Origin of the sequence: Paraburkholderia sp. RCC_158 (assembly GCF_041355255.1) — a bacterium.
Taxonomy (GTDB): domain Bacteria; phylum Pseudomonadota; class Gammaproteobacteria; order Burkholderiales; family Burkholderiaceae; genus Paraburkholderia; species Paraburkholderia graminis.
On the sequence record NZ_JBFUPM010000019.1, the window covers coordinates 1 to 53,628 of the forward strand.

Below are 53,628 nucleotides of genomic sequence, written 5' to 3' on the forward strand. Positions count from 1 at the left end.
AAACTGGCTCGCCGCTCAACAGGGACGAGCCGCGTAAATCTCTCAGCTATGGGATTCGCGAAACAGGGGCAACGTCAGCCGTCGACGAAGTCGAGGCGCGGCGTATTGCGCTCATGGAGAACATCCAGCGCGAGGACCTTTCGCCCGCCGAAGAAGCTCGCGACGCAGCTGAGCTGCTAGGGATCCATGGCGGCGATCGCGACGTAACGGCCAAAATTCTTGGCTGGTCACGCTCGACCCTCGACAGCCGCCTTGCGCTGCTGAACTGTTCGACGGCTGTGCTCGATGCACTGAGCGAGCGGAAGATCAATATCGCTCACGCCGAGCTGCTGGCGGCGCTCTCGAAAGAGAATCAGGACAAGGTCCTGCCCGTCGTCGTCGCGGAGAAGCGTTCAGTCGCGGACGTGCGCAAGCTGGTCGAATCGGCGTCATGCGCGTTAGCCTCGGCTATCTTCGACAAGTCGGATTGCGCGGGCTGCCCGCACAACTCGTCGACGCAGGCGCAGATGTTTGGCGAAGCGATAGGCACTGGCAACTGCACGAACCGTAGCTGCTTCAACGATAAAACGGAGAAGCAGCTTGAGGCCACGGCCGCAGGTTTGCGCGATGAGTTCCAGACCGTGCGTATCGTGCGGGTCGGCGACAACCACACACGCGTGCAACTGGCGGTGGATGGCCCGAAAGGCGTCGGACTTGAGCAGGCGAAAGCCTGTCATGCCTGCGCGAACTATGGCGCGGCTGTCAGCGGCTTGCCAGAGTCCCTTGGAAAGGCCTATCGCGGGCAATGCTTCGACACCGTCTGCAACATGAAGAAGGTGGCGGCGCGCATCCAGGCTGAAAAGGCTGCAAAACAGCCGGAGAAAGCCGAGGGCGCGAAGTCGGCGCCGGCGGTGAAGAGCGCGAATGGCACGGGCAGCAAGTCAGCCAGTGCACCGTCCTCCACTAATCCCTCGGTCACGGTCATTGCCGAGTCCGAGAAGGTGAAGGCGTATCGCGTGAAGCTCTGGCGTAAGGCACTGCGCATGGACATCGGCATGAATCACGAACTGGCTCGCCAGTACCTGATAGCAATCGTGCTGAGTGGCCATGCCCGTCAGATCGATGACGCCTCGTTCCGCAAGTTTTTCGAGCGGATCGCGGAGGGTGAGGCACCGCTCGCCAATCTGCCTAAAGCGATCGACGCCGTGCAGGCGACGAACGAAGGCAAGCAGGCCGACCTGATGATCGCGATGCTGTTTGCAGCGATCGAGGGGCTCGACGTGACCAACCTGACCCAGCTTTGCAAATCGCACAAGCTGGACCTGAAAAAGCACTGGAAACTCGACAAGGAGTTTCTGGAGCTGATCACGAAGTCCGAGATGACCGTTCTCGCCGACGAGCTTGGCATTCGTGCCGCGCTTGGCGAGAACTTCAAGAAGGTCTTCGCGAAATCCAAGCCGGAAGTCATCGAGGCACTGCTCAAGGTCGAAGGTTTCGACTACACGTGCAAGCTGCCGAAGGTTCTGAAGTTCTGATGTGGCGGGGCGCGTTCGGCGCCCCGTTTTCCCCTCTATGTCATACGCCGCCCTAAGCGCGGCGTTTCTCTTTTCTGGAGTCACTTATGTTTCAGCAACTCGAAGCGCTTGTGCGCTCATCCGGCAAGGTCGTGATGACCATTCAGGCGGCCGGCGACCAGCTGGCGGTGTTTGTCGTGCCGCACGGCGCGACAGACCCGGCGTTGCGTCAGCCACTCGTACTTACAGCGACGGCGGCCGAACTCGATGAGGGTTTCGCCAATGCACTGTTGACCTACACAGGTTCGCACAAATCGCTCGAGGAACAGGTCGCGGTCACCGCGGCCATTCTCGACGAAGCGAAGAAGTCGCAGGTCGGAAAGGCGCAGAAGGCGTTGCAGGGCGGTTCGAAAAAGGCGCAGACCGCGCCGGCTTCGAACAGCGCAGCGGACGAAGACGAGAGCGGAGACGAAGACGAGGCGCAAGCGTCGGACTCGACTCCCGCATCGGCAACGGCCGCACCCGCGTCCGCATCGTCCGAGCCGAAGGGCACGGATCTCCTGTCGCTTCTCGGATAAGGAGACCACCCATGTCGATCTCTATCGCCGCAGTGATCCGCGAATTCGCCTACAACGGCATGAACCTGCTCGATCCCGGGCCGGCGTTCACGCCGGACCAGGTTCGCGATCTTTACAGCGCGCAGTATCCGGAACTGACGACGGCCGCCGTAGACGGGCCTGAGATCAAGGACACGGTGATGCGGTACACGTTCGTCCGCGCGGCGGGTGCCAAGGGCTCCCATGCGTAAGGACGCTTTGCTCAAAGCCCTGTCCGGTCCGGATGCGGCATTCAACCAGGAACCGCCCGAAAGGGCGGTTTTTCTTTATGACGAGGAAGCCCGCTCATGCTCTTCGATCCTTCAACAGCTGATTCGCACCTCACTCTCGGCGTCGGTGGGTCGTGGCAACCGCCACGCGCTGCCGTTGCCCGACGTGGATCTGCCGCTGATTTTCTGACGCTGCCCAGCGTCGCGGACGACGTCCCCGTCGCTGCACGCGTGAAGTGGCGCGAGGACGTGTCGCTCGCCTCTCTCGTCACGAAGCACTTCCTGTACGGACCGCTGCGCGCGGCGGACGTGAACGAGCCGGTTGACGCTGGCGATGCCTTCCAGCAGGCGTTCTTTGCCTGGGCACGGCGTCACACTGGCGGGCTGGAGCGCATTACGGTCCGGCCGTGTCTGTTCGACAGCCACGCGGTCAACGACATCCTTCGGTACACCGGCACGGGAAGCAATGACGAAGATCCTTCGCCACTGTTTTTCGCGCTGGAGTCGCCAGAGGAATGGATCTGTTCGTTCGGGGCGACCACTGCAAAGTTGCGCGCAGCGCATCCGCTGCTGCTGCGAACCCTCATGTCGACTATCCATCGCGCGTCCCTGCGCACGCTCTGGCTGCGAACGCCGGACTGGTTCATGTACGAGTTCTCATGCTGGTACTGGGACGGCGACGAAAGCATCACCGACGCGGAAGCCGAGGAGATGCTCAAGGAACGGTTCGGCGAGGACGAGGAGGCGCGCAAGGCTTACCTTCCGTCGGTCGTCAAACCCACGCTGGCGCCGCAGGACGCCGAAGCTTCGGTTTTCTCCGGCGGCCGCTGGCGGCTTCGTCCGGCACTGACGGAAGAAGAACTGCTCGCGCTGCGTTCCAGAAGCAGGGGGACGGTTCGTCGCGTATGTACCGAGCTTCTGCGGTTGAACCGCCTGATGCATGGCACACGGCATCGGCGGCTATTCAATGCGGCCTACGAGACCAACCCTGTGTACGCAGGATGCGGAATCGTCTACGACGGCAGCGAAATCATCGGCGACCTTCTCGACGCACATTTTGATAGCGAGTCCCAGAGCGGTGAAGCCACGACTTACCACGGCTTTATCGCATTGGGCGACAACGCGCGCGCGATCCGTCGGCAGTACGCCGATTGGGAGCTCGCATTTTCCATTCTGAAGCGTCTCGACCGCCTGCTGGCGTTGGTGACGCACATCATCTAGGAGTTTTCTTATGTCTGGTATCTCAACTGGCCGCGCCGGTGCAGATGTTGCACTGCAGTCGGCACTGCTGCTGTATGGCGCGAAGGATGACAGCACCGTGTTTGCAACGGCGCACCCGATCGCACTGGTGAACGGGCGCCCCACGGTCGGCGCAGGCCGGCCGCTGCAACGCGATGCGCTGATTTCTGCGCTCACGAAACTGGCGGAGCACGCCGCACCGAAGGCGGAGTTCCTGCCGGCGACAGTGTTGGGTGTCTCGTCGGCGGCCGTGACGTGGTGGTGCCCGGGCGGTATGCGCCGGGTGTTCTTCAAGTGCTCTAATCTTGGTGAGCGCTCCGCCGTCGTGCCGCATCCGGGACTCGTATTCCAGGCATCCAATTTGGGATTTCGTGTCTTTGCGCTCGCCGATGGAGATCGACCCACGGCGGGAACGAAGCTGTTCGAGCCGCCGTACTTCAACACGTGGGATCAGGGCGGCATCTGCATCGGAACGGCGCGGGTGCCCAAACGTGTCGATGTCGCATCGATCCCCCGCTGGGAAGCAGGGTTTTTCGAGTCGGCATTCACCCATCCAAACGCAGGCGGCAAGCGCGTGAGCTATACGGATGGTGAATACGCCTTCTGGCGCGACATGCTCGACGGCAAGTTCGGCGAGTCGTTTCCGCTGGAGTGCCTCGTGCCGACCAAATTCACGGTGCAGGCGCTGGTGAGCGGTCGCGTCGGAGGTGCAGCATGAACCCATTGGACGCGGTACTGCAGAAGTCGTTTCCGTCCGTGATGGTCCCGCGCAATGAGGCGGTGCCGCCGCTGACGGCCGCGGGCGAGCGGTTGCTGATCGCTGCTAACGGCATCTGGCTGGAAGTCTTCCGTCCATGGATACGGGTGGTCCGCTGCATAGCCCGTTACGACGTGCGCACGGCGATTCCGTACGGCGAGGTTGCCGAATCAACGGAACTGCTGTGCGGCGCTGTACCGGCAGAGCACGTGGCTGCGTTCTACCAGATGGCCCGTGCTGCTCTGCCGAACGAGGCGGGGGCCTGGATCGTCTGGAACAACCACACGCGGGAATTCCGGATCGTGGCGTTGCCTTCGTTGTCACATGGTCCTGGCCATCTCGTTTACGAGCGGCCGGTTCTGGGTGACGGCGAAAGCGTCGTGCTGGACTGTCATTCGCATGGGTCGGGCGCCGCATTTTTCTCGCGTACCGACAACGACGACGACCGGCACGATGTGAAACTGGCATTGGTGCTCGGACATTGCGACCGCGCACCATCGGTCGCGCTTCGACTGTGCGCCAAGGGGATTTTCGAGAAGCACGACGGTATCCCCGGCACGTGGCAGGCAGCGCTGGATGCGGAGGTGACGGCATGAGTACTGCCATCAAGCACCGCATTCCGCAGCACATGCTCACGCAGCCCTGGCGGGTGGTTGTGGTTGGCGCTGGCGGCACCGGCAGTGCGTTGCTGCCGAGCCTGGCGCGGCTGCACCACGCAATGATGGAGCTTGGACATCCGGGCGGGATCGAATGCACGGTGTACGACGACGACACGGTCAGCGAGACGAATGTCGGCCGGCAGGGGTTCTATCCGAACGATGTTGGCCAGTACAAGGCGTTGCTACTCGTAAACCGGTTGAACAACCTCATGGGTACGCGTTGGATTGCGGAGGCGCGTCGTGTCGACTCAAGTGTCAGGCTGTATGCGGACATGGTGATCGGATGTGTTGACACGCGGCGTGCCCGCCATGCAATCGTGCAGTCTGCGAAGCGTGGCTCGTGCGGTTATTACCTCGACTGCGGCAATGAGACGGATCGCGGCCAGGTCATTCTCGGCGAGTTTGGAAAGGCGCGACATGACAGGCTGCCCCATGTGGGCGATCTGTTTCCCGACCTTCTGAATGCGAAGAATGACAAGGGCGACGACACGCCGTCCTGTTCGATGGCCGACGCACTGCGCAAGCAGTCGCTGGTCATCAACCAGGCGATTTCGGTGCAGGCGTTCAATCTGTTGTGGACGCTCTTTCGCACCGGGTCGCTGGACTGGTCGGCTGTGTTTGTGAACCTCGCAACGGGGCGAACGAACCCTGTCCCGACCGATCCAGCAGCGTGGGCACGATTTGGATACGACGCGCCTGCTCCCAGGCAACGGAAGTCGCGGAAGAAAGCAGCATGATCACTGACGCGAAGCAGATGCAATGTGGTGGTTGCGGTTGCGTTGATTTCAGGCTGTACACCGCTGATGCGGAGGTTCGCATCGCCGCGGAATGCCAGAAATGTATGGATGTCTCGTATATCCAGCCTGCAACCACAAAACTTGAAATCGAGTGGGGCGAGAAGTCGGACGGTCGTCTGACGGTCTGACCGCGATGCCCCGTTCCACACCATGCCGCTTCCTTCGGGAAGCGGCTTTTTTTTGACCGGAGAATCATGAAACAGAAGATTGTCGCTTGCCTGGCGCAACACGGGTGGGCCAAGGACCGGATCGTGGATGCGTTCAGCAAGACGTTCGAGACCGTTGTCGCGCCGAAGCGGGCCAGCATCTGGTTGAGCTTCGATCGCGAGTGCGATCGCTGGTGGCTAAAGAACGGCGAATTCACGAGCGCTGGCGAGAATGTATTGGCGGGCAGCTTTGCGATATTCCCGACCGGCATGCCTCATGACGAGATCGAAGACACCGTCGCGGTCTTCGTTGCCGGTATGGAAGGCAGCATAGCAGGGGCGTATTCCGTCCGGCTGCTTGGCCAACGGGCGCAGGAGCGATCACCGAACACACCCGCTCACAGGGGCTAGACCTTTATTGTGCTCGCCGCAGCAGTGCATCTGACAGCACCTGTGGTTGCGTCGACGACTGCACTTAACTTATGACGACGCGCGCCGTTCCCTCCGGGGGGCGGCTTTTTTTTCGCCTGCGTATCGCCGATTCACGGTATCCATTCGACGCATCCTCGGAAGGAGGGCGCTGCTTGCGTTGGGCGCCGCCAGGCGAGTCCAAATGATGAAAGCTAGGTCCGTTTCGTGATGTTTCAGCACTTCGACGGCTCGGATGTGGCCTAGACTCACTCTATCACCCGCGCTTCTGCGCATCGAAAGAACACTCCAGCTTGCTGGGGTGCTCAAACCTATGACCGGCTAATGCTGGTCGTCCACGACGGACAGACCCGTCTGTCAACCCTGTTGGGAGCCATCCCAACGGGACCGGCTCCCGTTTTTTTTCGGAGCTGTTCAATGTCGAATCGCAACCACGCGGCCACTGCCGTTTCGTTCCAGTTCGTTCTTATCGTTGCTGCCGTTGTCGCTATAACCGGCTGCGCACTGGTCATTTTCGGCTGTGCGTTCGAAGCGCAGGGTCAACTCGACCTGCTGCGGGCATCCGGACCGGCTGCTCTCGATACCTATCTGGCGCATGTCGGTTCGCATCAGTTGTCATTCGCTGCGCTCATGGTCGCGTCCGTTACTGGACACGGCTACGCGTACGGCGCGTTCATCCAAGGCATCGGTCTCTGGCTTGTCTTCGCTCTCGCACCGCTTTCGGTCGTGCTGCTCACGGCGGCGCGCTGGTTTGCTGTTCGCGACCGGAGCACGAGCCTTCGCCCTGCTATGGCTCACTGAACTTAAACACCTTTTCTTTCCCGTCCGGGCGACCTCCCTGACGGGACGGTTGCCCCAATCTCGTTGAGGCAATCAAATGTTCAAGATCATCGTCAGTCTCGTTCTCGCATCCATGCTGTCGGCTTGCGCCGGTATCGACTTCGGTTCGCCGAATACCTACCAGCGGTATGACGTTCAGCACGCCGGCTCCCTGGAACAGGGAACGGTTCTCCGCACTCGCGCAATCACGATCGAAGCCAGCCAGGACAACTCCGGGCTGACCTCGCTCATCAGCGCGGGGGTCGGTGCTTTCCTTGGCTCACGCACGATTGGCAACGGCACCGGTCGCTACATCGCCGGTGCCTTGTCCGGAGCTGCATCCGGCTTCATCACGCAGAAGGTTTCGCAGGTGCTGTCGCATCACGCAGGGCTCGAAATCATCGTGCACACGAGCACAGGGCGCGATGTGGTTGTGGCTCAACCCGACGATCAGCAGTTTGCGCCGGGCGATCACGTTCTGCTCATTTCAACCAACTCGGGTCTGCGCGTTACGCACTGACCTGGCTTCTTTCCTGCACGCGCCGGTTTTCGCCGGCCTGTCTTTTCATCGCGAGGTGTCCCCGAAAGGGCACCTCGCTTTTTTTTCGAGGTCCGTATGTTGAGAGTTCCCAAGGTGTTCTATGCCGATCGCCGCAGTTCGGGCGCGGCGGCGGACGCCGCAATAACTGACCACGCGACGCGGATGTTGCGCCGGGTGGCGCGAGATCTGCGTCTGCGTCTACAAGATCACGAGATCGTCAGCGAACCGGCGCGTCGCGGCCGCGGCTGCCGCGTAACGCTGCGTACGCCGGCGGTCATGCTGGAAGTAGCGGACACGCCGACACGTCAGATGGTTGCCGTGTCGTTCCGTACCCGCCGTGGCCGTTCGGACATGTCGGGCGGTGGTGAGAATGCTGTACCGCTCGACCAGCTCTCGTCCGCGGAGGGTTATAAGGTGCTGCTCGGCGGTCTCCGGCTTGCCGGCGGTCTCGATGCTGAGCAGCGGTAGGAGGCTCAATGGAAATCATCGATATTCTTGTTGAATACGCCTCCGGCATGACGATCGCCGATAGGGCTGCCCTGCTGCCGGATCTAGGCGAGGTCTGCCTGTCTGAAAGGCTCGCGGTGCTTTTGCGTGAGTTTTCGACGACGGAGGCTCCTCCGAGGGTGTCTGCAACGATCAGAGGGCGTACGGTCACGCTGGACCCGGGAGTCGATGGAAGCTTCATCGTTCCGAAGGGCGCGTTGGAATCGGCTCCAGTTCCAGTCTGGTGGCTGCGGGTCCTGCAGGCTTTAACTCCGAAAAACAAGGATCAATGGCAGCAGTTTGGTCGTTTCATGCATACGCTCTCCGCAGCGTCGTTGATCGGTGCGATTGGCTTCTGGCATTCCACGTCGTCGTGGACCGCCAGCAATATTCTGAGCGAGGTTAATCTGCTTCTCGCCTTTGTGATAACTTACTACGAGGGCATGGTTTCCATGAAAGGAGCATGAGCATGGGTTTCAGTTTCTTCGCTCTTGGTGTTGCGCTGGCTTTCCTTGGCTTGGGCATCTTTGCGGAGCACAACCGCCGCAAGAACACCGAGCGTCAGCATTCGCGCATCCCGCGTTAATCGGGTATTTGAGCCTGCCTGACAGGCTAAAAACCAATCTGGCCGCACCTTCGGGTGCGGCTTTTTCATTTCTGGATCCTCCATGCCGTTAACCCTTGATTTGCCCGTCGCCCTGGCGGCAGCCCCGTTTGAAACGGTCGGTATGACCGTTGGTAGTGTCGTAGACCAGATTTCACGTGCGTTGCGTCGTACGGAGATCGAACCGGAATGGGTGACCCACGCCAATTTTATTGACGCGGATTGTCCTGACAGGTTTGGCCTTGGGCCGTCGGCGCCGTGGCCCGTCGAAGAGTCAAACCGCCGCGTGAGTCTGGCGGTCGGGCGCGGCAGCTCCGAAGGCTGGGTTATCCGCATCGACGTGCTGGAACTGGCCACAAATGGTGAGTCCCAGTTGTGGAAGAGCGTCCCGCTCATCCGCATCAAGTCGCTGTCACGCTCCCAGGCGTGGTCGATAGCGGCGGTGGTGTCGCGGCTGCTCGATATCGACTGAAGAACCTATATTTTTTACCCCGATGGGCCAACATCCCGTCGGGGACGTTGGCCCCTTTTCATTTGTGGAGCCAACATCAATGTACACACTGTCCATTCCCGACCAGACATTCACCGTCGCCACGCTCGCGGGCGTCATCGCCCTTTTCGCTAACGACCTCGTGAAGAAGACGGAAACATCGTCGATATCCTTGTTCAGCGACGGCGTTCCGGCGAGCGTGACGCGATACAACGGCACGCTGGCAATCCGATGTGCCGGTTCGGCCGCCGAGATTGTCAACCGGCTATTCGGCGAAGTGCACGCGTTCTGGCTGTCCGCCTACGGCGAGCAAGCCCGTCCGTGGCAGATTCGCCCGACGCACTGGGACGAACTGTTCGGCCTCTTCGAGTTGGCGCGCGCACCGCACACGTTCCTGACGACCGACCAGATTGACGCAGAAAAAGCGGCCGCGCGAGACGCACGACAATTTTTCAGCCTGTCTTCGTTGTTCCACGAATCGGCAACCGCACGCTTTGGCTTCGGCGCGGGTGGTCCGCCCGTGACGGGCGGGCAGGTGAACGGCCGCCATGAGGTTCATGTCGCCTATGCTCTGCTTCGCAATGAAGACGTCCCCGCGGTGGTCATGGATGATTACCGCGCGATGGAGCAGCCATTCCGCTATGACCTGGAGTGGGCGGCGCCGCTGTTCGACGTACCGGAAGTTCGCGGCCGGTTCTCGGCAAGCAGATGGCAGAGCGTAAGCTCGGTCATGCGTCACGCGAAGCAACCGATTACGGCAGAAAACATCGACGCCATCGTTGCTGCAACGGCGCACCTGCCCGAAACGGCGGGATACATCGAGGTGGATGATGCTCTCTTCGATGCGCAAATCGTGAGCGCCGAGGCGTTGCCTGCAATGTTCGGAACGCCTGTCGCTATCGGGGAGCCGCTAAACGACTTCGCGTCGCGGCTGCGACAGTTGCTGGCGGACTGGCGGCGCGACAAGACGGTGGACCGCGCCGACATGGAACGCACGCAAGGTCGGATGAGTGTGCGCCGGCACAAGCTCGAGTGCGAGATGGCGCTCCTGTCACATGGGCGTGAGTCGTTCGAGTGGCCCAATCGCGTAGCTTCAGCTATCGAGGAGCGTGATCTTTCGATGCTTCTGAATCTGCTCGATACGCCGGACGATCACAACCGCAGCAGCAAGCAGGCCGTCGAGGAGTTCCACGGCGTAAAGCTGCGGGGCCTGAAGGCGAAAGCCCGTCGCCGTGCTGTCTTCAGTTTGTGTGGCTTCGACGAAACCGCTCAGCGAGAGTGGGAAAAGGCCGATGAACAGCGCAGGATGGAAAAGCGCAGGGCCGACGACGCACAGCGCGCCAGGGACGCGGCACAGAGCGCGCGTTACAAGCGCACTGACGGCACGGTCATCGACGGGGTCACGCACGTTGACGACGCCATCGCATCGGGTTTCAGTGAGATCCGTAACTGGCGCGCCGGTGCGATTCTTCAGTACGCACTGGTGAACCCGGCGCTTAACGAAGGACGGCGCCTGCAGGCGAAGGATGGCACGCTCGCGTATGCGCGGGCGGTCCTCGAGCGCCTTGCTGCATAAGGGGAGGGCATATGCGATTTGACCGTCAGGCCCGGCCGGAAGGTTTCTCCTGGACGAGCCGCCGTCAGGCACTGTTCCTCAGCCGTGAGCAGCGACAGCGCGAGAAGCTCGCGCAGGCATATCCGCTGTTCAGCGAGCAGCTTGAGCTACCGCCCGCACGGACGCTGGACGAAGAGCAGGCGCGTCGCGAGAGGTTATTCCTGGAGGCCGAGCAGCGTATGCGGGATCTGTACGCGCAGCAATGGCGGCGCACGCGTCGGGAGTACTTCGCGTGCACACCGGACCAGCGCGCCCGGATCAACGAGGAATGGGAGCGTTGGCGCGGCCCCGCAAGACCGTCCGCGTTCTCCTACGTGATCGAGAAGCACAACGGTGTCGGTGAAGAAAAATCGCGCGTATTTCGTCAGCGCGAACGAGCGTTGAATGCGCGCATCGATGCAATGTTGTCCGCGCAGTCCCCGCTGTCGTTGTCCTGATTCGACATTTCTTTAACTCAGACCGGCGCTATGCGCCGGTTTTTTTTCGTCCGCGGAAACCGGACCGCAAGCTGCAGCGCATTTTAAGCGGGGCGTTTTTTCGCAGCATATGCGCCGAACAGCGATGGCCGCATGCCTACACTGTGTCTATCACCCGCGTCCTGGACGCATCGAACTGCCGGATACACGGCAACAATTCTGCCCCAAGGGACTTCGTCCCTTCCGGGCGTCGTCGGGGCACTTCTTCTTCTTGAGGATCCCCATGAACAGCCCCGTGAGTTCCGACGCAACAGAGGTCTCGATCGCGCAGATCGAAGAAGCTATCAACGTCTGGCGCAACCGCAACCCGTCGATGTTTGAGACGGACGTGCTGGTTCTCTGTGCCGAAGCACGCTGTCTTGCCAACCTTTACGGTGAGATGATCTTCCTGCGCACCGCATCGGTTTCGCGCGGTGCGCTGACGCCGGCGCAACTGGCCGCGCTGGCCGGCGTGTGGGCGTAACGCACCACTGATTCTCCCGCGTCGTCCGACGCATCGACCTGCCGCGACAGCGGCACACCTAACCCGCCCCAAAGGGACCACGTCCCCTGGGGCGCTGGTTCGTGGGGCATTTCTATTTGCGAGAACCCCATGAACGCACGTAATAACGCTGTTGCATCTATTGCTGGCGCCGATCAGGCGCCTGCCAACCAGGTGACCGCAGGGCAGCTGATCGAACTTCTCACGGCCTATGTGCCGGCGCGGTTGCCGGTGCTGATTACCGGCAGCCCGGGCATCGGCAAGAGCGATATCGTCGAACAGGTTGCGCGAGCAACTGGTCACGCGCTACTCATCAGCCATCCGGTGGTCGAGGATCCGACCGATTCGAAGGGGCTGCCGTTTCCGTCTGCCGACGGCGCGACAGCACGCCACCTTCCGTTCGGCGATCTTCAGGCAGCCGTCAACAGCAAGACGCCCCTGATCTGGTTTCTTGATGACCTGGGGCAGGCGTCGCCAGCGGTTCAGGCAGCCAAGATGCAGTTGCTGCTGGCGCGGCGTATCGGAACCCACGTCCTGCCGGATCACGTCACGTTCGTTGCTGCGTCTAACCGGCGCAATGACAACGCGGGCGTGACAGGCATTCTTGACCCCGTCATCTCGCGTTTCGCGACTGTCGTGCAACTGATTGCGACGATCCAGGACTGGTCGGACTGGGCGGTGCGCCACAACGTACCCGCCGAGCTGATTGCGTTTCTACGGTTCAGGCCGGATCTGCTGTCCGTGCGCAAAACGACGCGAGACATCGAGAATTCGCCAAGCCCGCGCAGTTGGGGATTCGTCGGCAGGACGATGAACGTGGTTCCGAAGTCGCTCGAGTTGACCTCCTACGCCGGAACGGTGGGAGAGGGAGCGGCGACGGAGCTGCTCGCCTTCCTCGGCATCTATCGCGAGTTGCCCTCGCCGGACGCGATCCTCCTGTCGCCTGACACGGCGCCCATTCCGGAAACGCCGGCGGCGCTGTTCGCAACGACGACCGCGCTGGCAGCGCATGCAACAGAAGGCAACTTCGATCGTGTGCTGACCTACAACGACCGGCTCATTGACGCCGGACATCGCGAGTTCGGCGCGCTGCTCGCGCGTGACGCCATCCGGCGCACGCCGACGTTGCAGAACACACACGCGTTCATCCGTGCACAGAGCGGTCCGCTCGGATCAATCATCCGCGGCTGATCGATACCTTTCACGCTTCATCCGTTGTCCCTTGCCACGGCCCGCTTCGCGCGCGCCGTGGCTTTTTCATTTCTGCCTCATCCATTCATCTATCTGTCGGAGTCATTCCATGAACATCACCAATATCAAGTCCAAAGTCATGCTGTCGTCGGTCACGATCTCGACCTGGCAGGCACGCTGTTTCGACGTCAAGGCGACCGAAGAAGTTGAGAAGTCGCACGAGACGAAGGGTATCGGCCGTTTCAACAAGCGTCTGATGCCTGAACATGCGCCGAGCTACAGGGAGGTGGTTTCGATCGGCAACCGCATCCGCTCGTACTACTACGACCACTCGCTCAAGTACGATCAACTGGGTGTGCGCCTTCTGCCGACGATGGTCTATATGGACTTCGCGGATCAGATGCGCAAGCTGAAGGACGAGTTCGAACTGGCCGTGTCCGTTTTCCTGACGGACTATCTGGACCTGAAGGAAAAGGCACGTGCTGAGCTGAACGGGCTGTTCAACGAGGCGGACTATCCGAGCCTCGCGCAGATGTCCGGTAAGTTCGGGATCAAGATGGCGGTGCTTCCGTTTCCGGACGCGAGCCAGTTTGGTATCGATCTGCCCGACGACGTTCTGTCAGCTTTGCGCACCGATATCGACCAGCACGTTCTGGCCAGTATCTCGGCGGCCAACAACGATCTGGTCGGCCGCCTTTACGAGGCCACTTCGAAGCTTGCCGACCGGTTGTACGCTGAAGGCAATGTGCGACTGGACGTGACCAATCAGGTTCGCGAACTGTGTGCGCTCCTGCCGAAGCTGAATTTCAGCAACGATCCGAAGCTCACGCACATCCTCGAGCAGGCGAAGAAGCACCTTGCCGTGCACACCGGGGCGGAACTGAAGGAGTCGCGGGTGCTGCGCTCGCAGGTTGCCGCCAAGGCCCAGGAAATCGAAGGCCTGATGGCGGCGTTCATGGGCAGCACGCCGGAGCCGATGATCGATCAGGAGCCGGTGACTCAGGAGCAGACGCCGCTTCTGCGTCTGGTCGCGTGAGGTGGCTATGGACGCTCGTATCTCGAAGCAGAGAACCGCGCTTGTGCTGGACCAGCCGTTTTTCGGGGCGCTGGCGTTGCGGCTCAAGGTGGTCGAAGATCCGTGGTGCAAGACGTTCTGGACCGATTCGGTTTCGATCGGATACAACCCATCGTATCTGTCGCAACTGAACGATCTTCAGACGCGCGGGGTGCTGGCTCATGAAGTACTGCACGTGGCCGGCGGCCACTGCTGGCGCCAGGGCGATCGCGACCCGGATCTCTGGAACGACGCGTGTGACTACGCGATCAATCCGATCATCATCGATGCGGGCATGCAGTTGCCCAAGGGTGTGTTGATTGATGCCCGGTTTACCGGAAAGTCCGCTGAAGAGATCTACGGCATCCTCGCGCAGGAGAAGCGGAACAGGGAGAAGCAACGGCAGGAGCAGCAGGGTCAAGGGCAGCAGGATAGTGGCAATCCAGCAGGGAAGTCTGGTTCTCAGCCGGGCGTCCCGAACGGAGGCAGCAGCCCGCCGCAATCCGCGAACGGCGCGAACACACCGTCCGCAAACCCTGACCCCAGCGCTTCGCCGCCTTCTCACGACACCGCTTTCTCGTGTGGTGAGGTTCGTCAGTATGTCGCCGACGATCGCGCAAGGCAGGAGGCCGAGTGGAAGGTTGCCGTGCATCAGGCCGCGAAGGCGGCCCAGATGCGCGGCGGAATGCCGGGAGCGCTGCAGGGAATGATCGCCCAGGCGGTTGAGCCTGCCGTCGACTGGCGACCCATTCTGCACCGCTTTGCGCAGGAATCGTCACCGACGGACTACAGCTACCTGATGCCGAACCGGCGTTATTTGCACCTGGGGTTGTATCTGCCCTCGCTGCATGAACCGGCGGTAGGCGACGCGGTGTTTGTTCGCGATTCAAGCGGCTCGGTATGGGACGAGACGCAGGCACAGTTCGCGGCGGAAATTGTCGCTGTGAATGACGGCGTGCGGCCGCGACGGCTGATCGTGATGGATTGCGATACCCGTGTGACACAGATGCAGATCTTCGAGCGGGGTGACGCAGTCGATTTCGAACTGCAACCCGTTCGCGGCGGTGGCGGTACTTCGTTTGTCGAGCCGTTCAGGCGGCTCGCAGCAGAGGGCATTCATCCGGCGTTTCTCGTGTATCTCACCGACATGGATGGCCGCTTCCCCGATGAAGCGCCGTCGTATCCCGTTCTCTGGGCGTCGACCACGCCGCTTAAGCGGGCAAAGAAGGCGCCATTCGGTGAAACGGTTGAAGTTATCTGCTAGGGGCTTGTTGTTTGCCCATTCTCTTGAACCCAACCCGGCTGCTGCAGCCGGGTTTTTTTTCGCCCAGAACGATCGCTAACCCGGCGTTCCGAGCCGGTTCCATAAATTACAAGGTCACTCGCGGGGAGCGCCAGCTTGAAAGCCTTGCTGGGCAAGGGAAAGAAGGCTTCAGGCCTTCGCGAGGACCGTGAGCCGGCTCACGGTCCTTTTACACGTTGCGTAACAGACATCGATATTAACAGGAAAAAAGAGAACATTAATCCGCGTCGCGCAACAATTTGCGAGGTCCCCGACCGCATATGAACGTTAACGAACGACCTGCTACCGTTGCGCTTGGATCGGTGACTTACTGGCGTTGCGGAGAAGCGAGCGCTCCAAACGGCTCGCCCTCACGGAACCGGTCAAGACGGTTGCTCGCCTCGGCCATTGCTGACATGGGTGCGCGCCGAAGCTGCTCGTCGTACATGGTCGCGATTATGGCGAACTGCGTGAAACCGTTGTCGTCGAGCTGCCAGACGCCCGAGTCGCGCCCGCGATCGAATGCCGCAGAGATAACTGCCTCGGCGCTACGCATCTGTCCGACAGTTGCGTGGCCGTACCCCAAATCGGCTAACAGACCAACGAGAATCATCGCCTGGCACAGCGTCTGGGCGGTGTTCACATTCCCTTTTCCACGCCGCATGGCATCGAGCGCAAGGTGGATCTGAAGAGAGAGTTCATCCGCCGCCGCGCGAGGCATTGGCAGTAACAGCGTCTTGCCCCGGCGCGCGTTGGTCACCTGTGGGCGTCGCGAGTAGTGAATGTTTCTGGTCATCAAGCGGATCATTAAACGGTGCGAAGTCGGATTCCATACAGACGATTCCGTTCGCAAGGGAGTCAAAAGCTACACGATTATGGGGGTCTTTCTGACTTAAGACCGTGAGCCGGCTCGTCCGAGCGCGGGCCGGGGCGTACGCCCGTGGAAGTCTATGGTTGTTCAGCGACGAAAGCTCGCCGCGCGCGAAAGCTGTCTCATTTCATGCTTCTTTCCGAGCGCCGCGCAATCAGGCAGTCTGAACAATAGCAGCATGTCTCACGATACCGAAAATCCCCTGCTCAAGGTGCGCCCGCTCGAGGAGAGCGCGGTGCGGATGTTCTTCGAGTCTGTTCTTCCGTTGCGTGAACAGTTCGAAGCGCCCGATGTTGCCGAAATCATGATCAACAATTTCGACAGCGTCTGGGTCGAGCGGCGCGGGGCCATGCATCGGCTCCCTCTGGTTCTTAACCAGGCGACGCTCAATGGCGCGATCCTGTCGTTGGCCGCGTCCGTCGAGAAGTCAGCGCGTGCAGGAACCTCACAGGGCATCATCAACGCGGGTCACAAGGGCCTGCGTATCGCCGCCGTGATGAGGCCGACCGCGATCGACGGCCATGCGCTGTCGATCCGAAAGCACCGCGAGTCGAACCTCTCCCTGCAGGACTACGTCGCGATGGGGGCGTTCTCCCGCGTTCATGCACGCACCCAGCGCAACGACGACGACCTCTTTCATCCCGGCATCGAAAACGAAGCGCTCATGGAAGCGGTCCGCCAGCTTGTCATCCGGCGCAAGAACATCCTTGTCGCGGGCGGCACCTCGACAGGTAAGACGACGTTTCTCAACGCGCTAGGTGCGGATATACCGGCCGACGAGCGCGTCATCAGCATCGAAGACACCATGGAACTGAAGCTGCGCGTGCCGAACCTGGTGCGCCTGCTGTCGAATCCGGACAAAGGTGTCACGACCCAGGCACTCGTTGCACTTTGCCTGCGGTTCAGACCCGATCGCATCATCGTTGGTGAGGTGCGTGGCGGCGAAGCGTACGACTTCATCCAGGCGCTGAGCACCGGCCACGACGGTGGCCTCGGGTCCATCCACTCCAACGACGCCCGCGGTGGGCTGAGCCGGCTTGAGAGCCTCGCCATGCTGGGTATTCCGACGGGTAGTCGCTGGGAGCTCTCGGACATGCGCAAGGCTATCGCGGACTGCTTCCATTACGTCATTCATCTTCGCCGCACAGGCGAGTTGCGCCACGTATCCGAGATCGTCGAGATCAAGGGCTTTCAGAACGGGGATTACATCCTCAATCGCGTTTTTTAACTTACCGGAGTCATTGCATGAAGAAGTACGTCTCACAGTTTTTCGCGGCCGCTCGCTCGCGTGTGGACGCGATGCGTCAGTTCATCTGGTCCAGATTCCTGACGCGCCGCGAACTGCGCACCACCCTGGTCGCCGCCGTCCTCGCGGGATTTGCGCCGTTTGCATCGGCGGTGAGTCTGGACGACCTGGGGTCCGCAACCGACGCTATCTGCCTGATCTCCGCGTATATCAGCGGTCCGTGGCTCTTCGTCATTGGCTGCGTGGTGATTATCCTCGCCGCGGTCGCTATCGGCAGTTCTGAAAGCACGATCGTCAAGGTGATTTCTACATGTTTCGTCGGCATTGGCATCGCCGCATGCGCGGTACCAATCATGAAAAACCATTTCCACATCAGCTACACCTGTGCGTAAGCCGACAAAGGTCAGCCGCGGTCTTTCGCTGCCCCGCCAGATGGGCGGCGCCGACCGCGGACTCGCGATTGCCAACGGCACGATGACCGTGCTGCTCTGTTACGCCAGCATGACCCCCACATTTCTTGTCGTTGGTATCGGGGTGCACTGGCTCCTGCGCTGGAAGAGCCAGCGCGATCCATGGTGGCGGCAGGTCATGCTCGTCTATAACCGCTACGCGGATGTCTATCGGCCGTGGCCCTCGTCGAAGTCGTCGGCACGGTTCAAACGCCCCTATGGGTTCGATCAGGATCTCCCATGCTGAAGAAGAGACTCGCTGTCCGGTCAATCCAGGAGGTCGCTCCCTGGGCCACGATGGTGACGCCCGAACTTATCCTCGACAAGGATGGCTCGCTGCTTGCCGTCTTTGACTTCGAAGGCGTCGATGCAGACACGCCAAATGTGGGCGATATCTCGGCTGCGCGCGACAACCTCGACCACGCCTGCAAGAACTTCGACCATCGTGTTACGGCGTGGTGGAGGCTTGCTCACAGGCGCGTTCAGGGAAAGATAGACGGCGAGTTCAACTCCGACATCGATGCGCACATCGATGAAATCAACCGCAGGCATGTGGGCAGCGGCAAGTACTTCCGCAACTCCCATTCCCTCGCGCTCGCCTTTACGCCCGAAACCGGCGTGAACCGGGTGTTCGACAAGATCGCCTATCACATGACGGTGGGCGGCAAGTCGATCCTGATTGCCATGATCGAAGCCTTGAAGGATTCGCTGCTCGCCCGCAGCGCGTTTGTGTTCGATCTCGAACGGTTGACGTCCGACATCAAGCGCTTTGAGGGTGTTCTCGACGCATTCAGGGGCGGTGTTACGCGACTCAGGATGAAGCGGCTCTCGCTCCAGACGGCACTGGCCTTCCTGCATCAGTCGGCGAATCCCTCCGTGCCGCCGCGGCGCGTTCGATATCCGGTGACGATGCTCGATTCTCACCTGACCGAGAGCGAGATCACGATCGGCGCCGAAATGCTGATGTTCGAATCGGCGTACGGAAAGCGCTTTGCCAAGATCGTGGCCGTCAAGGAATGGATGGGATTCCAGGAGGCGGCGCTTGACGTGTTAGGCGAGGTCGATGCGGAGCTGGACGTTTGCGTGATGTTCCGCTTCCTCGATACGAGCAAGGCGAGCGGGTACGTCGACACGATCCGCAAGTTCTACAAGATGGCCGCGTTCAACCCGTGGGCGATGGTCAAGGCGTATTTTGCAAAGGAAGAACAGAAGAACGACAAGGGACGGGAGACGCTCGCCGAGGAGGCGGAAAACGCTCTCGCGAAGATACAGGCCGAGGGCCAGCAATTCGGTTTCGCCAATGTGTCGGTGGTCGTCTACGGCAACACTGTCCAGGAATGCGAGGACGCGACTCGTGAGGTCATAGGTCGGATCGGTAACGCCGGCTTCGGCGTCATCATAGAGCGGGACAATCTCTTTGCGGCATGGGCCTCCACCATGCCCGGCCGATGGGACCAGCAGCGGCGGTTGCAGTTCGTCGAGACCGCGACGGTGTCGGATATTGCACCGGTTCGCAGCGTGGCCGAAGGCAGCGACGTGAACGCATGGCTGACCCAGCAGTCCGGCCGGCGCACAGGTCCGCTCACCATGCTCCCGACGCGTCACAAGACGCTACAGCGCGTGAATCTGCACATTCCTGGCGGCGCATCACATCTGCTCGTGCTGGGCCCGATCGGCATGGGCAAGTCGATCATGCTCAACTTCCTGATGTCGCAGACTGGACGCCACGGTGCACGGCGCGTTCGCTTCGACAAGGACCGCTCCACACGTATTCCGACCGTGCTCGCCGGCGGGCGCTTCATCGACGCGACAGGACGTTTTGAGGCGGCCACGTCGGTCAATCCACTGTCCCTGCTGCACGACAAGAAACACTATCCGTATGTCGCCGAGTGGGTGCAGATGGCGATCGAAGACGACACGTTCCGTTGCACGAAGCTGCAGGAGCGGGAGATCTTCGACGCGGTGGTGACGCTCGGGGACGGCTACGGTCCCGAACTCTGGACGCTGTCATTCCTGAATACGCTGCTTTCCATCGAGCTGCGCGACCGGCTCGCTGTGTGGACACAGGGCGAGAAGAACGGCCGGTTTTTTGACCACGCCGAAGACGCATTCGAACTGTCCGATGACATCTCAATCGAGATGGGTGACCTGTTCAACAATTTCCCGGTCGCGGCCGCGCTCTTCATGGACTACGCGTTCTACCGGATCGCGCAGTGGCTCGATGGCAAGCGCTACACCGTGATCGAGGTGGAGGAGGCCGGATTCTTCTTCCAGAACGAGCGCTTCTACAAACGGCTGGAAGTGTGGGCTGTGACCATCCGGAAGCTGAACGCAACCTTGATGATGGCGACACAGTCGCTCGCCCAGGTCGCGCGAATCGCCGACTTTGAGGTGTTGAAGGAAAACATCCCGAACATCCTCTATCTGCCGAACCCGGACGCGAAGAACAACCTGCATCTCTACCGCGACAAGTTCGGTCTCACGCTGAGCCAGATCGACATGGTGGCCAACGCCGTGCCGAACCGCGATTACCTGTGGGTGACGCCGACCCAGACCCGAATGCTTCAGGCGAGCTTCCCGAAAGAAACGCTCGCTGTGCTTCGGTCCGATGGGCGTGCACAGGCGGTGCTGGACAAGCACTTCAAGTCCGGTGCGCAGAACTGGAAACAGAATTACCTCGCAGAAATGATGACACTCGACTGACCCGAAGGGGACCAACCATGAAAAAACTATTTGTACGCTTGGCCGCGGCCGTCGGCCTGACGTTTTTCGCTTCACAGGCCGCTTATGCGCAGTTGACGGTCATCGATCCGACCAACCTGATCCAGAACACCATTACGGCCTTGAAGTCGATCAAGACCGAGGTCTACCAGGACAGCAATATTGCCTACCAGTACCAGATGATGGCAAACCAGCTGTTGCAGGCGACCAACCTCGATCCCACCGCGATGAAAGCGCAGTACGATCAGATCACGGGTGACATCGACAAGTACAAACAGCTTGCCAGCACCGCGACGGATCTCTATGGCGACCTTCAGGACGGCGGTCAATGGCTGAACCATGTCCAGTCGCTGATCTCGCGATCGGGCAAGTCAAATGCCCAGTGGTTTGCCGACATGGCTTCGCTGTACAACCAGCGCGACAAACAGGCGACCCAGCTTCTGCAGACGGGCAACAGCGTGATGACGCATATCCAGACGCTCGCCAAACGCCGCCAGGATCTGCAGTCCCAGATGGCGCTGACTCCGACCGCCCAGGCAACCGCGGAACTGACCACGCACTACCTCGACATCGTCTCAAGCCAGATGAGCGACATGCTCCAACTGGCCGCAGGGAAGCAGCAGAAGGAGGCACAGCAGGAATCGGCGTCTAACGCGGATGACAAGAACAAGGCGGCATCCGCGAAGGCGTTCCTCGAGCAGCAGGAAGCCGAGCGTGCGGCTTACGGATTCTAGGACGGACGGGCCCGACCATGTGGCATGAATTTAGGCGCATCATCGCCGCCATATTGCTTCCTGTGCTGCTGCTCTGCGCGCCGGCGGCGGCATTCGCCGATGATCCTCAGGTACTTCCCGACGGCACGGTCGTCCCCGGCAACTCGTCGGGCAGCACTGCGACGACAAATGCGAGTTCATATGTCAAGCCGGGGGAGTTTGCAGCAGGCAGCAAGCAGGCGATGGACCGGATCACAGCGCTGTTCTCGTCGGTGATGAACACAGCCGTGGCAATCAGCGAGCAGATCAAGCCGGAGGCGGACAAGTTCGCAGGAGGGCTTGGCGTTATCACGCTTGTACTGGCCGCTGTCCGCTTCGCAGCGACGAGAGATCCGGTGATGGCATGGCTGGCAGTCTTCGAAGAGGTCGGCATCCTCGGAATTTTTGCATCGTTCTATATTGAGTTTTCGCAGTTCGGGCCGGGGTTTTACAAATGGTTCCTCACGCTGGCGAACACCATCAGCGGCGCCGACATGTCGAGCTCGCTCAGTATCATTGGCAATGCGGCGGGGCAGATCCTCGATGCGGTCGTGAAGGCCTTTTCCGGCGCCGGGTGGACCGCGATTTTCGGGGTGCTTATCGCGGTTGTGCCGCTGCTGTTCGCATGGCTTGTCCTGTCTGTTACCGCCGTCGTATTCGTTTTCTTTATCAACCTCGGCCAGCTGCAGTTCGCGTGCGGCGTTGTCATGGGTCAGATAGCGTTCGCCCTTGGCTTCTCGTCTTTCACGCGGGGCTACTTCAAGACGTGGCTCGACTTCATGATCAGCGCCGGCATGTACGTCGTCGTTGCCGCGATCCTGATGCGCCTCGTAACCCATAGCCTGATTGAGGCGGTTCAGGATGCCGCCGGTAAAGGCTTGACGACTACCGGGGCAAGTGGCTACGTGTTCGACCTCGCCATCTTCGTGTTCCTGGTGTCGTTCGAGATTCCAAAGATCGCGGGTATGTTTGGCGGTGGCGCGAACGCGAGCGGCGCGATGGTCGGCAAGGTCGGCCGGGCGCTTACCGGAGGGTTGATGCCATGAACGGGCCCACGGCAACCGGCGCGGCAGCACTGCTGGAACAGCACCAGCGACGTATTGACCTGATCACGCAGTGCGCCAACGAGCCGAACAGGGGTGAGTTCGACCGCAAATGGCTTTCGGTGCTGCGCGGCTGTGCGGCGTGGTTCTCCACGCTCCCGCTCAGCCCGCAGCTTTACCATGACGCCGGCGGGGCGTTTCGCTGCACCATCGAAACGGCCTTCTTCGCGATGAGGCTCGCCAGCGGGCGCAAGTTCGGTACGAACCTGCCTTCGGAACAGCGCAGGCGGATAGAGCCGCAGTACAACTACGCAGTATTCCTCTGCGCAACGTGTTCGAGGCTGGATGAGCCCTACCGGCATCTCCAGATTTTGCGCGACACTGACCGGGTGGAGTGGAATCCGTCGATTCACGGCGGCCTTGAGGCGTGGCTGGGAAATTCGCCTTACCGGATCGTGGTCCGGCCGGCTCCGTTGCCTGTCGAGCGGATGCGCACGGGCATGCTTGCGCAGGTGCTGATCGGTTCACAGCTGCTTGCCGGGCTCGATGGCGAAGTGCTCGCGGAGACGTTCGGCGCGATCAATCCAGTTCCACAGCCGCAAGGCATCGAGACGCTTTTGCACAAGGTGGTGCGTGAGGCCGTCAACGTTGCGGACGAGTCAGACCGGAAGGCGCAGCGCGGCGTGTTCGCGCCGGTGAGCTATACCGTTCCGTCGGCCGTACAGGTTGCTGCTGAACTGCAGCCGGTTGTTGCGCCGGCGCCCGCGCCGTCCTCGCCGTCCCCATCACCATCACCATCACCATCACCGTCGCCGTCACCGTCACCATCGCCAGCACCGTCAGCCGCGACCTCAGTACCGAAAGCTGCGCCGCAGGGGCCGGCAGCGGGGGACGCGACCGTCGAGGAGCCGTCTGCGTCGCCTTTGCCGTTCGAGGCGGCCGCCGCGCCAACTCCGATGCACGCGGCCGAAGGTGCATCTCCAGCCCGACCGGCAGGCCCGTCGGCTGAGCGCATCGCCACCTCTTCTCACGCGGCGCGCGCGCAGTCGTTGCATGAAGCCATCGGTATCACGCGGGAGGCGGACCCGGCCACAGCGCCAGAGCAGAAGCCGGTGGACCCGGCCGGAATGCGCGCGACTCCTCGAGCGGGGGACGCGCGCGAAAAGCCCGAAGCGCCAGCGGGGTTTGACGACGTACTCAAGGGCCTGCCCAACTCCGTTCGCGAACTGTTCGTCGCACTGCGGGAAGACGTCGTCGCGGGTTCAGCCAAGGTCGAGTGGAACGACAAGGGCCTGGTGATTGGCAAGCGCCTTATTGGTAGTTATGGGCTGGCGTCGAGCACGCTCGTTGAGCACATGCGCAAGCGAAGTCTGATGGTTGCAGATGGCGCTACTGACATTACCCTTGCCCCTCGGGCGGGCCAGCTTATTCTGGAGCGATCGGCGTGACCAGTTACATCAACCACTTCCGACCGATATACGAGTTCCGCGCGGCTGTCTTCTGGCTCGCTGCGTGCGTTTTGCTGCCGATTTCCGGTATGCCGTACGCGTGGGCATTCATGCTCGTTGGTCTCTCGTTCCTGCTGGTGCGCTCCCTGCAGATCTGGAGCGCGCTGAAGTTCCGCATGGCGATTTCGACCAAGTGGCTCACTACGCTGCAGGTGCCCAGGCTGCTGCAGGTCCAGAAGCGCATGCGCGAAGAGGCGAACTCCATGTACCTGGGCATCGGCTACGAATGGACCCAGAAGCATTGCCAGATCGCGCACGACATCCTGCGCATGCCGACGACTGACATACCGGGCCTGCCGCGATGGCTGAACAAGACAAAGACGGGCCGCAGGATCGAGGAAGCGATCGAGGGCATCTTCGCTCCCAAAGACAGTATTCGCGACGTCATGCCTCAGGGTTCTTCGTGGATACACGGCATGGAACCGAAGAAGGCGCTCGTTCCGTTCCACTACAAGGCGATGGGCGGCCACACCCTGGTGGGCGGCACGACCGGTGCCGGCAAGACGCGCACATACGAGGTGATCTCCACGCAGGTCATTCACCTGGGCGACGTGCTGATCATCGTGGACCCGAAGAACGACGCCGAGTGGAAGCGCCGGGTCGAGAAGGAGTGCGCACGATCCGGCCGCAAGTTTCTGTACTTCAATCAGGCCAAGCCGTCGGAGTCGATCCGCCTGAATCCAATCGAGAACTGGTCGCAGCCCTCAGAAATTCCGAGCCGGATCGCGCAGTTGATGGAAGAGGGGCCATTCCGCGACTTTGCGTTCCTGTTTATCGACCGTGCTGTGAAGGGCGAACTTTACATCGGCGACAAGCCGACTTTGCGCTCCATCCTTAAGTATGCGCAGTCGGGAATCACCACACTGCTTGAGAAAAGCCTGAGGCGCTTTTTCGTGGAGCAGGGGCTATCAGACTGGGAAGAGCAGGTCGCAACGGAAACGACTCGCCAGGGCGCGCGCAACAACGGCGCCGGGCCGATCGACGCGATGATCGCGCTGTACACCGCGCGGTTTGCGGCGCATGAGCGCGGTCATGAAGCGATCGACGGATTGATCGCGACGCACGTGCACGACCGCGAGCACTACATGCGCATCATTGCGTCGGCCCTTCCCCTGCTGCAGATGCTCGCTACCGGCGAGACCGGATTGATGCTCGCGCCAAAGGCCGACGACTTCGACGACGAGCGCGAGATCTGGGATATCGACAAGATCATCAAGCAGAAGGCCGTCCTCTATATGGGCCTGGATTCGCTATCGAACAACATCGTGCAGAAGGCGATCGCATCGATGATCCTGTCCGACGTCGCAGCAGTGTGCGGCTCGATCTATAACTTCTACGATTCGCCACCCGAGGTGGTCCTCATCATCGATGAAATCGCGGAGGCGATCAACGAACAGGTGATCCAGATATTGAACAAGGGGCGGGGCGCCGGCTTCAAGGCGTTCGTCGCCTTCCAGGCCCGGGCGGACCTGGAGGCTCGCCTTGGAAATGCGGCCAAGATGTTGCAGGTTTTGGGCAATCTGAACAACCAGATCATTCTACGCTTGGAGGACAGTGATACGGCGCAGTGGTTCTCGGACAAGGTCGGTGAAACCGCCATTCGGAACATGACGATCACTGGCAGCACGAGCACCGGCAGTGAGGCCCACATCGGTGAATTCACCGGCGGGGTTTCCCGTTCGCTACAACTGGAGAAGGCTCCTCTGATTCCCACTGGCCTGATACATAAACTTCCGAACCTGCAGTACTTCATGCGCATCTCGGGCGCAGCTGTGTATCAGGGACGTATTCCAATCCTTCAAGGCTAACCAAAACGCATGTCTGCCGTATTCAAAAAAATCATCCGCGACTACAAGCTGTCGTCCCGCCTCGTCCCGGTATTCACGGTGGCGCCGGAGCTTGAGCTCGCCTGCGCACGTGTGGCCGATTTCATCGGGGAGAAGTTCATCGGCGAGTCGGAGCCGCTCGTCAAGGAGATGCTCGACAGTGGCCTCGCGGCGTACAAACGGACGCGAAAGACCGGGAATCCGCATATTGCATTCATGCAGGGTCTGTTCGCGGGCGCGCATCTGCTTTACGCGCGCCGGTACGTCGCCCGCGACGGCGAGCGGTATCACGTATGGCCGCCGATGCTTGAGCCGGTCACTCAGTTCGAGGCGAGGCATGTGGCGCTCGGCACCGAAATGGTCAACGAGCAATGCCCGGAGTCCATCACGCAGCGGTCAGCTGCCTTTCAGTTAGCCGCTCGCGCACTGACCGGCGAGCATTTCAGGCTCTATTTCGAGGACTATGATGTCGCCCACACTTTTCCTGATAGCGAAGCTGTCGCGGGTTGACCCGGACGTCGCTCGGCGCGCTATGTCCACCGCAAGGGCACAGGACGAGGTAGACGCGCCGAGGCCGGCCGAATTTTCCAGGGGCAGCGGCGCGATGGTCTACGCGCTGGCTTTGTTCGCCACGCGTCGCCCCCTGCATTTCTGGGTGGGGCTGAGCGGGCTCGTCGCGTTCCCGATCTACATTCTCGCGAGGATCGTCACGAACCTGCTGGAATGGAGTGTCCACACCTATGGCCAGTAGCCGCTTTGTATCCCACATAAAGTGGTGGTTCTTTTTCGTGCCGCTGATAGCGGTACTGGTCATGCCTGCGATACCCGACCGTTCATGGTTTTCGATCAACGACGAGGAGGTAAAGTCCGTGGTCTCGATAGTTGGGGCAGACCGGGCGGACGAGGCCGTGGCGCTGACTAACGCCCGGTTCAGGCGCTGGTTTGTGCAAAGCGGTCTCGTGCGCTCGACCATGAACGCGGCCGGCAGGGGAGAAATCAGCGATGGTGGCATGTCGGACCTCGCGCAGGCCTGGGTGCACAACTTCTGGCTCGAGATCTACCGCGTGGTCTATCGCGCGACCGTGATGAAGCTGTTCATTCTCGGCACGGTTGTGTTTTGCGTTGCCGCCTTCGTCGACGGTACGGTCCGGCGCAAGATAAAAGCATCCGCCGCCGGCTTCGCGAGCCCGCTGTCGTTCCATCTGGCCGGGCATGGCATCCTGCTCGTATTCGGCGTCTCCTTCGCCGTGCTGGTCCTGCCGGTTCCGATCTACGCGCAGTGCTGGATTGCGGTCGCCGCGATCCTGGGCGCGCTTTTGTGGAAAGCGGCCTCGTCGTATCAGTAGAGCGACCGGGGAAAGCTATACGGTTTTCTGTAGCTTTCCCAGTTAAGACCGTGAGCCGGCTCGTCCGAGACGTGTTTTTGCGCCCATCAGTTCCTGTCTCGACCCTCCTTCGCTTTCGCCCGTTAGTCGGCTTCACGCCGACCACGAACTCCCTCCCATACCGCAGGCCCCTTTGAACGCCGCTGTGCAAAGTGCACGCTGCGTTCCCGTTCGCCTCTATGAAGCCGTCCAACGATGAGCTGACGCGAAAGCGGCTAGAAATCGCCCACGTTTTCGCCGGCGATCAACGATTGCTGCGCAAACAATAGAGTCCATGCCGCGCGCGGGCGCGTGCACTTACCAAAGGACACAAATATGAGCGCCATCACCGAAGAATCGAAGCCAGACGCCGCCACTGAACCGGTTGCAAAACCCGCGGAATTTAGCGCGGCAGCGGGAGATGCTGCCCCGGTCGAGCCGGCGAAACTGGTCACCGACGGCGCGGACGGCGGCGAGATTGAGGCCGAACTCCAGCAGATGGAAGAAGCGGCCAACACCCTTCAGAAAGAAGGGATGATCAGCGAGTCGGAGGCAGCGGAAAAGCGTGAACAGGTCGCGCGCACGCGAAAGCTGTTTCGCGAACTCTCGCCGGCAGAGCGTGTAGCGATCGTGCAGCGACGCCGGGAGATCGGCCGCGAACTGATGAACAGGCAGTTGTCGGGCGCTGCCGTCGTGCAAGCCACCGTGCGGCTGAACCATACCCGTCTCAAACCGCTGTTCGAACAGTGGTGGCCGTATCTGAACCGTATGAGCATCAACCTGCAGCGCTTCGGGCGATCCACCTTCGGTACGGAAGATCTCGGCACCGTCACCGCATGGTTTGAAAAACAGGTTGGCGAACTTGAAGCCTACGTCGAAGAGCAACTGAACGTAGCTGCGGGCTTTCGCGAGAAGACGGAGGGCAGGATGAAGGAGCAGGGCGACATTGTGTTCGCGCCGACGGTCACGAAGCCTTCGCTCGATATCCAGGTCGAAGCCTACTCGCGTTTCTCCATGCGCGTTCTCTCCCTCCTGCTGAAATTCGACAAGGTGATGGATCACTTTGACTTCCTGGTGTGGAATGGCGTGCGCGATCAGTCGGACGTGGACGAGGAGACCACCCGCTTTCTGCGCAAGTTCCATCCTGTCGGCGTGCGCGGCTACATGACCCACTTGCGCCTGATGACCACGGTGCGAGGCCGCTAACGGGAGCCCGCGATGCTTGATGGGCTCAATCCGCAGCAGCGCGAGGTGGCGGAGCTTCGCCGGCACTGTGTCGCCATTGCATGTCCGGGCGCGGGCAAGACGAAGACTATTGCCGCGAAGGCCGCGTTGCTTCTTGCCGATCCGCACGCAGTTGTCGGCGCGGTGACGTTCAGCAAGGACGCGGCCGTGGAGTTGCGCGCCCGGATCCTCGCATTGGCCGGCGCCGGCGCGAGAAGCCGGCTGATCGCGGGGACTTTCCATTCGCTCGCGAACCGACAGCTAGGCAAACGCGATATTGCGACGGATGGGGACCGCGCGGGTCTTCTCGCGCGCGTGCTTGCAGAGCTTGGGCTCCAATGGAAGGTCGACGAGGTGATTCCGGTCATCGAGCGGATCAAGACCAACTTTGGGCGCGTGGATGCCAACAGCCCCGACGCCCAGCTGTACCATGCCTATCAGGAAGCGCTCACGCGTAACGGCAAGATCGACTTTCAGGACATGTTGCGACTGTCCGTGGCTGGCATGGAAAGCGGGGACATTGAACCATACGGGTTCACCGATCTGCTCGTTGATGAATTCCAGGATACGGACCCGCTGCAATATCGCTGGGTCGAGCTTCACGCAAAGGCGGGCGCGAACGTCACGGTCGTCGGTGACGATGATCAGAGCATCTACGGCTTTCGCGCCGCGCTCGGGTTCCGCGGCATGGAGAGCTTCGCAGAGTCCTTCAGCGCGCAACGCGTCGTGCTGGGCAGCAATTACCGCTGCCGCACTGAAATCCTGTCGGCGGCCGACCGCGTCATCCGGAATAACGTCGAGCGCGTGGCGAAGGTGCTGCGGGCCGAGCGCGGTGCCGGCGGCGCGATTGCCACGCGCCGTTTTGACGATGAGTACGCGGACGCTGTGGCCGCCGTCGAGCAACTCCAACCCCAACTCAGCGCGGGTAAGTCGTGTGCGATTCTCGCGCGCACCAATCGCATTCTCGATCCGATTGAAGCCGTTTGCCGCTCTCACGGCGTGCCTTACTACCGTGCCTCGGGCAGTTCGGTGCTCAACCGGCCTCAGGGGGCTCTGATGTGCAACCTGCTGCTGATAGTTGAGGGGCGCAAGCAGAATGGACTGGACGCGGTGCTCGGTTACACCGGCATGAGCTCGACACACCTCAGTGCGCTGCACCGGGACATGGGCGCGGAGCTTGTCCAGCGAGCAAAAAAGGACCTCGTCGGTCTCGGCTTGCCGGAGGACACGGCAACCGCGTATCGCGCCTTCATGAAACGGCTCGCGGAGTGGACGCAGATGTCCGAACGCAAGTTCTATTCACTGGCGCTCGACGGGGTACTTGAAATGATGATGACCTACGCCCGCGACGACCAGGCAAAGCGCGCGATCCAGGCAACATACGATGTGCTGTCGCGCCTGACGGGCACGTTTGGCGAGCGCATCGAGTATCTGAAACGTGACAACAACAAGCCTGCGGACGGTGCACTGGTGCTCACGACCATGCACAGTTCGAAGGGCCTCGAATGGGATCACGTGTGGATTACTCGCGCCGAGGAAGGCGTCGTTCCCGACGAGAAGGCTACTGAATCGGAGGAGCGTCGGCTTTTCTATGTCGCCATGACGCGCGCCCGGGACACGCTCACCATCGCTACGATCAAGAAGAACCCGGTCTCACGATTCGTCATCGAATCCGAGGTTCGCTGACTCAATGGAGTTGTTAATGCTGAAGCGCCTGTTCGGCGTGCTGGGTTACGTGCCGGCGTCGTCCCTAAGGATCGTCCCGGAGGACGCGCAACAACCCGCGGTAGAACGGCCTGCGCTTCATCGGCTGTCCATCCGGGAATTTGACTATGGGCGCGCTAGCGCAGACGCTCAGTGCCACTGGCACTCTGACGGGGAAGACTTCCACTACGCCCTCGGTCGTGACGATTGGGTCCCCCTCGCGGTCGCCGGCTTCTGTCTCACGTCCAGTCGTCAGTGCCTGGCGTGGCTCGACGAGAGCTTGCGGCTGCGCACCGGGGTAAGCCAGGATGTAATCGACGGGTGGCGCCGGGCGAACCAGCCCGTGCTGCAAGCATGCGGATCGAGGCTGGACCAGCGGGTTTCCTTCCCTTCGCGGCAACAGGACACCGGTATCGCGGAAATGGACACCGTGCCGTTCATCGCGGTGACGGAAATGGCTGAACTGTTTGCGCTGGCGTGGCAGCGCGCGCACCTCAATTCGCCGTTCGTGTTCCTCGGTAACTCTACTCCGTATGTGGCCCTCGGCGGCCACCACGTTTTGCGCGCTGTTCGCGATGCCAATGAATACGCATTGGAGCGAACGCTTGAATGGCTCGCACTGTGGCTGGAAGCGCGCGGGCTAACTGTTGACCGGCGCAGGCATGTGGTCCATATGCCCGGTTATCAGGCGCTCTACTATCGTGGGTCCGCGGAGATGTGGGATTAGGTCGACTCGCGCTAGCGTCACAGCCGCCGAAATAAGAAGGGGCGCTCCATGCGGATGCGCCCCTTCTTGCATTGTCCGATACGGCGGTGTGTTTGCGTCAGGGTGATATGACGCGCAGTGTAAGAGTCAGGCGATAGCGGCTGTCCCTGAGCGGCACGTCGACCGTCTGGCCAACCGGAACATCGACGTGAATGTCGTTCTCAGACAGACCGTGCACATCGGGTACCTCCGAGCGGCAGTCTGCGGTGCCAGCCGGATGCATGCCTTCGAGCGTCGTATCACGCGCCGATACGGTCAGTTGCGCCTTACTGGAGTCGATCGTGATGGGCTTGATCAGCAGCGCCCGGCCTACGAACAGGCTCTCACTTCTCACAGTTCTCGTCGGACCGTCGCCGGCGCAGGTGGCATAGGGCGTGCTCTTTCCGCTGAACAATGCGAAGGGGCTGGCGCCGAACGCCTCTGAAAAGAGCAGATGGCTCGCTACCTGGATCTCCTGGCCGTCCTTCAGCCAGGCAATATCGAGTTCCTGCGGCATCGTTGCAGCGCGTGACTGCGCGGTTACACTGGCTAATCCAAAGACTGCAAGCGCGATTGCGAGTTTTCTCTTCAATTGTTTTCTCCGGATCGGAAGTGATTGCTCGGATGTCGGCCAGCGGATCGGGCACGTAACGCAAGGCGCTACGGCAAGGAATTAGCGGCCGCGTCCAAAGGTGTTGCCGGCGGCCGCACGTGAGAGCTGCTGGACGTTGCTCGAGTTTTCGATCGTCAGTTCGCTCTTGCGCTTGATCTGACCTTCGAGCGTCGCGCGGGGACCCAGCCGGATCGTGCCGTAGTAGTAGACGTTGCCCTTCACGCGCCCGTTGATTTCGAGCACGCCTCGCGCGTGTACGTCGCCCTCGACGGTCCCGTCAATTCGTACGTGCTCGCCCTCGACCTGACCTTTCACCATTCCGCCCTGGCCGATGTGAAGCAGCCCCGAGTTCGAGACGACACTGCCATCGACAATGCCGAAACTGCTGAGACCGTGGTCGAGGATGACATTTCCGTGGATCGAAAGTCCGGTGGAAAGCAGCGTTACGTTAAGTGGTTGAGATTTCATGCCGGGACCTCATCAGAACAGTTGAACATCGCCGGACTTCGCGGCCGGTGCGGTGGGTTGCGCAGGTGGCGCTGTGGGAGCGTCGTGGGTCACTGAAGGAGCAGCTTCACGATGTGGCTTGATGTGATGAATGGGACGCAACGCCGGACGCGTCGCCGCAGGCTGCGACCTTTCGGGCTGCGAGGCAGGGCTCGCTGCGGTGCTTGCCGCAACTCGCGCGGCGGCAGGGTCCTGGCGCTGGGCGGGCTGTGTAGCGACGGGTTCTGACGCTTGCGGTGGCGTCTGCGCCGCGGGCACTGTTGCACGTGTCGCCCTGATAGGCGAAGCGGCCGCCTGCGTCACTACCGCGGCCTGCGAGTCATGCGCTGGCGCAACCACGATTGGCGTGGGAGCCGTGAGGACCTTCGGGTCGACATGAGAAAGCGGTGTGTGTCCGCCCGTCATCGCAGTGTCGAGATCGCCGGAGGTCAATGGTCGAGGTGGCGCGGCGTTCACCGGCATGTCAGCGGATGCGGGCTGCTGGGCCACTGCCGGTGCAGATCGGCCGGGCGTCTGCGCGTCGTGCGGGACGTGAGCCGCCGCATGCATCGCCTGCCATATCCGGGCGGCGCTTACGCCACCTGCCCCGGCGATTGCGGCGATAGCAAGCGCGAGCAATGCGGGTCGTCCGGCGCTGCGCATCTTCGACATGAGCGCGCGGGCCGAAAGCGAACCGCTCGCTGAGCCCTCGGGCGCGGGCAGCATCGGCATGGCCGCGGTATGGCGTGAAAGATCTATGATGACGGGCCGAGCAGTATATTGCGCGTGCAGAGCCTGAATTTCTCTGATGTCCATTTCCTCTCCAACAGGGTGATGGGACGAGCGTATCCATCCGGCAGCAACGTCAAGTGCCGGCGAAATCGACTACGGAATGATGCGGTTCAGGAGCCCCGGCGTTCGCCGTCGTACTCGTACTGGTCGTTGTCAGGCATGCAGACCTGAACGATGTGCTTAAGCCGTCGTTCCGCGTTCGAAAGCATCCGGGCGCGTGCTTCAGGCGTGATCTTTCCCATCACAACGGCCGCCAGCGATTTAACAAAGATGCGGTCGAACTGCGTGAGGCAGCGAACGAGCAACCCGGCGAGCGGGCGCGTGACGACGAGTTCGATCTCTTCGTGCGGCATATCAATCGCGCGTAGCTCATGGCGCGCGAGCCAGCCGTCGGTCTTCCGGAGCCACTCGGCGGTTTCCCGCAATGCGTTTTCAAGAGCGCGGACCTTACCGCCTCGCGCGACGGCGATCTTTGCCGCGCAGAAGTTGTAATCCGAGCGGATGTAGTCGCGCGCAAACTGCGAGCTATAGCGCAGGACCGTTGTTGTATCGGATTCCGGATTGATCCGGGCGATACGCGTGTCACTGGTCAGGCGCTCAATAGGCTTCAGCCCGCTCAGCGGTGGGCTGTCGGCTGGGGGTACGTCTTTGTCCGGGCGCTCTGGCTCCGGGAGGAAATCAGGAACTGCAGCCATGGTATTTTTCGGGTGGTCTCTCTCACCTCCAATTCTGCGTGCGATAGCACACATAGACTCGGGCAAAAGCTGCGCTGTTTTCGCGATCTTTCGGGGCTATCCGCGCTCACTTTTGCGCAATACTGACTCTACTTCTCGCGTCTCTGACGCATCGACATGACCCGGCCAGCCCGGAGTCCATCTTCTGTACCAAGCCGTGCTCGCAGCTTTACCCCGAGGCATGCTCCGACCAGTTGGCTACTGGTGTGGAATTTTCTTTCTGATGAGCGCCTCGCCCGCGCTCCCCATTCATTCAGTCGTAAAACTCGTCGCCGGCCGCATTCATTTGCGCCGCGACATCGTTCGGACCCGGACATCGGGTGTTCTCTCTCCAGAGCCCGTCTGGGTAGAACGATCGAAGTCGACTGAACCGTGATCCTGCGGCGGAATGCATTTTCCGAAAATGGGCTGTTGCGCAGCGTGACCATGCTGCGCGAGGACGACTGACGTCCTCGTATATGAGCCCTCGGCTCCCTGAGCGCCACGACCCCAGAAGGGTTGTGGCGCTCAGGTCATTTTTCATCGAATCCCGAAACGCGTTCCTCATTCCGAGGGACGCGTTTTTTTTCGTCCCGTTGTCCTGTCCAGAAGGAGGTCTTCAATGCTTCCCGACCGTCTTGATGAGCGCATTGCCGAAGCGATCAACCACACGATTGCCGAGGAGCGCGCCACTGCAAATACCGCATCGCCGGCATGGCGGGCGCGTTGCGAGGTCGCCCAGATCGCGAAATATAGCGATCCGGATCGACGCGTTTTTCTTTCCCATATAGCCGAGCGCCGCGGAGACGCGGCCGCACATGAACTGGAGCAGTCAGCCAGCGAGTTGCGCACCACGGCCATTTTCTTTCTAGCGAGGAAACCCTCATGAACGCAGTAGTCAATCTGGTCAACGGCCCTGTTCGCAGCGTCGTTGAAGAGCGCGCGTTGCGTCCACCGGTCATCGGGCACATTCGTCCGGGCATTAAAGTCCTCACCTCGAAAGCCCGTGGCAACGCGCGTGCGGTCGAGTTGTACAACACGATGGTCGCGGCAGGTGATTCGTTCGATACGATCGCTTCCGTGCTCGAGTCGAAGTGCAATCTGAAAAACGCGCTGGTGCCGAAGAACACCGCGTATTTCACCTGCCGCCGGTCGGACTTCAACAATCCGGACGTGGCCGACGAAATCCTGCGGCTCTATGGCGAGGACCGCGGTGACGGCGTGAAGCTTTACCGGTTTCCCGTGCTGTTCGCGTTCAATGACTGGATGCAGAACCTGCCGAACCAGATGACCGTATACGGCACAAATGGCCGGAAGTTCTTCTCCCAGTACGAGCGGGATGGGATCCGCTATTGCATGACATATGCAAAGATCGAGCGCGATCCGCGTGCGCAACGTGTAATCCGGCACTTCGGCGGACGCACCGTCATCCGTCGTCAGGATGAGGCGATTCCGGACGGCATCTGCGATCCGGAACAGTGCCCGCAGTATCAGGCGCGACACTGCAACCTGTCTGCGAGCTTCGTGTTCGCGGTCCCGGACATCAAGGGGCTCGGCCTGATCGAATTGCCGACGAACTCGATCTATGTTCTGCAGAAGGCCTACTCGGCGATGCAGACGGTGCAGCTTGCTCGGGGCAAACTGACAGGCACGCGTTTCTGGATCACAAAACGCGAGTTCGACATTACGCGGATCAACGAGCACGGCGAGGCAGTGAGAGCGAGCCAGATGCTCACGGTACTCGATGCAGACATCGATATCGGTGCGTTGCTCGACGCAGCCGATGATGCGCCTTCCGCGCTGGAAGCGGCGAGCCAGGCGATCGCGCTGATCGAAGCGGGCGGCAATGTCGTGCGGCTCGGCGGCGACGTCGATGCAGCGATCGGTAACGCGGTTGCTGAAGGTGTCGTGATGGATGCGTGTGGCGCGCCGGCAGCCGAAGCGGAAGCGGGTGCGACTGTCAGCACGATGGTAGCTGTTGGAACTGAAGCTGCGACGGCAAACGAAGCCGCGGCGGCGACCGTCACCACCGCTTCGACGGCAACTGCAGGCAATGCGGCTACCACCGGTCCATTGCTGCAACACGTGCTTGCCGCACAGCCGGCGACGGCCGGACCGACGGAAACGCTTGCAGATAAGCGCGACCGGATGTCCGACCTGCTGCAACGACTTGGCCTGAGCGCGGATGATCGAAAACAGGACTTCCGCATCTACGCTCACACGAGGTTCGGGCGCGGCTGGACCGAGCGCGAGCAGGACGTCGACCAGATGAATGAGCGACTCGTGCAGGCTCTGACGGACCGTGAAGCGTTCGATCGCGAGATCGGCGCGGCCAGACAGCCGACGTTTCTCGACTGACCTGACGTATCTTCAATCCTTGCCAGCCCTTCGGGGCTGGTTTTCCTTCCTGCTTTTCCGTCTGCTTTGATTGCGAGAACATTTCAGCAAGCCCGCGTTTGCTCAAATGCTTTCGACCGCGCAACTGCGCATCGAAAAGAGCCCGCCTCGGCGGCCCATTCCCTGTCTGGTTTCAAGGAGTCGTCCTGTGCGCAAGATCGGCAATTTCACCGCGTTTTTTGGCGCGGACGATGTGTTCAGCAACTGGCATCCCTGCCGCTTCACCTATCACGACGTTGCGTTCACGAGCGTTGAGCAGTTCATGATGTTCTCCAAGGCGAAGCTGTTCAGCGACGAGAAGTCGGCTGCTACGATTCTCGCCACTCGCGATCCGATGACCCAGAAGATGATCGGCCGCAAGGTGGCCGGCTTTGATCAGCAAATCTGGGTAGCGAAGCGCGAGTCGATTGTCTTCGTGGGATGTCGCGAGAAGTTCGCGCAGAACCCGGGACTCAGATCCATCCTGCTTGCCACGGCGCCGACCGAACTTGTCGAAGCCAGTCCCTACGATCTCATCTGGGGCATTGGTCTGGGCGAGCGCGACCCGCGGTTGACTGACCGGTCGCAATGGCGTGGACAGAACCTGCTCGGCATCACGCTGATGCGGGTTCGCGATGCGCTCGCCATGAACTGATCATCCTTTCTTCACACCCTCGCGGGTGTTCATCCATGAGGCTGCCTTCGGGCGGCCTTTGTGCTTTTTACGGAGGCGAATTTGAAACTCGCTCATTTTTCTGACCTGCATTACGCGCCGGACAATCTGGCCGAATCCGAACGCTGCTTCAGCTTTGCGGTGGGTGACGCGATCGCGAGCGGCGCACAGGTGGGTGTCATTTCCGGCGATTCGACCGATCATCGGCTTGACGCTCATGCGCCGTCCCTGCACGCGCTTGCGACCCAGGTTCACCGGCTCGCTAACGCGATGCCCGTACTGATGCTGCAAGGCACGTTCTCTCACGAACCTCCGGGCACGCTCGACAACTTTGCGTTGATGGGCGGTGCTCATCAGGTGCACGTTGCCGACCGCGTTTCCCAGGTCGCGCTCATCGATGGCCGCTTCTGGCCCTCGACTGGTCCGGTCTTTTCGGATGTCGAGTTGGAGCAGTTCATCGCCGTGAAGCCTGAACTCGTGTTCACGTGCCTTCCGACGGTCAACAAAGGCCAACTGGCCGCGAGCGTTGGCGCGCTCGCGGCCGGTACGGAACTGGGCGATGTGCTTGCCGCATATCTGGCGGCGGCAGGCCGCGTGAACACGCAGCTTCGGGCAGCGGGTATCCCGACGGTTGGGGTCTCGCACGGCACCGTCAATGGCTGCACGACGGAGCATGGCGTGGTGATGGCGGGCTTCGATCATGAGTTCTCGCTCACGGCGCTCTTTGAGGCCGAATGCGATGGGTTCATGCTCGGCCATATCCACAAGGCGCAGCAGTGGGCGCGCGAGGGAAGGCTGGTTGCGTATCCCGGCTCGATCGGCCGGTTTCATTACGGCGAAGAGGGCGAGAAGGGTTATCTCGCGTGGGACGTGCAACCCGGTCTGGCGAGCGCAACGCTCATCGCGACGCCATCGCGTCAGATGGTCTGTGTCGATTTTGACGGGCCGCCCGATATGGCGCGCCTTTCTGAAATCGCCGCTGACGCCACCGACAAGTTCGTGCGTGTGCGCTGGCAGATCGACGAGGAGCATCGGCAGGCCGTCGATCGCGAAGCCATCAAGGCGCTGTTTTCCGGCGCTGCGGGCCTCAAGGTCGAATCGCGGGTCCTTCCGGTCGTGCGTAGCCGTGCCGAGGGCATCAGTCTCGAGACGACGGTCGAGGGAAAGCTCGCACGGTGGGCCGAACTGACTGTCGTTGATGTCGGTCCACTTCAGGAGCGCTTGCAGTTGCTGGTCTCGGCCGAGGTGGAGGCGATCGCATCAGATGTTCTGGCGCGCATCGACTCACAGCCGGATGAGCGGTCTGGTCCGCAGACGCTTGCAACCGTGCTGCCGCACCCAGCGGTGGGTGCCATCGCGGCACATGCGCCGGCAGCTTCCCCGGCGCCGTCGGCGCCCGCTGGCACTGAGCCTTCAACGCTGGACTGGCTGAATGACGATCTTTTTGCGGCATAGCCGCCATGTAGCGGGAGTGGCCTGTAAGGCGCTCCCGCGCGGGACACGAGTCGTGTTCCGGCAGCACGTCATCCGCGTGCTGCCGGAACCAGATTTACCCGCGTCTCTGACGCATCGATCGCAGTTCGCTGCATCCATTTTCTTTCTAACCCTGGCGGGGAATCATTCCCCCAAGGGGATGCACTCCGCCGTTTTTCCCGGAGTGTCCTCATGTTTGGTCTTTATCCCGCCGGCACCCGATGGGTCCGGCACTTCTCTGCAGCACGTGCGCCTCGCGAGATCCAGAAGGCCCTCACGGCCCACGCTGGATTCAGCGCAGGCATTTTCCATCAACCTTTCGGAGAGAACCGCGGCGCGGTGATCGCCCAGAAAGGTCGTTTGCTGGTACTCGCTGAACGCATCGATTCGGCGAGTGCAGATCTGGCGCTGGTGCCGGATGTGCAGATGCAGAACCTGCTCTGGTCATTCCAGAGCGGTTACGCAAATCAGTGGGGTTCCCGCGAGCTCCGTGTGCTGACCGGTTGCGACAACTGGGATGCGTTGTTGCGGCAGGCAAGCGCCGATTACGCGCAGGCCTGCGACCTTGTCGAGGAAGCTGTCTCGGGCGCGCTTGAAGCGAAGGCGGCAGAGAAGCGTGCCGCCGAGCAGCTGGCCGCTGAAAAGGCGGCTGCAGCACAGGCGTCGGCCGCGTCGCATTCTGCGGCAGATCCTGTCGTCGGCACCATGTACGCCAATGACGACGATGTGCCGTGGCTGCCGTCGGACTACCTGTTCGATGCCCCGCATCCGGAGGTCGCCTCATGCGCCCACTAAAGCTGACCCTGACGGGTTTCATCGGCGTGCGCGACGGTATGAAACGCGAGAGCGTCTCACTGGATCTCGCGTCGCTGCCGACTGGCCTTATCGCGTTGACGGGTCCGAACGGCGCGGGGAAATCCACGATCATGGATAACCTGCATCCGTACCGGATCATGCCTTCGCGGGCGACGAAGCTCTCTGTCGACGGATTCTCGTACTGGGACCACCTGTACGGGACGCACGCGCTCAGGGAGTTCGAATGGGAGCACGGCGGTGTCCATTACCGTTCATCGTTTGCATTCCGCAAACCGGGAAAAACCGGCAAGGCTGAGTATTTCCTTGCATGGTGCGACCCGAGCGGCAAATGGCAACCGATGCAGACCGGAAACGGCACGGTGTCGGACGGGAAAGCCGAAACCTACGATGCGTGCGTCGAGTCGGTATGCGGCTCGCTGGAGTCGTTTTTCACCAGCGTTTTCTCCGCGCAGAACCGCCGCCCGCTCGCTTCCTATGGTGCGAGCGAAATCAAGGCACTGCTCGCGGAGCTTCTGCATATCGACCATCTGCGCACGCTGGCGGCGAAAGCCGGTGACGTCGTGAAGGTTCTCGGCCGTGCGCTCGATGCGACGCACCAGCAGCTTGTTGCACTCGGGGCGAAGCGCGACCGTGTTGTGCAGATTGATCAGGCCATCGCTTCAGATGTCCAGTCACTCGTCGCGGCTCGGGAGAGCCGGGAGGCACTCAATGCGCGCGCAGTCACGCTGAGCGATCAGCGCGCAGTTCTGGTTGCAAAACAGACTGCGAATGTGGATGCGCAAGCCCGGTTGCGGGAACTGGCCGGACGACGCAGTCAGATCGCTTCGTCACTGCAGGCGCTGGCGAACGACAGCGCGGCTGACGATCGCCGCTTTGCGCAGCGCCTGTCGGCCTTGCGCGAGTCGATTGCCGGTCACAACGCGGTGATTGGGCAGCGTGATGCCATCCTGGGTGCTGCCGCTGCGCGCGATGGTGCCCAGGCACGTCTGGCGGGCCTTGAGGCGCGTGTGGAGCCAGTGCAGCAGGCCATCGCGGCACTGGAAGCCAAGCAGCTTGAGTTGGCCGCCGCCACTTCACGCATCAACGGGCTCACGTCCGAGGGTGAGTCGAAGGCGTCGTTGCTCAGGTCTCTGGAACAGCAGGCTAGCGTGATCGCTGCCGTTCCCTGTGCAGGTCACGCGATGCATGACACGTGCCCTCTGCTTGCCCAGGCGCGTGAAGCCAATGCGAAGGTTCCCGAGCGGCGCATTTCGCTCAACAACCTTCGTGTCGCGTTTCGCACGAGCCGCGAAGCAGTGGATCGTTTGACGCCCGAAGTGCAGCAGCTTGCTACGCGACGCGCCGAACTGAAGACGCTGTCGGCAGAGATTGCCGCTTCGCGGCGTGATCTGCAAATGGCAATCGATCTTGCGGCACGCAAGCCATTACTTGATGCAGCAACCGAAGGCGTTCGCAAGGCCAGTGAAGAACTGGCCGCCGTGGAAGCCGAGGCGAAGGCAGTTCGCGAGCGACGGCAGGTCCAGCAGGACAGCCTGTCGTTGCAGGTGCGCGAGCTCGACGCAGAAGTTGCGCGGCTCGGTGCCGAAGACGTGAGCGCTGCCATTGCTGATCTGGACCGGCAACTGACGCAATGTCGTGACGGCATCACTGCAGCCGACGCACGGATTGAATCGCTGATCCGTTCACAGGCGACGCGTGAAGTCGAGCGGCAGGCGATCGCAAACGAGCTTGCGGGATTCGACGCGACGCAATCGCGTGCGAACCGCATCTCTGACGAGATCGCCAGCTGGAAGCTGCTTGCGAAGGGTCTTGGCAACGAAGGTGTGATTGCCCTGACGATCGACGATGCGGGCCCGGCGCTGACGAAGATGGTGAACGACCTGTTGCTTGCCTGTTACGGCATGCGCTTCACGGTCGAGATCCAGACTCAACGCGCACTGGCAAGCGGCGAACTGCGGGAGGGATTTGAAATCCTCGTGCACGACGCCGATATCGACAGCACCAAGGCGGTGACGGTGATGTCGGGTGGCCAGAAGGTCTGGATCAACGAATGTCTGACCCGTGGCATTGCGCTGTATCTGGCCAGTAACGCCGGTCAGCCATATCAGACGCTGTTCAGCGACGAGTCCGATGGTCCGCTTGATCCGCAGCGCAAGCTGCAGTTCATGCGCATGAAGCGCGAAGTTTTGCGGCAGGGCGGCTATGAGCGGGAGTTTTTCATCTCGCAAACGCCGGACCTGGTTGCCGAAGCGGACGCCGTTATCGATGTTGAGGCGCTTGCCGCCTGAAGATTATTTTTTTCTTTCAACCCTGTGGGGACGCTCCCCACAGGGGCGTTCCTTCGCTTTTTTTTAACGAGGAACGCAATGAACCTGAAGCACGACATGTATGCACGAACCGAAGCGCTCACCGTTTCTGTTCGTCCTGCCACCCGGCGCACGGGCACAGTCCATAGCTACGTCCTGAACGGCACGCTCCTGCGTGACGTTCTCGTCGGCGGCGAATGGGTAACTCACCACGCCAGCATCCCTCTCGAATCGCGGGCCGCGTAAGCGGCTCGCTCTCCACGCTAGGTTAATTCCATGCAAAACCTGATCATGCTGCTCATTGCAGCGGGTAGTTCATCGCTGTGCGCCTGCACGATTCAACCGCAGGCCGAGGTGGCGCCCTCAAGGCACCTCTCAACGATTGTCATCCAGCAGCCGCGAGGTGAACCGGGTGACTTCATCATCTGCAACGACGGTCGCGTGCTGGTCTTCCCGGTTGCGCACCCTAAAACCTGTTCCTGATCCGCAAGGCCCCGACCTCGAAAGAGTGTCGGGGCCTTTCGCATGGAGAGCCTTCATGAAAAAGCAGATCACAACCGCAGCGGCACTCGGCGCATTGCTTGCCGTTGCATGCCTGTTCTGGGAGCAACAGTCGGCGGCCGCTTTGTCGACCACGACCGGCAAAGCGACACGCGCATCTCGCGCGAGCCAGTCGCCGTTCGATCGGCGTTTGAGACTAGCCATGTCTACCGATCTGCGACGCGCCTCGGGTCGCGACGATTGTGTGACGACCTAACCTCTGACGCATCTTTTACTCACCCGCCGGGGCAGGCCCCCGGACGGGGACAGCCTGTCGGCAACTTTCTTCTGGAGCAGGCTGATGACTTATTCGTGCAGTGATTTTTTTGACGACGTGATGCGGTGTCTCGCTGATTCTGGCGCAATCGCAGCCAGTGAGATTCCGGAAAATAATCTGGGCGCCGCCGCGGATCTGGCGATGGCGGCAATCGTTACGATGCATCGCGCGAGCCTGTCCGCGAACTTCGTCCGTGAACTACTGGGTGAAGTTGGGACCCTTGGCACGGTAGCCGAAGAAAATGGCACCGAGGCGCTCGCATTTCTCTTCTATCTCCAGGCCGCGATATTTAACGACACATTTGTCGAGGCGCGAAGCCACGACGACTCTGGTCTGCTTGAGCTCGTCAGGCGTCTTCCGTCAGGCGCCACCTGGATGAAGCATATCCAGGTTGCGCAATCTACCTAGTCTGCATTCTTAAACGACTCTTTTCTATCCCTTGCGGGGCATGCCCGCGAGGGGCTGCTCCGCCCTTTTTTTGGAGCGGCAAATGACTATAGGGCCACGCGTTCCCGGCATGCCGGTGCAGCAGAAAAACGCTCATGTGGATGACGGGCTCGTCGTGCGGGTCGGCATCCCTCATAGTGGCGGCCGGCTTGCGTTCCACGCTTTCAACGAGGGCTACCCGGCGATGGTGTCGGCGTCCGCCTTCTGGAACCGGAAGACCGGCCAATTCCGCATCCCGCGAGCGACGGATCTCACGGAAATCGACTTTGCCCTGGATAGCGCTGGTTTTTCGGCGATGAAGCTTTTTCAGTCAAAGGGTGGACAAAGCGGAATCGCGGGAGTCTATCCCTGGACGATGGAGCAGTTCGTCGAACTGGCATCCTGTTCAGGGGCAGCCTGGGTCGCCCAGCCGGACATGTGCTGTGAACCGGAGCTCGCAGCGGATCAGGATGCAGTCGACTATCGGGTGAACGCAACGGCGACATTGCTCGAGGCGATGCTGCGGGTCGTTTATGCCTGGCAGGATCAGCTAGCGGCAAGTTGTAGCGCCGACGTTGTGCAGAACACTGTCCGGATTCCTGTACCCGTTGCACAGGGTTGGAAAGTTGACGATTACCGACGAAGCATCGACCTGTTGCTCCAGGTCTGGGAGCGGTGGATGCCGTGGGTTGCGGCGCCGGTTCTTATCGGTCTGGGTTCGGTCTGTCGGCGGCACCTGACCGATCGCCGGCACGGGCTGTTCGCCATCCTGGAAGGCCTCGAAGCGCATCTGCCGGCCGGCACCAAACTTCACCTGTTCGGCGTAAAAGGGCAGGCCCTCGAGCGCGTCAAGATGTACGACTGGGTCGCCAGCGTCGATTCCATGGCACCGGACTTTGCCGCCCGCGTGAAAGCGCGGCAGGCGGGAACGCCCAATACCATTGCTCACCGGGCGGCCGAGATGGACCGTTGGATGAGCAGTGCGTCGCGTCGGGCCGCTCCTCGGAGCGGCGATCAGTTTCGCCTTTCGTTCAACGGCTAGGCGCCGACAGTGTCTTGATCAGCCCGCGGGTTCCTATGGAACCCCGGGCTTTTTTTTCGTCTGGGACGGGCAGCGTCCCATAGCCACGTTTGCCGGGGGCGGGTTATCAATGCGCTCGGCATATTCTTGGAGCGACTACGCCGCGGCAATTGCGCGAAAGTGGCAATTTGTCATACCTTACGGCAGTCACAGGTTCAAAGGACTGGTATGCCAGCGCAATGCACATTTGCACTCAATGGATTGAAGGTCTCGACGCTCCTATGCAGCGGTTTTGGCGGAGTAGCGGCTTTCTCCGGCAATAAGGATCACGTCGATAACCCTGCAGACACTGCTGTCGTCGGCGCTGGCCCGATCCCGAAGGGTCGCTATTACATCATCAGGCGCGAGACAGGTGGGCGACTAGGGCGCGTTCGTGACCTCGCGCTGGATATGTGGTCAAACAGCAACCGCGCGAGTTGGTTCGCGCTGTACAGCGCCGACGGCAAGATTGACGACTGGACATTCGTGAACGGCGTGAAGCGCGGCAATTTCCGGTTGCATCCGAACGGCCGCTGGGGTGTCAGCGACGGCTGCATAACGCTCCCGTCGCAGGCGCAGTTTGACCGTCTAAGCGCCTACCTCCTGTCTCAGCCGTCAGCGGTGATCCCCGGCACGGCTATCCCCTACTATGGAACGGTGGACGTGCGATGAAAGGTCTCCTGCGCGTGGGCCTTGCGGTCCTGCTCACCCCACTCGTCTTCATCGGCCTTTCGCGAATTGACCCGCTTGCGCGCTGGGTCGGTAGCGACGCCGTATGGACTGCGCTGACGCCGTTATTTCGTCTATTCGGCGCCGCTGGCATGGAAGGCGAAGAAAGCGTAGTGCTCTGCGTGCTGCTCGCCGTCAGCTTCATCACTGCTGCGCTCCTCGTCTGCATTGCATCGGTGTTGATTCAGAGGCAAAGGCAGGGCCACGCAGCCCGGTAAGCGCTCCGCAATGTTCCAGTGAGTATGTGGGTGTCACCTGCGATCTGTGTGTTGAGTGCGACAGGGCGGCTGCTGTGCGTGCCGGGCACGCGCGCCATAGACTTAAAGGGCGTCGATGCTGACGTCGAAGAAGCCGTTGCATCCGGTGCAGCGGAACAGGCGTCGCTTCAGTTCAGCCGCCGTCCGCTTCCTTGTCCGTTTGAAACCGTGCGGTCGCGCCTCGACCTGCTTCAGGCAATGCGGGCAGTCCATCAACGGCCATGGAGCTTTGAGACCAAGCCGCACTCGCCGTTCAAAATCGCCCGTCGCATCCAGTACAAGTAGCCACTCCCGGAATCGCCTGACCCAGGCCTTTACTATTTCAGGCGTCGTCCCGAGTTCGTCTGCGGCGTGAGCAAGCGGCCGGTGCTGCGAAAGCAGGGGCAGGAACCTGTAAAGGATGTCCTTGCGCAACATCTTGGCTAGCGGCGTACGGGTCGCGCGCGAGTACAACCTTGCGCACGCACGGCACTGGAATTGAGGCAGAGGCGAGCGCGCGCGCTTCGTAGAGGCAAGTCGAGTGTTGTCGCTGCCGCAATGCGGGCACGGCGGCGGTTCGACATTGTCGGAGAGGGTCCGGTCGACGTGGCTTTTCAGAAAACGCGTCAGTTCCTTGTCCTCGACGTGGCGTCGCGGAAGAGGACTGGTGTGACGCAGCGGGCTGCCGAAATCGAACCGGTCTGCATCGAGAGCCGAGAGCAGCGGCGTTAGCACCGGCACCGGCACCTTGCGGGGCTGCGTTCTGACCGAAGCAGATTCGACACGCGGCAGATCCGGGGCCTCGAGTCCGGCGCGTCGGCGGCGCTCGGCCGCGTTGAGCGCCAGGTCATTGGCCACGATGACGGGTATGTCACCGCCGGTCGATGCCGCGTCCAGCGGCCACACGTAAGCGCACGACGGACACTTCGCCCGACGTTTGTCGTCGGCGCTGAACCCTCCGTTGTTCAGTTGCCCATCATGTCCGCATTTCGGACATTCGCCGTGCGGGCGGTACTTCAGGCCGAGCCTGACAAGCGGCGTCCAATGGCCATCGGGATCGTGCAACGCGATGAGTTGCCGGAAGCGCATCAACCAGTTCGAGACGGCGCCGTATTCGACGCCCAGACGCCGTGACACCTCCTCGAGCGGCACCGGCTGGGACAGAAGCCGGAAGAACTCGGGCATTTTCTTCGCGAACCGGAGGCGGGCAATGGGGCTGCCCGTCAGTCGTGTGTACAAACGACGGCAATCGACGCACCGAAAATACGGCACTGCATGATAGTCGTTCGCCCGCTGGTGCAGGCGGCCGCGAGCCCCTGCGCAATGCGGGCAGCGCGGCACCGGAGTCGCGCCAGCCGAATGGAGCTCCGCCCAGAGGCTACCGACGAAGGCGGTAAGGGCGGGATTTTCTGTGTCGCCGTACTCCCGCGCTCTACCGTGCGTGATTGGCTCGTGCGCATCGAAGACAACGTGAGGGCTAAGGGAGCGCGCCAAGCGCCGGGAAGATCGTTCTTTCAGTAGGCCTGCCATCTCGTTTGGCGATCTGCAATAAGCGGTAATTCTAGGAGATATAGAGGTGCACGTCTGGCCAGAGCGCGGTGAGCTCCGAAACGGCCGTTTATCGTACCGGTTCGTGCGGATCGGCGTCGTGAGAAACCTTGAGCATCAAGACTTCCCCACAGTCAAACGACATCCCGCGCGGTATTCACGCATCATCTTCCTGATTTCTTCCCGACGTAGGTCGGGATCGAACTTCCTGGCTTCGACGATGTGTGCGATTAGGTCATCGTCTACGCTTTCCGGCAACAGCAGTTGCATATCGCTCAACGTTAGATATTCGACGGCGTCCCCACTATCGCCAAATTTCTCGTAGCATCGGGCATAGAGTTTAATGGTGTCGCAAGACAGGTTTGTTTTGTTCGCTATGAACTGGTAGAAGGAACCTCTTGCCTGCTTCCGTATCGCGGGCGTATCTCCGTCCCTGGCGACGCAATCTGCTTCGTAACGCTGAACGAGAAGGACGATGGCTCTTCCGGCTTCTGTGTGATGGCGCCTGGCGCCGCAGACGAGCCGCAGATAAACGATGGCAGTTGTGAGCGTATCTGGTGTGTCGTCTAGCGCAGCGTCGTGTTCCCCGGTGCTTTCGTCTCGTCCCGTAACCTCATTCATCTTTGCTCCTCGCATTGTCTGGATAGCCTTATCAGCTTTCGGCCGCATCCTGGAAAACTTTAAGCAGATCGTTGCGCAGCTCTGATACGTCCATTTCGTTACGGGCGCGTGTAAGGCCCACATACAGCAGGCGCTTCTCCTCGTCGGTAAGCGTAGTGCGTCCGTCATCGTCCGTCTTGAAGCGGAAATCGCCGCAGACCTTGACACGGTTCCATTCAAGTCCTTTGGCGCGGTGGATAGTCGACACGACGTAGTCGGCCTCCGCTTCGGGGCTCGCGCGTGACAGCATGTCGCGCAGGAAGGCGGTTCCCTCACGGTCGATGATCTGAACGATTGGCAACAGATCGCGCCCGGCGTAGCTCGACGCATACTCCTGCACGTCGCGCCACGTCTCAAACAGCGCCAGCGACGCCGGGCTGTAGGTGCGTTGACCCCGCATCAGGCGGTCCGCGCCGTCAGCAAATGCGAGGATCTCTTCAATGTTCGCGCGCACCGCGACCTTATGCCCGCTTTGCAGGCCGTTTGCCAGGGTTCCGATGACGGTCACGTTCTTGCGGCAGAGGATGGCGTCGAAGCTACGGGCAGGGTCATACTCCTCGAAGAATGCAGACGTTATGTGGGGCTGGCCGCGAAGCGGTACCCGCTCGCCCAGCAAGGTTAAAACCGGGGACGCAAGCGCGGCAAAGTGCGGTCCGAACCGGAACGACTCGGTGAGCGCGCACTCCCGGGCCTTGATCAGATCCATCGCGTTGACCGCGCCGCGCCACTCGTAGATCTGCTGATAGGGATCGCCCACGTAGATGACCTGCGCGTGCTGCTGGCGACGCAGGACCGACAGCATCAGACCGTCGCTGTCCTGCGCCTCATCGAACAGGATGAAATCGGCGCCGATCTGCGGCCGCGACCGCTCCCACGTCTTCAGATACGTGTCCGGGGTGATGGCGGTCTTTCCCTGCGGGTCAATGCTCTCGTTCCAGTGTCGTACCACAAAGGGCAAAAGCATCGCGCGCAACTCGTCGGCCGACTGTTCGGTGACCATCTCGTCGACTGGAATGTGCCACGCTTCTGGCTCGTCCTGAGCAGACCGGCAAAAGCGCGCAGCGCCATCTGCAACGAGGCGGCCGATCTGGAAGGCGGATAGCTCGACGTTTTTGCCAATAATCGTCGGAACGCGGACGGGGCCGAGCCCGTACCTGGCAGCGAGAAGGTGAGGCGGCTCCTTTGGAAGATTCAGCCGCGCGGTCAACGCCTTGTCGGTGGCCCGGAAGGCGACCGAGTGGACCGTCTGACACATGACGTTGCGCGGAAACTTCCGCCTGGCTTCCGCCGCAATGTCCTTATTGAAGGCGAGGTACTGGCCACGCTTCGTGCTGAACCGTTCGGCGATCATCCCGAGCGTCGAGGTCTTGCCGGCGCCGGCGTACGCTTTGACTTTTACCGTAGCGCCGGAGGCGACCGTCTCGAGCGTGTCGAGCTGTTCGTTCGTCGGCTTGATTGTTTTCATGCGCTCTCGAATGATGTGGGCAGCGAAGGGCTGTGATGCGGGTTACGGGACACACGAACTCCAGGACATTCTGACCGGTCGCGCGAGTGCACGCCCCGTCGAAAGACGGCGTAATAGCACCGCCTTTCGGGCTTGTGAACCGGCCGACCGCGTCACACGCCTAGCACAGCGCGTTAGCTATATCGCGCGGCACGGCAACTGGCTCGGCGTGACTGGTGTGTACTCGCGTATGCCCAGCGACGACGGATTCAGACCTGATGGCAACACGTTCCCGGAACAGACCGCGACCCGTTGTAACATGCGTCGCCTCGTATGGATTGCCACGCTTGATGTAGTCCCCAACGTCGAAATCGATTGGAAACAGCGACGACTCTTCGCCGCTCTCGACGACGAGCCGGATGGCGTTCAATGGAACACCGCGCAGGTGAGTATCCAGAATGCGATTCAGGATCTGGTCCCGGACGATGGATGACTCCATCGGCCCCTGGTACTCGGCCTTCGTCTCAAGCAGATGGACAATCGCCAGACGCTCAGTTGTTGCGGTAAGCGCAATGCGGAACTGAAGGGCGCATGGCCGGCCCATTTCATCGGGATAGGCCATGTCCGTGAATGATGTCTTGTATGGCATGTAGCACTCCGAACAGAGGTTGTGCCGGCACGGAAGAACCGGCAAGACCAGCCTACGGAGTGGGAAGCGAAGTCAAGTCGTCTGGGCGCTGATGGTGTCGCGGATGCGGATAACGGTGCGATGACTGACGAGACCCAGCATTGCGCTCGTCTGTTCGTTGGTGCGGCCAGCCAGCAGCTGACGACGCGCGAAGGTATTGCGCAACACGCGCGGGCTCATGTCCGGCGCAGCAAAGCCGATCGTGTCCAATGCGTCGCGGACGATGGCGCCGAGGAGCACATCGTTGATCGGCTTGTCATCTGTGCGCGGCGCGGGGAAAACAAGTGCGCCGTCAGGCGACGGATGAAGCCGTTGCCATGCCGCAAGCGCGGGCGTCGAGAAAGCGGGAAGGGCAACAGTCCTCTCGAGGCGTGCGCCTCGCTTCGGGACGGACACCTGCGGCCTTATCCCTTCGATGACAACGTCGCGCCATCGCGCGCCGCGAAGTTCGGCCGCAGTGAGGCCCGCGCCCAGCAGCAGCGCTACGACCGCGCGGTTGCGGCAAAGGCGGGCATCGTCGCCGGCGTCGGGTTGGACATAGCGCTGGAGGGCGGTGTCCGCGTCGGCATCGAGAAAGAGCGGTTCAGGCTCGTCCTCGGGCCAGGCGGCCGAGAGCGCGAAGGTCGCCGCCGGATTGCTGTGACGCAGGCCGACGTCGACCAGATGTCGGCACAGCCGGTCGATCAGCTTGACGTAACGCAGGCGCGTGGTCGTCCCGGGCGCACAGCGGTTTTCGACATCGTCAAAGAATGAATCAAGGTGCTCGGGCCCAAACGTCGCGAGTGTCACCCCTCGGGTGAGCAGATGGCGCAGGAACCGGTCGAACATCGCCTTGTGCTGCACGATCGAGCGTTGGGAAAAACGGCGGCGGTCCGCGCCGGCCGCCTCCGTCGTCTGCCAATGCAGATAGGCGGCGTGCGGCTCCGCTACCCAGAGATGCGATTCGTTCATGGCATTCAGCACCTTATATACTGAACTGGCCTCAACCCTGCACCTGGCGAATCTCCGATCCGCCATCCTGCCTCCAGGAAGAGGGGGCTGTCGTACCACCCTCATAGGCGACGGAGATAGCACGCAGGCATGCCAGCGGACCGCCCTGGACGATCGTGGCGGCGCACGCGAGCATCAGGTTAAGGGGAAGCTCAAAGTCCTCAACCAGATAGCCGCGGTCGCAGACATCGCCGAGCTGTGTCGCGCTGCATGGCACGCGCTCGCGCAACGCGGTGACATCCTCCCTGTAAGCCCAGATGGGCTTGCCGAGCGCAGCCGCATATCCAATCTCAAACGCGGTGCCGCTGTCGGGCTCGCCCGCGCCGCGAAAATCTGCCACGTTGGCCATGACGATATCCGCGCGTCCGATCGCGGCGAGGTTGGCACGATAGATCCACGCAGCTTTTTCCTGCGGTGACAGGTCCGCCGGCCCCAGTGCATCGAGCGGGTAGAGGCCCTCGAATCCGGCATCCGCGCACATGCGCTGAAGCGAGCGACCGTAGTCGAGCGCATCGACGCGGAAAACGTCGAACCCAGCGAGATAGATCCGGGCCTTGGCAACGTCGTGCCGCGCCCCACTCATTTTGTGATGCGGAAGCGTTCGAGGTCCTGATCCTTGAGCCAGCGCGGCGCGCGGCCGCGCCCGCTCCACGTCTCGCCGGTCTCGGGATTGCGATACTTCGGCGCCACCGGCACGCCGGCATCTCTGCGGCGTTTCCCAAAGACGTCTTCTGGCGAAAAACCGAATTCCGCGACGGCTTCGCGTACCCGTTCGAGCTCGGCTGCGGCCTCTTTCTTGCGGGCTTCGGCGATCAGCTTTTCGAGTTGCTCCTTCTGCGCAAGCAGATTTTTATAGCGTTCCATGTGGTTGAATTCTCGTTGGGTATGATGGACGATTCTACCAGGCGCGAGTTGCTGTCAAGTCTGCTGCTGGTCACGCTAACGAGCGCGCGTTCGACATTCACTGCAACAGGTACTGATGAAAAGAATTGCTGTCCGCCGCTCGGGCGTTCACGGTCGCGGCGTCTTTGCGCTACGCCCGATCAGCGCGGGCGAACTCATCCTTGTGTACGCCGGCACGGTCATGAGCTGGAAGCGGGCGATCAACCGGCATCGCCGTTTCGGCAAGGAAGGCCACACGTTCCTTTTTGGGCTGACCGACGGGCGGGTCATCGACGGCTCGCTTGGCGGCAACAGCGCGCGCTGGCTCAACCACGCATGTGTCGCGAATTGCGAAGCTGTTGAGTCCGATGGAAGGGTGCACATTCATGCGGTCTCGGATATCAAGCCGGGCCAGGAGCTTTTCATCTCATATGGGCTGTTGGTAGAGGGCCGCCTGTCGGCAGCCGTGCGGGCGCAATACGAGTGCCGATGTGGTCACCGTCGATGTCGCGGGACGATGCTCGCCGCAACCACCTACCGTGGGTAGCCGATGCGGTCTGGTGGCGCCGCGGTTCGTTCAGCACGCAGACGTTCACGAAGCAGGACCTTCTCGACGACCGGCAGATCCGCGGCGAGCTCGTTGCATTTCTTATGGGCGAGCGCCAGATTGGCGAGCCGCGACGTGCCACCGTCTTTCTCTGATAGCAGGTGTTCAAGCGTGGCGTCTTCATTTTTCAGCGCGGCACCACAGTAAAAGCAGTTACTCCCGTCCCGGGCCCGTAAGCTCCTCAGACGCGATGACCGCTTCTTCTGACTGGGATTAGTGGCGTCTCGCGCTCTGCATGAAGACGACGGCGCTCCGTTTCCGAGTGGCCGCGTGAGCCTGATCGTCATCGGTGTCATGTGGACCAGTTCAGCCGCACCTTTCCCGAGTAGAGCCATTGCGCGTTCAAGCGAGCAGTTCGACGCAGCCAGGCCGGTTTGATCCAATACCGAAACCGTAGACATTCCTGCTTCCGTTTGCATACCAGGAGCGACGCCGGGCCATCGACAGTCACCTCACGACCCGGCAGTGTGGAGCCGCGATTGGCATCGATCAGCCGCGACTTCCCAGCGCACGTTCGATCTTCTGGTCCGTCTTGTACTGGCTCAAGGCGAAAACGGACCAGATCGCCGCGGGAATCCAGCCGATTATTGTCAACTGAAGCAGCAGGCAGATGATCCCGGCGAACGGGCGACCGATGGTGAAGAACTGGAGCCACGGCAGAATGATGGCGAGCAGTAGACGCATTTTTGTATCCTTTTGCTAGAGTGAATTTATATCGACGGGAGCCACTCGAGATAATCGTAGTATTGAACGGCAGGACCGCACCGGATCTTTAATGAAACTTAACCGCGGCGGCAGGCGCGCTGCTGCACCAACGCTGCCGAGCCCGATCCGCGGCTGCGAGTTGGCATGGTGCGGTATAGAAACTGCTGGATGAGGGCGGGGCACTGCAACGGGGCCTTGTATGCGCTTATCCAAGCATTCACTTGTGGACTACCCGCGCGCGGGCTCGAGAGGACTGCCATGACCCGAGATCAGTTTGTTCAACAGCTTGCGATGATGCTCCGGGATTTGCCGCGTGGCACCGCCGCTAACCTGAACGAGTGCATGGTTGCTTACTGGAGCGGAAGCGAGGTTGTGTTTGCGTTCCTATGTGAGCGTGGAACGGACGCGATCGAGGAAGAGTTCGACATAGACGACTATGTCTGGGAGGACTGGCAGCCGACGTTTGAAAAGTGGATATCGTCTCCTTCCTTTAGCAATCGCCCGGAGGTGCTCGCATGGCTGAGCGACGCGCCTCCGCACGAGGCCGGCGAGTGACATGGGGCGCTGGAGCCGGGCTAATCCTGCACGTGTCGCCGCGCGAGCGGATCAAAGCGAAGGTGGACCGCCGGCGTTGATACAGCCGCAACTGGCGACACTGGTGGACCGTCCGCCGAAGGGCGGCGACTGGTCCTACGAAATCAAGTTCGACGGTTATCGCGTGATGACCCGTATTGAGGGAGGCGTCGCGACGATCTTCACCCGCAATGGCCATGACTGGACTGAGCGAATGCCGCGTCTCGCGGATGCCTGCAATGCGCTGCAGGTCGATGACGCGTGGCTCGACGGCGAGGCTGTCGTGCTCGATTCAAGCGGTCAGCCAGACTTCAATGCGTTGCAGAACGCCTTCGACCGGCGCAGCACCGCAGAGATCGTCATGTTCGTGTTCGACCTGCTTTGGCTCAACGGAACCGACCTTCGCGAGCAGCCGCTGCGAACGCGCAGAGCGCTGTTGAGGGAGCTGATGGCGCAACACACGTCCGACGCTATCCGATTCTCCGAAGACTTTCCGCAGGACCCGGTCTCGCTCGTCGCATCGGCTTGCAAGATGAAGCTTGAGGGCATCATTGGCAAGCGCGGAGACGCGCCGTACCGTTCCGGGCGGTCAGCAACCTGGGTGAAAATCAAGTGCTACCTTCGCCAGGAATTTGTCGTCGGCGGCTTCACGCGCGCAAGGGGCGCGCGCTCGGGTGTGCATTCGCTGCTGCTCGGCGTGCACGAGAAGGATGGCTCGCTGCGCTACGCCGGTGGCGTAAGGCCGTATTTCTCATCCCGCGCGGCCACCGCGTTCGTCGCCCGAGCCAACGCAGTGCGCAGCGACAGCGCGCCATTTTACAACCCTCCCAAGCCTGAAAAAGAACGCGATTATCTTTGGCTTAAACCGTCGATCGTCGTTGAATGTTCGTTCCTTGAATGGACCCCGGGCGGCGAAGTCCGGCACTCCGTGTTTCATGCGGTCCGCGATGATAAGCCAGCGGCCACAGTGACCGAAGAGGCCATGGTGCCGATTGAAGGCGGTGAGCCAGTGGAAGTCGACGCCGGCTCGACTCGCGAGGTGCCGGGGCCGAAGGGAAGTCTCAAGATCGCTGGGCTTCGTATCACGAATGCGCAACGAGTGATGGACGAAGTCACCGGCCATACGAAGAGGGAGCTGGTCGAGTACTACGCGGCCATCGCGGAGTGGGCGCTGCCG

At 61.2% G+C, this 53,628-nt stretch carries 65 protein-coding genes and 1 pseudogene (1 of these 66 only partly in view); 50 read left to right on the forward strand and 16 right to left on the reverse strand.

What is annotated here, in order from left to right:
- Positions 1–80 precede the first annotated feature (80 nt).
- The 13 genes and pseudogenes from AB6809_RS27500 to AB6809_RS27560 form a co-directional block, all read left to right on the forward strand.
- Positions 81–1,514 (forward strand): annotated as a pseudogene (locus AB6809_RS27500) (PRTRC system ParB family protein); the annotation flags it as partial.
- An 86-nt stretch (positions 1,515–1,600) separates the two neighbouring features.
- Positions 1,601–2,071 carry a PRTRC system protein E gene (locus AB6809_RS27505; protein ID WP_371027543.1) on the forward strand — a complete coding sequence of 157 codons (471 nt, stop codon included), beginning with the start codon at positions 1,601–1,603 and terminating at the stop codon, positions 2,069–2,071.
- 11 nt (positions 2,072–2,082) lie between these two features.
- A complete protein-coding gene (locus tag AB6809_RS27510; RefSeq protein ID WP_315697709.1) occupies positions 2,083–2,301 on the forward strand; it encodes a PRTRC system protein C in 219 nt (72 codons plus the stop codon).
- Positions 2,302–2,397: 96 nt separating this feature from the next.
- Positions 2,398–3,540, forward strand: coding sequence for a PRTRC system protein F (locus AB6809_RS27515; RefSeq protein ID WP_371027544.1), 1,143 nt, complete (start codon positions 2,398–2,400; stop codon positions 3,538–3,540).
- A gap of 10 nt (positions 3,541–3,550) precedes the next feature.
- Positions 3,551–4,276 carry a PRTRC system protein B gene (locus tag AB6809_RS27520; protein ID WP_371027545.1) on the forward strand — a complete coding sequence of 242 codons (726 nt, stop codon included), beginning with the start codon at positions 3,551–3,553 and terminating at the stop codon, positions 4,274–4,276.
- Entirely contained in the window at positions 4,273–4,911 is a 639-nt protein-coding gene (locus AB6809_RS27525) for a PRTRC system protein A (RefSeq protein WP_371027546.1), read from the forward strand. The genes AB6809_RS27520 and AB6809_RS27525 overlap by 4 nt, the downstream gene beginning before the upstream one ends.
- Positions 4,908–5,711 carry a PRTRC system ThiF family protein gene (locus tag AB6809_RS27530; RefSeq protein WP_371027662.1) on the forward strand — a complete coding sequence of 268 codons (804 nt, stop codon included), beginning with the start codon at positions 4,908–4,910 and terminating at the stop codon, positions 5,709–5,711. The genes AB6809_RS27525 and AB6809_RS27530 overlap by 4 nt, the downstream gene beginning before the upstream one ends.
- Positions 5,708–5,899, forward strand: coding sequence for a hypothetical protein (locus tag AB6809_RS27535; RefSeq protein WP_371027547.1), 192 nt, complete (start codon positions 5,708–5,710; stop codon positions 5,897–5,899). The genes AB6809_RS27530 and AB6809_RS27535 overlap by 4 nt, the downstream gene beginning before the upstream one ends.
- A gap of 66 nt (positions 5,900–5,965) precedes the next feature.
- Positions 5,966–6,328 (forward strand): hypothetical protein, encoded by a 363-nt coding sequence (locus AB6809_RS27540; protein ID WP_371027548.1) that lies wholly within the window; start codon positions 5,966–5,968, stop codon positions 6,326–6,328.
- Positions 6,329–6,763: 435 nt separating this feature from the next.
- Positions 6,764–7,147 (forward strand): hypothetical protein, encoded by a 384-nt coding sequence (locus AB6809_RS27545; RefSeq protein WP_371027549.1) that lies wholly within the window; start codon positions 6,764–6,766, stop codon positions 7,145–7,147.
- 76 nt (positions 7,148–7,223) lie between these two features.
- Complete coding sequence (locus AB6809_RS27550; RefSeq protein WP_114158354.1) at positions 7,224–7,685, forward strand: glycine zipper 2TM domain-containing protein; 462 nt, start codon at positions 7,224–7,226, stop codon at positions 7,683–7,685.
- Between the two features lie 96 nt (positions 7,686–7,781).
- Positions 7,782–8,174 (forward strand): hypothetical protein, encoded by a 393-nt coding sequence (locus AB6809_RS27555; protein ID WP_371027550.1) that lies wholly within the window; start codon positions 7,782–7,784, stop codon positions 8,172–8,174.
- A gap of 8 nt (positions 8,175–8,182) precedes the next feature.
- Entirely contained in the window at positions 8,183–8,659 is a 477-nt protein-coding gene (locus AB6809_RS27560; protein WP_371027551.1) for a hypothetical protein, read from the forward strand.
- On the opposite strand, the gene AB6809_RS27565 is transcribed toward AB6809_RS27560, so the two are convergent.
- Positions 8,626–8,847 carry a hypothetical protein gene (locus tag AB6809_RS27565; RefSeq protein WP_371027552.1) on the reverse strand — a complete coding sequence of 74 codons (222 nt, stop codon included), beginning with the start codon at positions 8,845–8,847 and terminating at the stop codon, positions 8,626–8,628. The two genes, AB6809_RS27560 and AB6809_RS27565, sit on opposite strands and share 34 nt — an antisense overlap.
- A gap of 13 nt (positions 8,848–8,860) precedes the next feature.
- Between AB6809_RS27565 and AB6809_RS27570 the strand changes: the two genes are divergently transcribed.
- From AB6809_RS27570 to AB6809_RS27600, 7 genes are all read left to right on the forward strand, one after another.
- Positions 8,861–9,268: a hypothetical protein gene (locus AB6809_RS27570; protein ID WP_371027553.1), complete on the forward strand. Its 408-nt coding sequence runs from the start codon at positions 8,861–8,863 to the stop codon at positions 9,266–9,268.
- A gap of 79 nt (positions 9,269–9,347) precedes the next feature.
- Positions 9,348–10,862 carry a hypothetical protein gene (locus AB6809_RS27575; RefSeq protein ID WP_371027554.1) on the forward strand — a complete coding sequence of 505 codons (1,515 nt, stop codon included), beginning with the start codon at positions 9,348–9,350 and terminating at the stop codon, positions 10,860–10,862.
- Positions 10,863–10,873: 11 nt separating this feature from the next.
- Positions 10,874–11,338, forward strand: a complete 465-nt coding sequence (locus tag AB6809_RS27580; protein WP_371027555.1) for a hypothetical protein — start codon at positions 10,874–10,876, stop codon at positions 11,336–11,338.
- A gap of 262 nt (positions 11,339–11,600) precedes the next feature.
- The gene (locus AB6809_RS27585) at positions 11,601–11,840 is read left to right on the forward strand and encodes a DUF3717 domain-containing protein (protein ID WP_371027556.1); all 240 of its coding nucleotides are present in this window, start codon (positions 11,601–11,603) and stop codon (positions 11,838–11,840) included.
- Between the two features lie 129 nt (positions 11,841–11,969).
- Positions 11,970–13,049: an ATP-binding protein gene (locus AB6809_RS27590; protein ID WP_371027557.1), complete on the forward strand. Its 1,080-nt coding sequence runs from the start codon at positions 11,970–11,972 to the stop codon at positions 13,047–13,049.
- Between the two features lie 109 nt (positions 13,050–13,158).
- Positions 13,159–14,085 carry a hypothetical protein gene (locus tag AB6809_RS27595; protein ID WP_371027558.1) on the forward strand — a complete coding sequence of 309 codons (927 nt, stop codon included), beginning with the start codon at positions 13,159–13,161 and terminating at the stop codon, positions 14,083–14,085.
- Positions 14,086–14,092: 7 nt separating this feature from the next.
- Entirely contained in the window at positions 14,093–15,367 is a 1,275-nt protein-coding gene (locus AB6809_RS27600) for a VWA-like domain-containing protein (protein WP_371027559.1), read from the forward strand.
- Positions 15,368–15,713: 346 nt separating this feature from the next.
- Here AB6809_RS27600 and AB6809_RS27605 read toward each other — a convergent pair whose 3' ends face one another.
- Positions 15,714–16,181, reverse strand: a complete 468-nt coding sequence (locus tag AB6809_RS27605; RefSeq protein ID WP_371027560.1) for a hypothetical protein — start codon at positions 16,179–16,181, stop codon at positions 15,714–15,716.
- Positions 16,182–16,434: 253 nt separating this feature from the next.
- Between AB6809_RS27605 and AB6809_RS27610 the strand changes: the two genes are divergently transcribed.
- The 14 genes from AB6809_RS27610 to AB6809_RS27675 all read left to right on the forward strand — a co-directional run bounded on the left by AB6809_RS27610 (position 16,435) and on the right by AB6809_RS27675 (position 30,820).
- Positions 16,435–17,484, forward strand: a complete 1,050-nt coding sequence (locus AB6809_RS27610) for a CpaF family protein (protein WP_371027561.1) — start codon at positions 16,435–16,437, stop codon at positions 17,482–17,484.
- A 17-nt stretch (positions 17,485–17,501) separates the two neighbouring features.
- Positions 17,502–17,894: a conjugal transfer protein TrbC gene (locus tag AB6809_RS27615; RefSeq protein ID WP_214880057.1), complete on the forward strand. Its 393-nt coding sequence runs from the start codon at positions 17,502–17,504 to the stop codon at positions 17,892–17,894.
- Complete coding sequence (locus AB6809_RS27620; RefSeq protein WP_371027562.1) at positions 17,887–18,198, forward strand: VirB3 family type IV secretion system protein; 312 nt, start codon at positions 17,887–17,889, stop codon at positions 18,196–18,198. Before AB6809_RS27615 ends, AB6809_RS27620 begins: the two co-directional genes overlap by 8 nt.
- A complete protein-coding gene (locus AB6809_RS27625) occupies positions 18,192–20,654 on the forward strand; it encodes a VirB4 family type IV secretion system protein (protein ID WP_371027563.1) in 2,463 nt (820 codons plus the stop codon). The genes AB6809_RS27620 and AB6809_RS27625 overlap by 7 nt, the downstream gene beginning before the upstream one ends.
- A 17-nt stretch (positions 20,655–20,671) precedes the next feature.
- Entirely contained in the window at positions 20,672–21,406 is a 735-nt protein-coding gene (locus AB6809_RS27630; protein WP_371027564.1) for a type VI secretion protein, read from the forward strand.
- Between the two features lie 17 nt (positions 21,407–21,423).
- Positions 21,424–22,470: a type IV secretion system protein gene (locus AB6809_RS27635; protein WP_371027565.1), complete on the forward strand. Its 1,047-nt coding sequence runs from the start codon at positions 21,424–21,426 to the stop codon at positions 22,468–22,470.
- The gene (locus tag AB6809_RS27640; RefSeq protein WP_371027566.1) at positions 22,467–23,915 is read left to right on the forward strand and encodes a TraI domain-containing protein; all 1,449 of its coding nucleotides are present in this window, start codon (positions 22,467–22,469) and stop codon (positions 23,913–23,915) included. Before AB6809_RS27635 ends, AB6809_RS27640 begins: the two co-directional genes overlap by 4 nt.
- Positions 23,912–25,783 carry a conjugative transfer system coupling protein TraD gene (gene traD / locus AB6809_RS27645; RefSeq protein WP_371027567.1) on the forward strand — a complete coding sequence of 624 codons (1,872 nt, stop codon included), beginning with the start codon at positions 23,912–23,914 and terminating at the stop codon, positions 25,781–25,783. Before AB6809_RS27640 ends, traD begins: the two co-directional genes overlap by 4 nt.
- Positions 25,784–25,792: 9 nt before the next feature.
- Positions 25,793–26,311: a hypothetical protein gene (locus AB6809_RS27650; protein WP_371027568.1), complete on the forward strand. Its 519-nt coding sequence runs from the start codon at positions 25,793–25,795 to the stop codon at positions 26,309–26,311.
- A 22-nt stretch (positions 26,312–26,333) separates the two neighbouring features.
- Complete coding sequence (locus tag AB6809_RS27655) at positions 26,334–26,552, forward strand: hypothetical protein (protein WP_371027569.1); 219 nt, start codon at positions 26,334–26,336, stop codon at positions 26,550–26,552.
- Positions 26,542–27,147, forward strand: a complete 606-nt coding sequence (locus tag AB6809_RS27660; protein WP_371027570.1) for a DUF4400 domain-containing protein — start codon at positions 26,542–26,544, stop codon at positions 27,145–27,147. Before AB6809_RS27655 ends, AB6809_RS27660 begins: the two co-directional genes overlap by 11 nt.
- A 354-nt stretch (positions 27,148–27,501) precedes the next feature.
- On the forward strand, positions 27,502–28,371 hold the full coding sequence (locus tag AB6809_RS27665) for an ATPase (RefSeq protein WP_371027571.1): 870 nt from the start codon (positions 27,502–27,504) through the stop codon (positions 28,369–28,371).
- A 12-nt stretch (positions 28,372–28,383) separates the two neighbouring features.
- Entirely contained in the window at positions 28,384–30,075 is a 1,692-nt protein-coding gene (locus AB6809_RS27670; RefSeq protein WP_371027572.1) for an ATP-dependent helicase, read from the forward strand.
- Positions 30,076–30,091: 16 nt separating this feature from the next.
- The gene (locus AB6809_RS27675; protein WP_371027573.1) at positions 30,092–30,820 is read left to right on the forward strand and encodes a hypothetical protein; all 729 of its coding nucleotides are present in this window, start codon (positions 30,092–30,094) and stop codon (positions 30,818–30,820) included.
- Between the two features lie 97 nt (positions 30,821–30,917).
- Here AB6809_RS27675 and AB6809_RS27680 read toward each other — a convergent pair whose 3' ends face one another.
- From AB6809_RS27680 to AB6809_RS27690, 3 genes are all read right to left on the reverse strand, one after another.
- Positions 30,918–31,430, reverse strand: a complete 513-nt coding sequence (locus tag AB6809_RS27680; protein WP_371027574.1) for a hypothetical protein — start codon at positions 31,428–31,430, stop codon at positions 30,918–30,920.
- 81 nt (positions 31,431–31,511) lie between these two features.
- Entirely contained in the window at positions 31,512–31,919 is a 408-nt protein-coding gene (locus tag AB6809_RS27685) for a polymer-forming cytoskeletal protein (RefSeq protein ID WP_371027575.1), read from the reverse strand.
- A gap of 920 nt (positions 31,920–32,839) precedes the next feature.
- A complete protein-coding gene (locus tag AB6809_RS27690; protein WP_371027576.1) occupies positions 32,840–33,424 on the reverse strand; it encodes a DUF1845 domain-containing protein in 585 nt (194 codons plus the stop codon).
- Positions 33,425–34,064: 640 nt separating this feature from the next.
- Between AB6809_RS27690 and AB6809_RS27695 the strand changes: the two genes are divergently transcribed.
- The 3 genes from AB6809_RS27695 (at position 34,065) to AB6809_RS27705 (ending at position 36,473) form a co-directional block, all read left to right on the forward strand.
- The gene (locus AB6809_RS27695; protein WP_371027577.1) at positions 34,065–34,331 is read left to right on the forward strand and encodes a hypothetical protein; all 267 of its coding nucleotides are present in this window, start codon (positions 34,065–34,067) and stop codon (positions 34,329–34,331) included.
- Positions 34,328–35,800: a hypothetical protein gene (locus tag AB6809_RS27700; protein ID WP_371027578.1), complete on the forward strand. Its 1,473-nt coding sequence runs from the start codon at positions 34,328–34,330 to the stop codon at positions 35,798–35,800. Before AB6809_RS27695 ends, AB6809_RS27700 begins: the two co-directional genes overlap by 4 nt.
- Before the next feature lie 187 nt (positions 35,801–35,987).
- Complete coding sequence (locus AB6809_RS27705) at positions 35,988–36,473, forward strand: NADAR family protein (RefSeq protein ID WP_214882138.1); 486 nt, start codon at positions 35,988–35,990, stop codon at positions 36,471–36,473.
- Here AB6809_RS27705 and AB6809_RS27710 read toward each other — a convergent pair whose 3' ends face one another.
- On the reverse strand, positions 36,474–36,782 hold the full coding sequence (locus tag AB6809_RS27710; protein ID WP_371027579.1) for a hypothetical protein: 309 nt from the start codon (positions 36,780–36,782) through the stop codon (positions 36,474–36,476).
- On the opposite strand from AB6809_RS27710, the gene AB6809_RS27715 reads away from it, so the two are divergent.
- Both AB6809_RS27715 and AB6809_RS27720 read left to right on the forward strand, forming a co-directional pair.
- Positions 36,774–37,946, forward strand: coding sequence for an exonuclease SbcCD subunit D (locus tag AB6809_RS27715; RefSeq protein WP_371027580.1), 1,173 nt, complete (start codon positions 36,774–36,776; stop codon positions 37,944–37,946). The two genes, AB6809_RS27710 and AB6809_RS27715, sit on opposite strands and share 9 nt — an antisense overlap.
- Positions 37,947–38,156: 210 nt before the next feature.
- Positions 38,157–38,759: a hypothetical protein gene (locus AB6809_RS27720; RefSeq protein ID WP_371027581.1), complete on the forward strand. Its 603-nt coding sequence runs from the start codon at positions 38,157–38,159 to the stop codon at positions 38,757–38,759.
- 272 nt (positions 38,760–39,031) lie between these two features.
- On the opposite strand, the gene AB6809_RS27725 is transcribed toward AB6809_RS27720, so the two are convergent.
- On the reverse strand, positions 39,032–39,376 hold the full coding sequence (locus tag AB6809_RS27725) for a hypothetical protein (RefSeq protein ID WP_371027582.1): 345 nt from the start codon (positions 39,374–39,376) through the stop codon (positions 39,032–39,034).
- Here AB6809_RS27725 and AB6809_RS27730 point away from each other — a divergent pair.
- From AB6809_RS27730 to AB6809_RS27765, 8 genes are all read left to right on the forward strand, one after another.
- Entirely contained in the window at positions 39,341–41,068 is a 1,728-nt protein-coding gene (locus AB6809_RS27730) for an SMC family ATPase (RefSeq protein ID WP_371027583.1), read from the forward strand. The genes AB6809_RS27725 and AB6809_RS27730 overlap by 36 nt on opposite strands.
- A 78-nt stretch (positions 41,069–41,146) precedes the next feature.
- Positions 41,147–41,332, forward strand: coding sequence for a hypothetical protein (locus AB6809_RS27735; RefSeq protein WP_371027584.1), 186 nt, complete (start codon positions 41,147–41,149; stop codon positions 41,330–41,332).
- 30 nt (positions 41,333–41,362) lie between these two features.
- Entirely contained in the window at positions 41,363–41,569 is a 207-nt protein-coding gene (locus tag AB6809_RS27740) for a hypothetical protein (protein ID WP_371027585.1), read from the forward strand.
- A 55-nt stretch (positions 41,570–41,624) separates the two neighbouring features.
- Positions 41,625–41,843 carry a hypothetical protein gene (locus tag AB6809_RS27745; protein WP_371027586.1) on the forward strand — a complete coding sequence of 73 codons (219 nt, stop codon included), beginning with the start codon at positions 41,625–41,627 and terminating at the stop codon, positions 41,841–41,843.
- A gap of 84 nt (positions 41,844–41,927) precedes the next feature.
- The gene (locus AB6809_RS27750; protein ID WP_371027587.1) at positions 41,928–42,311 is read left to right on the forward strand and encodes a hypothetical protein; all 384 of its coding nucleotides are present in this window, start codon (positions 41,928–41,930) and stop codon (positions 42,309–42,311) included.
- Positions 42,312–42,420: 109 nt separating this feature from the next.
- On the forward strand, positions 42,421–43,371 hold the full coding sequence (locus AB6809_RS27755) for a hypothetical protein (protein WP_371027588.1): 951 nt from the start codon (positions 42,421–42,423) through the stop codon (positions 43,369–43,371).
- 207 nt (positions 43,372–43,578) lie between these two features.
- Positions 43,579–44,061: a DUF2778 domain-containing protein gene (locus AB6809_RS27760; RefSeq protein WP_371027589.1), complete on the forward strand. Its 483-nt coding sequence runs from the start codon at positions 43,579–43,581 to the stop codon at positions 44,059–44,061.
- Positions 44,058–44,336: a hypothetical protein gene (locus tag AB6809_RS27765; protein ID WP_371027590.1), complete on the forward strand. Its 279-nt coding sequence runs from the start codon at positions 44,058–44,060 to the stop codon at positions 44,334–44,336. The genes AB6809_RS27760 and AB6809_RS27765 overlap by 4 nt, the downstream gene beginning before the upstream one ends.
- A gap of 102 nt (positions 44,337–44,438) precedes the next feature.
- On the opposite strand, the gene AB6809_RS27770 is transcribed toward AB6809_RS27765, so the two are convergent.
- From AB6809_RS27770 to AB6809_RS27800, 7 genes are all read right to left on the reverse strand, one after another.
- The gene (locus AB6809_RS27770; protein WP_371027591.1) at positions 44,439–45,539 is read right to left on the reverse strand and encodes a DUF746 domain-containing protein; all 1,101 of its coding nucleotides are present in this window, start codon (positions 45,537–45,539) and stop codon (positions 44,439–44,441) included.
- A gap of 480 nt (positions 45,540–46,019) precedes the next feature.
- Complete coding sequence (locus AB6809_RS27775) at positions 46,020–46,523, reverse strand: hypothetical protein (RefSeq protein ID WP_371027592.1); 504 nt, start codon at positions 46,521–46,523, stop codon at positions 46,020–46,022.
- Positions 46,524–46,554: 31 nt separating this feature from the next.
- Positions 46,555–48,027 (reverse strand): 3'-5' exonuclease, encoded by a 1,473-nt coding sequence (locus tag AB6809_RS27780; RefSeq protein ID WP_371027593.1) that lies wholly within the window; start codon positions 48,025–48,027, stop codon positions 46,555–46,557.
- Between the two features lie 160 nt (positions 48,028–48,187).
- Positions 48,188–48,655, reverse strand: a complete 468-nt coding sequence (locus AB6809_RS27785; RefSeq protein WP_095423902.1) for a hypothetical protein — start codon at positions 48,653–48,655, stop codon at positions 48,188–48,190.
- A 72-nt stretch (positions 48,656–48,727) separates the two neighbouring features.
- Positions 48,728–49,645: a site-specific integrase gene (locus AB6809_RS27790; RefSeq protein WP_095423903.1), complete on the reverse strand. Its 918-nt coding sequence runs from the start codon at positions 49,643–49,645 to the stop codon at positions 48,728–48,730.
- A 31-nt stretch (positions 49,646–49,676) separates the two neighbouring features.
- Positions 49,677–50,267, reverse strand: coding sequence for a nucleoside 2-deoxyribosyltransferase (locus AB6809_RS27795; protein ID WP_095423904.1), 591 nt, complete (start codon positions 50,265–50,267; stop codon positions 49,677–49,679).
- Complete coding sequence (locus AB6809_RS27800) at positions 50,264–50,548, reverse strand: H-NS family nucleoid-associated regulatory protein (RefSeq protein ID WP_095423905.1); 285 nt, start codon at positions 50,546–50,548, stop codon at positions 50,264–50,266. Before AB6809_RS27800 ends, AB6809_RS27795 begins: the two co-directional genes overlap by 4 nt.
- A gap of 115 nt (positions 50,549–50,663) precedes the next feature.
- Here AB6809_RS27800 and AB6809_RS27805 point away from each other — a divergent pair, with 115 nt between their 5' ends.
- Entirely contained in the window at positions 50,664–51,113 is a 450-nt protein-coding gene (locus AB6809_RS27805) for an SET domain-containing protein (protein ID WP_095423906.1), read from the forward strand.
- Here the strand turns inward: AB6809_RS27805 and AB6809_RS27810 are convergent.
- Positions 51,101–51,574 (reverse strand): HNH endonuclease, encoded by a 474-nt coding sequence (locus tag AB6809_RS27810; RefSeq protein WP_157763917.1) that lies wholly within the window; start codon positions 51,572–51,574, stop codon positions 51,101–51,103. The two genes, AB6809_RS27805 and AB6809_RS27810, sit on opposite strands and share 13 nt — an antisense overlap.
- A gap of 88 nt (positions 51,575–51,662) precedes the next feature.
- A complete protein-coding gene (locus AB6809_RS27815; protein ID WP_095423908.1) occupies positions 51,663–51,857 on the reverse strand; it encodes a YqaE/Pmp3 family membrane protein in 195 nt (64 codons plus the stop codon).
- Positions 51,858–52,136: 279 nt separating this feature from the next.
- Between AB6809_RS27815 and AB6809_RS27820 the strand changes: the two genes are divergently transcribed.
- Both AB6809_RS27820 and ligD read left to right on the forward strand, forming a co-directional pair.
- Positions 52,137–52,433: a hypothetical protein gene (locus AB6809_RS27820; protein ID WP_095423909.1), complete on the forward strand. Its 297-nt coding sequence runs from the start codon at positions 52,137–52,139 to the stop codon at positions 52,431–52,433.
- Between the two features lies 1 nt (position 52,434).
- On the forward strand, positions 52,435–53,628 hold the 5' portion of the coding sequence (gene ligD, locus AB6809_RS27825; protein ID WP_095423910.1) for a DNA ligase D. The gene runs 774 nt beyond the window's last position; the window shows 1,194 of its 1,968 coding nt (coding positions 1–1,194); its start codon is at positions 52,435–52,437; its stop codon lies off the right edge, out of view.

What these genes read in the sequence shown, in the direction of transcription:
- AB6809_RS27505 (WP_371027543.1), top strand. Translation starts at nt 1,601, where the DNA reads ATGTTTCAGCAACTCGAAGCGCTTGTGCGCTCATCCGGCAAGGTCGTG.
- AB6809_RS27510 (WP_315697709.1), top strand. Translation starts at nt 2,083, where the DNA reads ATGTCGATCTCTATCGCCGCAGTGATCCGCGAATTCGCCTACAACGGC.
- AB6809_RS27515 (WP_371027544.1), top strand. Translation starts at nt 2,398, where the DNA reads ATGCTCTTCGATCCTTCAACAGCTGATTCGCACCTCACTCTCGGCGTC.
- AB6809_RS27520 (WP_371027545.1), top strand. Translation starts at nt 3,551, where the DNA reads ATGTCTGGTATCTCAACTGGCCGCGCCGGTGCAGATGTTGCACTGCAG.
- AB6809_RS27525 (WP_371027546.1), top strand. Translation starts at nt 4,273, where the DNA reads ATGAACCCATTGGACGCGGTACTGCAGAAGTCGTTTCCGTCCGTGATG.
- AB6809_RS27530 (WP_371027662.1), top strand. Translation starts at nt 4,908, where the DNA reads ATGAGTACTGCCATCAAGCACCGCATTCCGCAGCACATGCTCACGCAG.
- AB6809_RS27535 (WP_371027547.1), top strand. Translation starts at nt 5,708, where the DNA reads ATGATCACTGACGCGAAGCAGATGCAATGTGGTGGTTGCGGTTGCGTT.
- AB6809_RS27540 (WP_371027548.1), top strand. Translation starts at nt 5,966, where the DNA reads ATGAAACAGAAGATTGTCGCTTGCCTGGCGCAACACGGGTGGGCCAAG.
- AB6809_RS27545 (WP_371027549.1), top strand. Translation starts at nt 6,764, where the DNA reads ATGTCGAATCGCAACCACGCGGCCACTGCCGTTTCGTTCCAGTTCGTT.
- AB6809_RS27550 (WP_114158354.1), top strand. Translation starts at nt 7,224, where the DNA reads ATGTTCAAGATCATCGTCAGTCTCGTTCTCGCATCCATGCTGTCGGCT.
- AB6809_RS27555 (WP_371027550.1), top strand. Translation starts at nt 7,782, where the DNA reads ATGTTGAGAGTTCCCAAGGTGTTCTATGCCGATCGCCGCAGTTCGGGC.
- AB6809_RS27560 (WP_371027551.1), top strand. Translation starts at nt 8,183, where the DNA reads ATGGAAATCATCGATATTCTTGTTGAATACGCCTCCGGCATGACGATC.
- AB6809_RS27565 (WP_371027552.1), bottom strand. Translation starts at nt 8,847, where the DNA reads ATGAAAAAGCCGCACCCGAAGGTGCGGCCAGATTGGTTTTTAGCCTGT.
- AB6809_RS27570 (WP_371027553.1), top strand. Translation starts at nt 8,861, where the DNA reads ATGCCGTTAACCCTTGATTTGCCCGTCGCCCTGGCGGCAGCCCCGTTT.
- AB6809_RS27575 (WP_371027554.1), top strand. Translation starts at nt 9,348, where the DNA reads ATGTACACACTGTCCATTCCCGACCAGACATTCACCGTCGCCACGCTC.
- AB6809_RS27580 (WP_371027555.1), top strand. Translation starts at nt 10,874, where the DNA reads ATGCGATTTGACCGTCAGGCCCGGCCGGAAGGTTTCTCCTGGACGAGC.
- AB6809_RS27585 (WP_371027556.1), top strand. Translation starts at nt 11,601, where the DNA reads ATGAACAGCCCCGTGAGTTCCGACGCAACAGAGGTCTCGATCGCGCAG.
- AB6809_RS27590 (WP_371027557.1), top strand. Translation starts at nt 11,970, where the DNA reads ATGAACGCACGTAATAACGCTGTTGCATCTATTGCTGGCGCCGATCAG.
- AB6809_RS27595 (WP_371027558.1), top strand. Translation starts at nt 13,159, where the DNA reads ATGAACATCACCAATATCAAGTCCAAAGTCATGCTGTCGTCGGTCACG.
- AB6809_RS27600 (WP_371027559.1), top strand. Translation starts at nt 14,093, where the DNA reads ATGGACGCTCGTATCTCGAAGCAGAGAACCGCGCTTGTGCTGGACCAG.
- AB6809_RS27605 (WP_371027560.1), bottom strand. Translation starts at nt 16,181, where the DNA reads ATGACCAGAAACATTCACTACTCGCGACGCCCACAGGTGACCAACGCG.
- AB6809_RS27610 (WP_371027561.1), top strand. Translation starts at nt 16,435, where the DNA reads ATGTCTCACGATACCGAAAATCCCCTGCTCAAGGTGCGCCCGCTCGAG.
- AB6809_RS27615 (WP_214880057.1), top strand. Translation starts at nt 17,502, where the DNA reads ATGAAGAAGTACGTCTCACAGTTTTTCGCGGCCGCTCGCTCGCGTGTG.
- AB6809_RS27625 (WP_371027563.1), top strand. Translation starts at nt 18,192, where the DNA reads ATGCTGAAGAAGAGACTCGCTGTCCGGTCAATCCAGGAGGTCGCTCCC.
- AB6809_RS27630 (WP_371027564.1), top strand. Translation starts at nt 20,672, where the DNA reads ATGAAAAAACTATTTGTACGCTTGGCCGCGGCCGTCGGCCTGACGTTT.
- AB6809_RS27635 (WP_371027565.1), top strand. Translation starts at nt 21,424, where the DNA reads ATGTGGCATGAATTTAGGCGCATCATCGCCGCCATATTGCTTCCTGTG.
- AB6809_RS27640 (WP_371027566.1), top strand. Translation starts at nt 22,467, where the DNA reads ATGAACGGGCCCACGGCAACCGGCGCGGCAGCACTGCTGGAACAGCAC.
- AB6809_RS27650 (WP_371027568.1), top strand. Translation starts at nt 25,793, where the DNA reads ATGTCTGCCGTATTCAAAAAAATCATCCGCGACTACAAGCTGTCGTCC.
- AB6809_RS27655 (WP_371027569.1), top strand. Translation starts at nt 26,334, where the DNA reads ATGTCCACCGCAAGGGCACAGGACGAGGTAGACGCGCCGAGGCCGGCC.
- AB6809_RS27660 (WP_371027570.1), top strand. Translation starts at nt 26,542, where the DNA reads ATGGCCAGTAGCCGCTTTGTATCCCACATAAAGTGGTGGTTCTTTTTC.
- AB6809_RS27665 (WP_371027571.1), top strand. Translation starts at nt 27,502, where the DNA reads ATGAGCGCCATCACCGAAGAATCGAAGCCAGACGCCGCCACTGAACCG.
- AB6809_RS27670 (WP_371027572.1), top strand. Translation starts at nt 28,384, where the DNA reads ATGCTTGATGGGCTCAATCCGCAGCAGCGCGAGGTGGCGGAGCTTCGC.
- AB6809_RS27675 (WP_371027573.1), top strand. Translation starts at nt 30,092, where the DNA reads ATGCTGAAGCGCCTGTTCGGCGTGCTGGGTTACGTGCCGGCGTCGTCC.
- AB6809_RS27685 (WP_371027575.1), bottom strand. Translation starts at nt 31,919, where the DNA reads ATGAAATCTCAACCACTTAACGTAACGCTGCTTTCCACCGGACTTTCG.
- AB6809_RS27690 (WP_371027576.1), bottom strand. Translation starts at nt 33,424, where the DNA reads ATGGCTGCAGTTCCTGATTTCCTCCCGGAGCCAGAGCGCCCGGACAAA.
- AB6809_RS27695 (WP_371027577.1), top strand. Translation starts at nt 34,065, where the DNA reads ATGCTTCCCGACCGTCTTGATGAGCGCATTGCCGAAGCGATCAACCAC.
- AB6809_RS27700 (WP_371027578.1), top strand. Translation starts at nt 34,328, where the DNA reads ATGAACGCAGTAGTCAATCTGGTCAACGGCCCTGTTCGCAGCGTCGTT.
- AB6809_RS27715 (WP_371027580.1), top strand. Translation starts at nt 36,774, where the DNA reads ATGCTGCAAGGCACGTTCTCTCACGAACCTCCGGGCACGCTCGACAAC.
- AB6809_RS27720 (WP_371027581.1), top strand. Translation starts at nt 38,157, where the DNA reads ATGTTTGGTCTTTATCCCGCCGGCACCCGATGGGTCCGGCACTTCTCT.
- AB6809_RS27735 (WP_371027584.1), top strand. Translation starts at nt 41,147, where the DNA reads ATGAACCTGAAGCACGACATGTATGCACGAACCGAAGCGCTCACCGTT.
- AB6809_RS27740 (WP_371027585.1), top strand. Translation starts at nt 41,363, where the DNA reads ATGCAAAACCTGATCATGCTGCTCATTGCAGCGGGTAGTTCATCGCTG.
- AB6809_RS27745 (WP_371027586.1), top strand. Translation starts at nt 41,625, where the DNA reads ATGAAAAAGCAGATCACAACCGCAGCGGCACTCGGCGCATTGCTTGCC.
- AB6809_RS27750 (WP_371027587.1), top strand. Translation starts at nt 41,928, where the DNA reads ATGACTTATTCGTGCAGTGATTTTTTTGACGACGTGATGCGGTGTCTC.
- AB6809_RS27755 (WP_371027588.1), top strand. Translation starts at nt 42,421, where the DNA reads ATGCCGGTGCAGCAGAAAAACGCTCATGTGGATGACGGGCTCGTCGTG.
- AB6809_RS27760 (WP_371027589.1), top strand. Translation starts at nt 43,579, where the DNA reads ATGCCAGCGCAATGCACATTTGCACTCAATGGATTGAAGGTCTCGACG.
- AB6809_RS27765 (WP_371027590.1), top strand. Translation starts at nt 44,058, where the DNA reads ATGAAAGGTCTCCTGCGCGTGGGCCTTGCGGTCCTGCTCACCCCACTC.
- AB6809_RS27770 (WP_371027591.1), bottom strand. Translation starts at nt 45,539, where the DNA reads ATGCCCGAGTTCTTCCGGCTTCTGTCCCAGCCGGTGCCGCTCGAGGAG.
- AB6809_RS27775 (WP_371027592.1), bottom strand. Translation starts at nt 46,523, where the DNA reads ATGAATGAGGTTACGGGACGAGACGAAAGCACCGGGGAACACGACGCT.
- AB6809_RS27780 (WP_371027593.1), bottom strand. Translation starts at nt 48,027, where the DNA reads ATGAAAACAATCAAGCCGACGAACGAACAGCTCGACACGCTCGAGACG.
- AB6809_RS27785 (WP_095423902.1), bottom strand. Translation starts at nt 48,655, where the DNA reads ATGCCATACAAGACATCATTCACGGACATGGCCTATCCCGATGAAATG.
- AB6809_RS27790 (WP_095423903.1), bottom strand. Translation starts at nt 49,645, where the DNA reads ATGAACGAATCGCATCTCTGGGTAGCGGAGCCGCACGCCGCCTATCTG.
- AB6809_RS27795 (WP_095423904.1), bottom strand. Translation starts at nt 50,267, where the DNA reads ATGAGTGGGGCGCGGCACGACGTTGCCAAGGCCCGGATCTATCTCGCT.
- AB6809_RS27800 (WP_095423905.1), bottom strand. Translation starts at nt 50,548, where the DNA reads ATGGAACGCTATAAAAATCTGCTTGCGCAGAAGGAGCAACTCGAAAAG.
- AB6809_RS27805 (WP_095423906.1), top strand. Translation starts at nt 50,664, where the DNA reads ATGAAAAGAATTGCTGTCCGCCGCTCGGGCGTTCACGGTCGCGGCGTC.
- AB6809_RS27810 (WP_157763917.1), bottom strand. Translation starts at nt 51,574, where the DNA reads ATGTCTACGGTTTCGGTATTGGATCAAACCGGCCTGGCTGCGTCGAAC.
- AB6809_RS27815 (WP_095423908.1), bottom strand. Translation starts at nt 51,857, where the DNA reads ATGCGTCTACTGCTCGCCATCATTCTGCCGTGGCTCCAGTTCTTCACC.
- AB6809_RS27820 (WP_095423909.1), top strand. Translation starts at nt 52,137, where the DNA reads ATGACCCGAGATCAGTTTGTTCAACAGCTTGCGATGATGCTCCGGGAT.